53 protein-coding genes, 1 tRNA gene and 2 pseudogenes (2 of these 56 cut by a window edge) are annotated in these 57,671 nt (G+C 35.5%); 27 read left to right on the top strand and 29 right to left on the bottom strand.

Going from position 1 to position 57,671, the window contains the following annotated elements; genetic code table 11:
- The 3 genes from accC to ACFIME_RS09775 form a co-directional block, all read right to left on the bottom strand.
- Positions 1–880 carry the 5' portion of an acetyl-CoA carboxylase biotin carboxylase subunit gene (gene accC, locus ACFIME_RS09785; protein ID WP_375684871.1) on the bottom strand. 479 nt of this gene lie to the left of the window's left edge, so only the first 880 of its 1,359 coding nucleotides appear in the window; the start codon lies at positions 878–880; its stop codon lies beyond the left edge, outside the window.
- A 14-nt stretch (positions 881–894) separates the two neighbouring features.
- Positions 895–1,392 carry an acetyl-CoA carboxylase biotin carboxyl carrier protein gene (gene accB, locus ACFIME_RS09780; protein WP_273787930.1) on the bottom strand — a complete coding sequence of 166 codons (498 nt, stop codon included), beginning with the start codon at positions 1,390–1,392 and terminating at the stop codon, positions 895–897.
- Positions 1,393–1,634: 242 nt separating this feature from the next.
- Positions 1,635–2,507, bottom strand: coding sequence for a DsbA family protein (locus ACFIME_RS09775; protein ID WP_375684870.1), 873 nt, complete (start codon positions 2,505–2,507; stop codon positions 1,635–1,637).
- A 350-nt stretch (positions 2,508–2,857) separates the two neighbouring features.
- On the opposite strand from ACFIME_RS09775, the gene glpD reads away from it, so the two are divergent.
- The 3 genes from glpD (at position 2,858) to cobT (ending at position 7,445) form a co-directional block, all read left to right on the top strand.
- Positions 2,858–4,387 (top strand): glycerol-3-phosphate dehydrogenase, encoded by a 1,530-nt coding sequence (gene glpD, locus ACFIME_RS09770; RefSeq protein WP_375684869.1) that lies wholly within the window; start codon positions 2,858–2,860, stop codon positions 4,385–4,387.
- A gap of 699 nt (positions 4,388–5,086) precedes the next feature.
- Entirely contained in the window at positions 5,087–6,067 is a 981-nt protein-coding gene (gene dusA, locus ACFIME_RS09765) for a tRNA dihydrouridine(20/20a) synthase DusA (RefSeq protein ID WP_375662554.1), read from the top strand.
- Positions 6,068–6,458: 391 nt separating this feature from the next.
- Positions 6,459–7,445: a nicotinate-nucleotide--dimethylbenzimidazole phosphoribosyltransferase gene (cobT, locus tag ACFIME_RS09760; RefSeq protein WP_375632208.1), complete on the top strand. Its 987-nt coding sequence runs from the start codon at positions 6,459–6,461 to the stop codon at positions 7,443–7,445.
- A 48-nt stretch (positions 7,446–7,493) separates the two neighbouring features.
- Here the strand turns inward: cobT and ACFIME_RS09755 are convergent, their stop codons facing one another.
- From ACFIME_RS09755 to topA, 7 genes are all read right to left on the bottom strand, one after another.
- Entirely contained in the window at positions 7,494–7,985 is a 492-nt protein-coding gene (locus ACFIME_RS09755) for an Lrp/AsnC family transcriptional regulator (protein WP_375608344.1), read from the bottom strand.
- 21 nt (positions 7,986–8,006) lie between these two features.
- On the bottom strand, positions 8,007–8,636 hold the full coding sequence (locus ACFIME_RS09750; protein ID WP_375684868.1) for a uracil-DNA glycosylase family protein: 630 nt from the start codon (positions 8,634–8,636) through the stop codon (positions 8,007–8,009).
- Positions 8,637–8,664: 28 nt separating this feature from the next.
- Positions 8,665–9,228: a thermonuclease family protein gene (locus ACFIME_RS09745; protein ID WP_375684867.1), complete on the bottom strand. Its 564-nt coding sequence runs from the start codon at positions 9,226–9,228 to the stop codon at positions 8,665–8,667.
- Positions 9,229–9,559: 331 nt separating this feature from the next.
- A complete protein-coding gene (gene rpmG / locus ACFIME_RS09740) occupies positions 9,560–9,727 on the bottom strand; it encodes a 50S ribosomal protein L33 (protein WP_004864083.1) in 168 nt (55 codons plus the stop codon).
- A gap of 102 nt (positions 9,728–9,829) precedes the next feature.
- Entirely contained in the window at positions 9,830–11,002 is a 1,173-nt protein-coding gene (locus tag ACFIME_RS09735; RefSeq protein WP_375684866.1) for an MFS transporter, read from the bottom strand.
- A gap of 276 nt (positions 11,003–11,278) precedes the next feature.
- Complete coding sequence (gene rnr / locus ACFIME_RS09730; protein ID WP_375684865.1) at positions 11,279–13,555, bottom strand: ribonuclease R; 2,277 nt, start codon at positions 13,553–13,555, stop codon at positions 11,279–11,281.
- 3 nt (positions 13,556–13,558) lie between these two features.
- Positions 13,559–16,132, bottom strand: coding sequence for a type I DNA topoisomerase (gene topA / locus ACFIME_RS09725; protein ID WP_375634137.1), 2,574 nt, complete (start codon positions 16,130–16,132; stop codon positions 13,559–13,561).
- A 264-nt stretch (positions 16,133–16,396) separates the two neighbouring features.
- Here topA and ACFIME_RS09720 point away from each other — a divergent pair, with 264 nt between their 5' ends.
- A complete protein-coding gene (locus ACFIME_RS09720) occupies positions 16,397–16,603 on the top strand; it encodes a hypothetical protein (protein WP_005773510.1) in 207 nt (68 codons plus the stop codon).
- On the opposite strand, the gene dprA is transcribed toward ACFIME_RS09720, so the two are convergent.
- The 4 genes from dprA to ACFIME_RS09700 are packed head-to-tail and all read right to left on the bottom strand — an operon-like array spanning position 16,533 to position 20,632.
- Positions 16,533–17,768 carry a DNA-processing protein DprA gene (gene dprA / locus ACFIME_RS09715; RefSeq protein WP_375684864.1) on the bottom strand — a complete coding sequence of 412 codons (1,236 nt, stop codon included), beginning with the start codon at positions 17,766–17,768 and terminating at the stop codon, positions 16,533–16,535. The two genes, ACFIME_RS09720 and dprA, sit on opposite strands and share 71 nt — an antisense overlap.
- On the bottom strand, positions 17,725–18,357 hold the full coding sequence (gene plsY, locus ACFIME_RS09710; protein WP_375634134.1) for a glycerol-3-phosphate 1-O-acyltransferase PlsY: 633 nt from the start codon (positions 18,355–18,357) through the stop codon (positions 17,725–17,727). The genes dprA and plsY overlap by 44 nt, the downstream gene beginning before the upstream one ends.
- Positions 18,358–18,368: 11 nt before the next feature.
- Entirely contained in the window at positions 18,369–19,670 is a 1,302-nt protein-coding gene (locus ACFIME_RS09705; protein WP_375634132.1) for a dihydroorotase, read from the bottom strand.
- Entirely contained in the window at positions 19,667–20,632 is a 966-nt protein-coding gene (locus ACFIME_RS09700; protein WP_375684863.1) for an aspartate carbamoyltransferase catalytic subunit, read from the bottom strand. Before ACFIME_RS09700 ends, ACFIME_RS09705 begins: the two co-directional genes overlap by 4 nt.
- A gap of 125 nt (positions 20,633–20,757) precedes the next feature.
- On the opposite strand from ACFIME_RS09700, the gene ACFIME_RS09695 reads away from it, so the two are divergent.
- Positions 20,758–22,377 (top strand): acyl-CoA dehydrogenase family protein, encoded by a 1,620-nt coding sequence (locus ACFIME_RS09695; protein WP_375655186.1) that lies wholly within the window; start codon positions 20,758–20,760, stop codon positions 22,375–22,377.
- Here ACFIME_RS09695 and ruvX read toward each other — a convergent pair.
- Positions 22,362–22,841 carry a Holliday junction resolvase RuvX gene (ruvX, locus tag ACFIME_RS09690; RefSeq protein WP_375618120.1) on the bottom strand — a complete coding sequence of 160 codons (480 nt, stop codon included), beginning with the start codon at positions 22,839–22,841 and terminating at the stop codon, positions 22,362–22,364. The two genes, ACFIME_RS09695 and ruvX, sit on opposite strands and share 16 nt — an antisense overlap.
- Before the next feature lie 147 nt (positions 22,842–22,988).
- Between ruvX and gatC the strand changes: the two genes are divergently transcribed.
- Both gatC and gatA read left to right on the top strand, forming a co-directional pair.
- A complete protein-coding gene (gatC, locus tag ACFIME_RS09685; protein WP_375634126.1) occupies positions 22,989–23,276 on the top strand; it encodes an Asp-tRNA(Asn)/Glu-tRNA(Gln) amidotransferase subunit GatC in 288 nt (95 codons plus the stop codon).
- A gap of 31 nt (positions 23,277–23,307) precedes the next feature.
- The gene (gene gatA / locus ACFIME_RS09680) at positions 23,308–24,792 is read left to right on the top strand and encodes an Asp-tRNA(Asn)/Glu-tRNA(Gln) amidotransferase subunit GatA (protein ID WP_375662546.1); all 1,485 of its coding nucleotides are present in this window, start codon (positions 23,308–23,310) and stop codon (positions 24,790–24,792) included.
- A gap of 94 nt (positions 24,793–24,886) precedes the next feature.
- Here the strand turns inward: gatA and ACFIME_RS09675 are convergent, their stop codons facing one another.
- The 5 genes from ACFIME_RS09675 to ACFIME_RS09655 form a co-directional block, all read right to left on the bottom strand.
- Positions 24,887–25,597, bottom strand: a complete 711-nt coding sequence (locus tag ACFIME_RS09675) for an ABC transporter ATP-binding protein (protein ID WP_375662545.1) — start codon at positions 25,595–25,597, stop codon at positions 24,887–24,889.
- Complete coding sequence (locus ACFIME_RS09670) at positions 25,584–26,366, bottom strand: ABC transporter ATP-binding protein (protein ID WP_375684862.1); 783 nt, start codon at positions 26,364–26,366, stop codon at positions 25,584–25,586. The genes ACFIME_RS09675 and ACFIME_RS09670 overlap by 14 nt, the downstream gene beginning before the upstream one ends.
- Positions 26,363–27,421 (bottom strand): branched-chain amino acid ABC transporter permease, encoded by a 1,059-nt coding sequence (locus tag ACFIME_RS09665; protein WP_375613416.1) that lies wholly within the window; start codon positions 27,419–27,421, stop codon positions 26,363–26,365. Before ACFIME_RS09665 ends, ACFIME_RS09670 begins: the two co-directional genes overlap by 4 nt.
- On the bottom strand, positions 27,421–28,497 hold the full coding sequence (locus ACFIME_RS09660) for a branched-chain amino acid ABC transporter permease (protein ID WP_375634122.1): 1,077 nt from the start codon (positions 28,495–28,497) through the stop codon (positions 27,421–27,423). The genes ACFIME_RS09665 and ACFIME_RS09660 overlap by 1 nt, the downstream gene beginning before the upstream one ends.
- A 114-nt stretch (positions 28,498–28,611) precedes the next feature.
- Positions 28,612–29,745 (bottom strand): ABC transporter substrate-binding protein, encoded by a 1,134-nt coding sequence (locus ACFIME_RS09655; protein ID WP_375662544.1) that lies wholly within the window; start codon positions 29,743–29,745, stop codon positions 28,612–28,614.
- A gap of 323 nt (positions 29,746–30,068) precedes the next feature.
- Here ACFIME_RS09655 and ACFIME_RS09650 point away from each other — a divergent pair, with 323 nt between their 5' ends.
- From ACFIME_RS09650 to ACFIME_RS09635, 4 genes are all read left to right on the top strand, one after another.
- A complete protein-coding gene (locus ACFIME_RS09650; protein ID WP_273791031.1) occupies positions 30,069–30,644 on the top strand; it encodes a cold-shock protein in 576 nt (191 codons plus the stop codon).
- Positions 30,645–30,895: 251 nt separating this feature from the next.
- A complete protein-coding gene (locus ACFIME_RS09645; protein ID WP_375634116.1) occupies positions 30,896–31,408 on the top strand; it encodes a DUF192 domain-containing protein in 513 nt (170 codons plus the stop codon).
- Positions 31,405–32,178, top strand: coding sequence for an alpha/beta fold hydrolase (locus ACFIME_RS09640; protein WP_375662543.1), 774 nt, complete (start codon positions 31,405–31,407; stop codon positions 32,176–32,178). Before ACFIME_RS09645 ends, ACFIME_RS09640 begins: the two co-directional genes overlap by 4 nt.
- A 619-nt stretch (positions 32,179–32,797) precedes the next feature.
- Positions 32,798–33,010 (top strand): DUF3126 family protein, encoded by a 213-nt coding sequence (locus tag ACFIME_RS09635; RefSeq protein ID WP_375621268.1) that lies wholly within the window; start codon positions 32,798–32,800, stop codon positions 33,008–33,010.
- 44 nt (positions 33,011–33,054) lie between these two features.
- On the opposite strand, the gene radC is transcribed toward ACFIME_RS09635, so the two are convergent.
- The 3 genes from radC to sfsA are packed head-to-tail and all read right to left on the bottom strand — an operon-like array spanning position 33,055 to position 35,406.
- Positions 33,055–33,849, bottom strand: a complete 795-nt coding sequence (gene radC, locus ACFIME_RS09630; RefSeq protein WP_375613419.1) for a DNA repair protein RadC — start codon at positions 33,847–33,849, stop codon at positions 33,055–33,057.
- Between the two features lie 17 nt (positions 33,850–33,866).
- Positions 33,867–34,697, bottom strand: a complete 831-nt coding sequence (gene map / locus ACFIME_RS09625; RefSeq protein WP_375655178.1) for a type I methionyl aminopeptidase — start codon at positions 34,695–34,697, stop codon at positions 33,867–33,869.
- The gene (gene sfsA / locus ACFIME_RS09620; RefSeq protein WP_375655177.1) at positions 34,690–35,406 is read right to left on the bottom strand and encodes a DNA/RNA nuclease SfsA; all 717 of its coding nucleotides are present in this window, start codon (positions 35,404–35,406) and stop codon (positions 34,690–34,692) included. Before sfsA ends, map begins: the two co-directional genes overlap by 8 nt.
- Positions 35,407–35,708: 302 nt before the next feature.
- Between sfsA and ACFIME_RS09615 the strand changes: the two are divergent.
- From ACFIME_RS09615 to ttcA, 4 genes and pseudogenes are all read left to right on the top strand, one after another.
- A pseudogene (locus tag ACFIME_RS09615) lies at positions 35,709–36,546 on the top strand (RNA methyltransferase).
- Positions 36,539–37,366, top strand: a complete 828-nt coding sequence (gene murI / locus ACFIME_RS09610; protein WP_375662541.1) for a glutamate racemase — start codon at positions 36,539–36,541, stop codon at positions 37,364–37,366. Before ACFIME_RS09615 ends, murI begins: the two are co-directional and overlap by 8 nt.
- A gap of 170 nt (positions 37,367–37,536) precedes the next feature.
- On the top strand, positions 37,537–38,154 hold the full coding sequence (gene rpsD, locus ACFIME_RS09605; protein WP_273722651.1) for a 30S ribosomal protein S4: 618 nt from the start codon (positions 37,537–37,539) through the stop codon (positions 38,152–38,154).
- A gap of 268 nt (positions 38,155–38,422) precedes the next feature.
- The gene (ttcA, locus tag ACFIME_RS09600; RefSeq protein WP_375684861.1) at positions 38,423–39,298 is read left to right on the top strand and encodes a tRNA 2-thiocytidine(32) synthetase TtcA; all 876 of its coding nucleotides are present in this window, start codon (positions 38,423–38,425) and stop codon (positions 39,296–39,298) included.
- Between the two features lie 539 nt (positions 39,299–39,837).
- Here ttcA and rimO read toward each other — a convergent pair.
- Positions 39,838–41,151, bottom strand: coding sequence for a 30S ribosomal protein S12 methylthiotransferase RimO (rimO, locus tag ACFIME_RS09595; protein WP_375662540.1), 1,314 nt, complete (start codon positions 41,149–41,151; stop codon positions 39,838–39,840).
- A gap of 456 nt (positions 41,152–41,607) precedes the next feature.
- Positions 41,608–42,312, bottom strand: a complete 705-nt coding sequence (gene lexA, locus ACFIME_RS09590; RefSeq protein WP_375634102.1) for a transcriptional repressor LexA — start codon at positions 42,310–42,312, stop codon at positions 41,608–41,610.
- A 1,207-nt stretch (positions 42,313–43,519) separates the two neighbouring features.
- Between lexA and ACFIME_RS09585 the strand changes: the two genes are divergently transcribed.
- Positions 43,520–43,595: transfer RNA gene (locus tag ACFIME_RS09585), tRNA-Lys, on the top strand.
- A gap of 88 nt (positions 43,596–43,683) precedes the next feature.
- On the opposite strand, the pseudogene ACFIME_RS09580 reads toward ACFIME_RS09585, so the two are convergent.
- Positions 43,684–43,863, bottom strand: a pseudogene (locus ACFIME_RS09580) (integrase); the annotation flags it as partial.
- A 284-nt stretch (positions 43,864–44,147) separates the two neighbouring features.
- Here ACFIME_RS09580 and ACFIME_RS09575 point away from each other — a divergent pair.
- The 8 genes from ACFIME_RS09575 (at position 44,148) to ACFIME_RS09540 (ending at position 52,697) form a co-directional block, all read left to right on the top strand.
- Positions 44,148–45,047, top strand: a complete 900-nt coding sequence (locus tag ACFIME_RS09575; protein ID WP_375662539.1) for a septal ring lytic transglycosylase RlpA family protein — start codon at positions 44,148–44,150, stop codon at positions 45,045–45,047.
- A gap of 1,088 nt (positions 45,048–46,135) precedes the next feature.
- A complete protein-coding gene (locus ACFIME_RS09570; protein ID WP_375662538.1) occupies positions 46,136–47,299 on the top strand; it encodes a D-alanyl-D-alanine carboxypeptidase family protein in 1,164 nt (387 codons plus the stop codon).
- Positions 47,300–47,327: 28 nt separating this feature from the next.
- Positions 47,328–47,972, top strand: coding sequence for a dTMP kinase (gene tmk, locus ACFIME_RS09565; protein ID WP_375634099.1), 645 nt, complete (start codon positions 47,328–47,330; stop codon positions 47,970–47,972).
- Positions 47,969–49,012, top strand: coding sequence for a DNA polymerase III subunit delta' (locus ACFIME_RS09560; RefSeq protein WP_375684860.1), 1,044 nt, complete (start codon positions 47,969–47,971; stop codon positions 49,010–49,012). Before tmk ends, ACFIME_RS09560 begins: the two co-directional genes overlap by 4 nt.
- Positions 49,013–49,088: 76 nt before the next feature.
- Positions 49,089–50,648 (top strand): methionine--tRNA ligase, encoded by a 1,560-nt coding sequence (metG, locus tag ACFIME_RS09555; RefSeq protein WP_375684859.1) that lies wholly within the window; start codon positions 49,089–49,091, stop codon positions 50,646–50,648.
- Complete coding sequence (locus ACFIME_RS09550) at positions 50,638–51,411, top strand: TatD family hydrolase (protein ID WP_375636741.1); 774 nt, start codon at positions 50,638–50,640, stop codon at positions 51,409–51,411. The genes metG and ACFIME_RS09550 overlap by 11 nt, the downstream gene beginning before the upstream one ends.
- Positions 51,412–51,421: 10 nt before the next feature.
- Positions 51,422–52,231, top strand: a complete 810-nt coding sequence (locus ACFIME_RS09545) for an MBL fold metallo-hydrolase (RefSeq protein WP_375636739.1) — start codon at positions 51,422–51,424, stop codon at positions 52,229–52,231.
- Positions 52,232–52,337: 106 nt separating this feature from the next.
- Positions 52,338–52,697 carry a hypothetical protein gene (locus tag ACFIME_RS09540; protein WP_375684858.1) on the top strand — a complete coding sequence of 120 codons (360 nt, stop codon included), beginning with the start codon at positions 52,338–52,340 and terminating at the stop codon, positions 52,695–52,697.
- Between the two features lie 287 nt (positions 52,698–52,984).
- Here ACFIME_RS09540 and ACFIME_RS09535 read toward each other — a convergent pair whose 3' ends face one another.
- From ACFIME_RS09535 to pcsA, 3 genes are read right to left on the bottom strand one after another with little or no spacing between them, the layout of a single operon-like run.
- The gene (locus tag ACFIME_RS09535) at positions 52,985–53,398 is read right to left on the bottom strand and encodes a DUF6163 family protein (RefSeq protein WP_375634091.1); all 414 of its coding nucleotides are present in this window, start codon (positions 53,396–53,398) and stop codon (positions 52,985–52,987) included.
- Positions 53,395–54,441, bottom strand: a complete 1,047-nt coding sequence (locus ACFIME_RS09530; protein WP_375684857.1) for an enoyl-CoA hydratase/isomerase family protein — start codon at positions 54,439–54,441, stop codon at positions 53,395–53,397. The genes ACFIME_RS09535 and ACFIME_RS09530 overlap by 4 nt, the downstream gene beginning before the upstream one ends.
- A gap of 26 nt (positions 54,442–54,467) precedes the next feature.
- Positions 54,468–55,280: a phosphatidylcholine synthase gene (gene pcsA / locus ACFIME_RS09525; RefSeq protein ID WP_375684856.1), complete on the bottom strand. Its 813-nt coding sequence runs from the start codon at positions 55,278–55,280 to the stop codon at positions 54,468–54,470.
- 185 nt (positions 55,281–55,465) lie between these two features.
- On the opposite strand from pcsA, the gene ACFIME_RS09520 reads away from it, so the two are divergent.
- From ACFIME_RS09520 to ACFIME_RS09510, 3 genes are all read left to right on the top strand, one after another.
- Positions 55,466–56,692, top strand: a complete 1,227-nt coding sequence (locus ACFIME_RS09520; protein WP_375684855.1) for a UbiH/UbiF family hydroxylase — start codon at positions 55,466–55,468, stop codon at positions 56,690–56,692.
- A 516-nt stretch (positions 56,693–57,208) separates the two neighbouring features.
- Positions 57,209–57,553 (top strand): hypothetical protein, encoded by a 345-nt coding sequence (locus ACFIME_RS09515; RefSeq protein WP_375611907.1) that lies wholly within the window; start codon positions 57,209–57,211, stop codon positions 57,551–57,553.
- A protein-coding gene (locus ACFIME_RS09510) for a hypothetical protein (protein WP_375684854.1) crosses the window boundary here: on the top strand, positions 57,546–57,671 show its beginning. It continues 183 nt past the right edge of the window; 126 of the gene's 309 nt are visible here — the first part of the coding sequence; it begins with the start codon at positions 57,546–57,548; its stop codon lies beyond the right edge, outside the window. The genes ACFIME_RS09515 and ACFIME_RS09510 overlap by 8 nt, the downstream gene beginning before the upstream one ends.

Raw genomic sequence — 57,671 nt, 5'->3', positions numbered from 1 at the left:
CTTGTAAACGTGTATTCATTTCAATAAAATAAAATTCGCCATTTTCATAAAGAAATTCAATAGTACCAGCTCCACGATATCCAAGTTGGGCACAGGCATTTGCAACAATACTTCCAATTTTTTTCCGTTCAGTTTCATTAAGTGCAGGTGATGTAGCTTCTTCCCATACTTTTTGATGCCGTCGTTGAAGTGAACAATCGCGTTCTCCTAAATGAATAGCATTTCCCGCACCATCACCTATGACTTGAATTTCAATATGACGGGGTTTTTCTAAATATTTTTCTATGTAAACAGCGTCATCACCAAAAGCAGCTTTCGCTTCTGAACGCGTTGTTTTGAGAGCTATAGAAAATTCTTGTTCAGAATGAACGACTTTCATACCACGTCCACCACCACCTGCAGAAGCTTTTATAATAACTGGATAACCAATTTCACGAGCAGTGCGTAAAGCATCTGATTCTTCAGTGACTGCTCCATCTGAACCGGGAACTACAGGAATACCAAGTTTTTTGGCGGTTTTCTTTGCTTCGATTTTATCGCCCATGATTCGGATGTGAGTAGCTGTTGGACCGATGAATGTAATATCATGGGCTTCTAGAACATCTGCAAATTTTGCATTTTCAGAAAGAAAGCCATAACCTGGATGAACAGCATCCGCTCCTGTAATTTCACAAGCAGCAATAATTTGCTGAATACTCAAATAAGAATCACGAGCGGGAGGAGGGCCAATACAAACACTTTCGTCAGCAAGACGAACATGCATTGCATCTGCATCAGCGGTAGAGTGAACAGCTACGGTTTTTATGCCAAGTTCTTTACATGCACGCAAAACGCGAAGAGCAATTTCTCCCCGATTAGCAATGAGGATTTTTCGAATCATGGTTGCCCCTCGCTTTATTCAACAATAATAAGTGGTTCACCAAATTCAACAGGTTGGCCATCTTTGACAAGAACAGTGGTTACCGTGCCTGAGCGTGGTGATGAAATTTGATTCATTGTTTTCATGGCTTCAATAATAAGTAATGTCTCTCCTTCAGAAACATTTTGTCCTACTTCTACAAAAGGTTGTGCACCTGGTGAAGGTGCAAGATAAGCTGTTCCAACCATCGGAGAGGTTATTGTGTTTTTTGATTTATCTTCTTGGATAGATTGTATGGGAGATTCAGTTGTTGGGACCGGAGAAGATGTTACAGAAAAAGTAGGAGTAGAAACAGGAGCATAGATTGCTTGCTCAGAAGAAGTTAAGGTATTTTGGCGTGAGACACAAATACGAAGCTCCCCTTGTTCAACTTCAATGTTCGTTAAATTGGTATCATTCAAAATTTCAGCAAGATCACGAATAATTTTCGTATCAATTGCGGTTTTTGCCGAATCCATTTTTTTTGTTGCCATTTTATTTCTAACTCCTTGATCAATGAAGATCGTCATTATCTCATTTTATGACCGAATATCTCTAGATTAGGGATGAGATCTTTTGAGGCTTTAAAGATTTTTATTTCCTTTAAATCATTATACTTTGCAATTTAAAACTTGTATCTGCTTTACGCAAAATTGCACTTATAAGCCTGTTATCAAAAAAGAGAAAGCATAAAATTACCTCATTTACAGTATTCTTCCTAAAACGGATCAGGTATTCACTGTGTATTATCTATCGCTTGTTTTAGAATATCCTGTTTGGCAGTGCCGATGAATATTTTATCACCAATGATGTAAGAAGGTGTTCCCGTAATATGAAGTCCAGAGGCAATTTGAATGTTTTCTTTAAAAGCGTTTTGCAGAGTGGGATCTTGTATTGCATTATGTAGTTTTTTTTCATCTGCTCCTAATGAAACAGCTACTTTAATAGCTTTAGCTTCATTTGCGCGACCCTGATACATTAAAAGCGTTTTGTGAAACTGAGGATATTTCTCTGGGAATTGTTTTCGAAATGCGTAGGCAACAGTATGGGCTGCCATAGAATCAGAGCTTAAAATTGGTAAATCCTTAATAATAACCTTTAAATCTGGATATTCTTTTATCAAGTCTTCTATATGTGAATAGGAACTTTTACAATATCCACAGTTGTAATCAAAAAAATTGACAAGCACTTTTTTACCATTTGGGTTTCCCAAAATGGCGTCATGAGGAGAATGAAAAATTTCTTTTTCTAATAAATGGATGACAGAAGTTTGTATTTTGTTTTCGTATTCATTCTGTTTTTCCAGCTTATCTTGAAGAATAAGCTGCATTTCAATCAGAACTTCTGGATGAGTAAGAAGATACTCTCTGACGATTTGTTGAATATGATGAGAATCAGTATGTGGTATCATTTTTTCTTTAAGCTTAGATAAAAAGCTAGAATCTTCCAAAAGTTGTGTTTTAAGCTTTTCTAAGCTTAAATGATTTGCTGTTTTTGAGTGTGATGTTGCGTTTGATAAAGAAGGTAAAAAGATTAAAATACTCGACATAACTGGGACTAAAATTTTTGAAAGAGGTGTTATTTTCGAATTTTGAGAGTGATGAGTCATCTGTATACCTTCATATTTCCTAGTGTGTCATTGAGTGAACTATATGAAAAGCGTTATCTATGTGCAATAAAGCATTTAGCTATAGTGTGTATTTAAGAATGAGAAAAAACATCAATTTTTCTCTAAAAAGACTTCATATGATGAACCTTGGCTTGGCAAGGATTATTTTTTGTAAAAGATAAAAAAAATCTCTTTAATTTGTCAAATGTTGTTTTGATGTATAAGGGTATCAAAAGCTTTTTGTGCGTGTTTATTTTAGGAAAAAGTACGTTGATAATACAATGAAGAACACTTGTATTATTTTTTCCTATTGCTTTATTGAGTACTGAGAAACAAAATTAAATAATGAAATGAAAAGTGAAATTATGAAAACCACAACACATTATGAGCTGTTTATCATTGGGGGAGGGATAAACGGGTGTGGATTGGCAAGAGATGCAGCAGGACGCGGATTTAAAGTGGGATTGGCTGAAATGAACGATCTTGCATCTGGGACCTCAAGTGCGTCAACAAAGCTTATTCATGGTGGGCTTCGTTATCTTGAACATTATGAGTTCAAGCTTGTTCGTGAAGCATTGAAAGAACGCGAGATCATTTTACGTATGGCTCCACATATTGTGCGTCCTTTGCGTTTTCTCCTTCCTTATCATAAAGAATTGCGCCCTGCTTGGATGTTGCGTTTTGGACTTTTTATTTATGATTATTTAGGGAATTGGAATCAGAAATTATGGCGCAGTAAAACAATTAATTTTTCAAAAAAATTTTGCTCTACACTGAAGAAAGAATATCAGAGAGGTTTTGAATATTCTGATGCAAGAGTAGATGATGCGCGTTTAGTTATTGGCAATGCTCGTGATGCAGAAAAGTGGGGAGCTGATATAAAAGTACGAACAGAAGTTCTCTCTTTAAAAAAAGAAGACAATAAATGGCGTATCGTTCTTCAAGACAAGTTAACTAGTAAAGAATATAGTGTCACAGCTTCTTATGTCGCGAATATGACAGGACCTTGGATTGATCATGTTTTGGCAAGCATATTAGACTGTAAAGAACATCCATCAGTACGACTTGTTAGAGGTTCTCATATTTTGGTTCCCAAGCTTTATACTCATGATCGTGCTTATATTTTTCAAAATGGTGATGGGCGTATTATATTTGCTATTCCGTATCAAGAAGAATTTACCTTGCTTGGAACAACAGATTGTAATTATCAAGGAGATCCGGCTGACGTTCATATTACTGATACAGAAATTGATTACATTTGTGCAGCAGCCAGCGAATATTTCATACAACCAGTGTTGCCTGAAACAATTGTCTGGTCTTACTCTGGAGTTCGTCCACTCTATGATGATGGAGCTTCAAAAGCACAAGAAATTACGCGCGATTATGTTTTAAAAGAAATGGGAACAGGAACAACACCCAAGATTCTTAATCTTTACGGAGGAAAGATTACAACTTATCGTAAGTTGGCTGAAGATGCGATGAAATTTGTTGAAAAAGCTCTTGGTAAAAAGGGAGCGTCATGGACGGCTAAGACAGTACTTCCAGGGGGTGATTTTCCCTATAATCAATTAGATATAATCGAAAATAAGATTGCTCTTTTGATGCCAGATTTAGATGCTTTTACACATCGCAGGCTTGCACGCTCTTACGGTACGGAAGCATTGGTGATATTTGCACATGGTAAGGCAAATAGAGGAAAAAATTTTGGACATGGGCTTTATGAAGTAGAAGTAAAATGGTTGATGGAAAAAGAATGGGCTAAAGCATGTGAAGATGTGCTATGGCGTCGTTCAAAACTTGGTCTCCTATTTAATGAACAAGAGGTTGATACTCTTTCTTCCTATATGCAAAGCCAACAAGAGATTGAACAACGTTTATGATCATTTCATTTTACAGATTTTATCTGCAATATTGTAAAATATTTCTCTTCAAGAGATACTGGTGTCAGTCATACATATTAAAAAGACAATGATTGTCTATACCCTAATTTTATTTTTTTTTTTGCAAGAATCATAAAATGGCAAAATTAGATAGAATATTTAGGATCAACTTTATCTATCTTATAAAGTGAAATCCAAGAATATTACCAAGAATTACTCATTGAGAAAAACTGATTTATAATTAGATTCGTGTAGAATAAGGATTTTTGTTCTTTCTTGAGGAGAAAATAAAAGTACCTTCTGTAGCATTTATTTGCACAATAAGTTAAAAAATCTAAAGAAAATTAAATCTATTATGAAAAATTGTACAATATTTTAGTTTATCATTCATTATCTTAAACGCTGTGCTAAATCATCTAAGGATAGAGGCTTGATGAGCGTAAGAAGAACTTGTAAATGAGTTTTTTATATTATAGTGAAAAATTTTTTCATGTTTATATACCTGAACGATAATCTATGAGAAATGCCATATTGTGTTTTATCATGATTGATTGTAGTAAATCCTTATATCAATTGAAGATAATGGGCTGTTATTATACTCATGATAGTATAAGGGAATAAAAATTTACGTAAACTAAAAGTAAGTATTTTTCTATGTATAAAGAGAGAGAGCTATAGGGATATGAGAGTAATACCCTCATGATATTTTACAACCTTCCATCGCCTGTAAAATTTGCAGTAGCACCAATGTTGGATTGGACAGACCGACATTGCAGGTTTTTTTATCGTCTTTTAACGAAAAAAGCACTCCTTTATACGGAAATGATGGTAGCAGATTCTGTCATTCATGGTGTTCGCGAACAATTGTTGGCTTTTAGCGATAAAGAACGTCCAGTTGCATTACAATTAGGGGGGGCAGATCCGAAAAAGTTAGCAGAAGCTGCACGAATTGCTGAAGATTTTGGCTACAACGAAATAAATCTCAATGTCGGTTGCCCATCAAATCGTGTTCAAGCAGGTGTCTTTGGGGCTTGTTTGATGCGACATCCAGACATTGTGGCAAATGCCGTGGAAGCGATGAAACGAGAGGTTACTATACCAGTAACTGTCAAATGTCGGATTGGAGTGGACGAACAAGATGAAGAGTTAGCGTTAGATCTTTTGGCTAATCAGGTTTGGAATGCTGGATGTGATGCGCTCTGGATACATGCACGCAAGGCATGGCTACAAGGATTGAGTCCGAAAGAAAATCGCAATATTCCGCCCCTTAATTATGAAAGGGTTTATAAATTAAAACGTAAATATCCCCATAAATTCATTGGGATAAATGGTGGAATTAAATCGATTGATGAGATCAAAGAACACTTAACTTTCTGTGATGCTGTCATGCTTGGTCGCCAAGTTTATCATGATCCAACTTTGTTAAAACATATTGATTTTGAACTCTATGGTGAGTCGCAGAATAGTCTAAGTGAGAGTGATCTTATTGAGGTTATGTGTGATTATGCGGCTCGACATATTGCATCGGGGGGACGGCTTTCTCATGTGACGCGTCACATGATTGGTTTATTTCATGGGCGGGGTGGGGCACGTCGATGGCGGCAAATACTATCAAATGATGCGACAAAACCAAACGCAGATATATGTACTTTAAAAGAAGCTTTTTATGCTCTCATTTAATAACAGTCAGACAATTAACATATATTAAAGTTGAGATCCTTTGCGTTTTGATTTCTTTGCGATAATTTTGATCCCTTCAATTTTATAAGTTTTTGAAAGTTTATAACTTTTATTATGAATAAGAATGTTAGAATTTATATATTAAACGGCATGCTGATTATGCCTATTAAATAAAAAATAGCTTAAGGGTATCACTGTAAAGTAGTCATAAGATATTAATAACATTTTGAATCTTGCACGTTTGTTATTGGGGTAGAAAATAGAATGTAGAAATTATTGCTTTCATAGTATTTAACATTTTTAAAGCACTATTAAAAAAACAATAAATTATTCATATCCTGTATATATGACGTGATTTTCATAAACATTGTAGATTTTAAAAGGTATCCTTATGATCGCTAGTCCCTTTGATGATTTTCGTGCTTTGCTTACAAATTTACCTGTTGCTGATGAGTTTTCTATAATTTTGGCAAAAAAACGGCAAAAAAACTTAACAAAAGAGCAAGGAACATTGGGAAAACTAGGAGATATTGCTGTTTGGTATGCGGGGTGGAGGGGTACAGAAAAACCTATCGTAACGCGACCTTTGGTTGCTATTTTTTCTGGAAACCATGGTATTGTAGAGGAGAATATTACACCATTTCCACAATCTATGACACAAAAAATGGTAGAAAATTTTGCCTCTGGTGGAGCTGCTATCAATCAAATTTGTATTGCTTATGATCTTGGATTAAAAATTTTTGATTTAGCATTGGAATATCCAACAATGAATATTACGAAGGATGCCGCAATGGATGAGCGGAGTGCGGCTGCTACAATGGCATTTGGAATGGAATCCATTGCGGGGGGGACAGATCTTTTATGTATTGGAGAAATGGGAATTGGAAACACAACAATAGCTTCAGCTTTATGCTTAGCATTGTTTGGAGGGGAAGTGGAAGAATGGACAGGAAATGGTATGGAATCAGAAGGTGATTTTTATCAGCGTAAAATTGCAGCGGTTAAGACAGCCATTTCTTTGCATAAGGATTATTTTAATGATCCTTTTGAGATAATGCGTCGCTTAGGAGGACGTGAGATTGCTGCTATGGTTGGTGCTATTTTAGCAGCAAGAATAGAAAAAATACCCGTTATTTTAGATGGTTTTGTGGCAACAGCAGCTGCAGCGGTTCTTTATAAAATGCATCCAAAAGCTCTTGATCATACCCTTGTTGGACATGTTTCTTCTGAGACAGCTCATCGTAAACTTTTAAAAAAAATTGGCAAAGAACCACTTCTAGATTTGGGGATGCGTCTTGGTGAAGGGACAGGAGCAGCTATGGCAGCTGGTATTGTCAAAGCTGCTGTTTTAACACATGCACAAATGGTGGTTTTTTAACAAGAAAGTTTGAATGCCTAAAAGATCATAAGACGGATATAAAAAATCTTAAGAGCTTTGTTCATGCGTCTTGTCGTGTAATTTAATATAATTAAGTGGAAGTTCTGTTGTATATTTAATCTGTTCCATTGCGAAAGAAGAAGAGACATCACGGATGTCAATTTTAGAAATTAATTTTTTATAAAAAAGATCATAAGCTTCAATGTTGGGCACAACAACACGCAATAAATAGTCAATATCTCCACTCATTCGATAAAATTCAATGACTTCACGGAATTCTTGCACAATTTTTGAAAAACGCTTAAACCATTCATGACTATGTGTATTTGTGCGAATAGACACAAAAACAGTGACGTGTGCGTTTACTTTTTCTGGAGAAAGAACAGCAACACGACGCTGAATGACGCCATCTTCTTCAAGTTTTTGAATTCTACGCCAGCAAGGAGTGGTCGAAAGCCCCACTTTTTTAGCAATATCAGCAACAGAAAGCGTCGCATTTTCTTGCAAAAGATGTAAAATTTTTCGGTCAAGACGATCCATATTTTTTCTCAGTATTTTAATTTATAAAAATTTACGCACTAAACGACGCAGATATACAATAAGCTCATCGTTAAACCATGGGTTTTTCTGTAACCAAGAAGTATTTCGCCATGACGGATGAGGCAAAGGCATAACATTATAGCCTCGAGGTTGAGGAATGGAAAGAATATTTCTCCAATCACCAACAGTTGCAGAAACGGTTTTATGTTTTAATTCTATAATGTGCCACTTTTGCGCATAACTGCCAATAGCAAGAACAAGCTTTATTTGAGGCATTGCCTGAAATATCTTTTCATGCCATATTTCTCGACATTCACGTCTTGGTGGTAAATCAGCTTTATTTTTGTCATAACCTGGAAAACAAAATCCCATAGGAACAATAGCAAAAAGAGATTTATTATAAAATTCTTCTTTCGTGACACCCAGCCAATTACGCAATTTTTCACCAGAGCGATCATTAAAAGGGATAGAAGTTTCATGGACACGCAACCCTGGTGCTTGGCCTGCAATTGCAATCGAAGCAGTATCGGATAAATAAACGACAGGGTTTGGTTCATGAGGAAGAGGAGGAAAATAATGGGGTTGTTGGACGCAAACACGACAGGAATAGATCTCTTTTTCAAGTTTGATAATTGGGCTACATTGTTTCATTAGTAAATAAAATTAAAAAATATTTTTCTTATTCTGTGTGAGGATTTGCTTTGCGCCATTCTTTTGGTCGTTGAAAACTTGATGCCCATATTCCTTTCTTTTTCTTCCTAGCTTCTTGCTCTTCTTTGGGGTATTCATAATAATTTACAGCCCAACCATTATGTACAAGTGTTGCGTTGATATTGCTAACTTGTTTTGTTTTACATGTTGCAAGAATACGGCGATATTTATCTGTTTTTTGCCAGTGACATGTAACAATTTGATTTTTTAATAATTGTTCTAAATATTTCTTTGCTTCAAGCCCACAAGGGTAGCGTGCTTCCTTTTTTCCACAAAATTGGTGGAGTTCAGGAGCATCAATTCCAGCTAGTCGAATCTTAATTGAAGAAATCATAATGGTATCGCCATCAATGATTAAAGCATTTCCTTTAACAGAGTTTTGAGAAGAAAATTTTTCTTTTTGAGGCAATCGTTGAGTCTGCTTAAAATAAGTTGACATAATGATAAGAATGCTAGCAGCGACAAAAATACTGAAACCGATAACTTTTAGATTAAAGGTTCTTAGATCAAAATGAGAAAAAGATTTTTTCATGAAATAAAGAAACTGCTAACATTACTATAACTCTATTTTAGTATTGTTTATAATTCATCCGAGAAGCTTTATTCATATGACGAAACAATGTCTCGTTTTAATGACAAAATTTTCGTTAGATATCACAATAATCAAATACTCATGCAAAATATATGTAAGCAACTTAAATAATAAATCAACTTATCCAAATCCGTACAAAACATACAAAGTTTAAAGTAAACTTTTTAAACTTAAGGAAATAAAAAAACACCCCTCAAAAAATAACTTTGAAGAGCAATACTCCCACATTTCTTTTGGAGTATAAAATCTATCAATTTAATAATAATTTTATTTATTTAATTTTTGTTTCTTTAAATTCAACGTGCTTTTTTACAACTGGATCATATTTACGCTTGCTCATTTTATCTGTCATTGTACGACTGTTTTTCTTTGTTACATAGAAAAAACCAGTATCTGCAGTTGATAAAAGCTTGATCTTAATGGTTGCTGCTTTAGCCATAATGTAAATACCCTATTTATACTGAAAAAATATTATTTCTGTCAAAATTTATTTCCGACATCATCAGATTTTCCGGCAACACTACGGATGTTCTCAAAAAAGTCAAGAGCTGATTAATTTTCTCATAAGTTGGACAAACACCAAAATGACATATAAACCGAAAAAAACAGCCATGGCTATTGAAAAACCAAAGGGTTTAAAGATATCCATGGATTTTCCGATAAAGGTCGGTCCGATGAGCATACCAATTCCATAACAAAAAATAAAAGCAGAATTAGCAGCAGCAAGTTCTTGCCCCTTGAGACGGGCTCCTAAATGTGCAAGACTAATTGTATAAAGGCTCGCTGATACACCACCCAGAAAAAACAAATCAAGCATCAGAATCCATGGATATTGAAGAATCCATGGTACTATAAAAGTTCCTATAAAACCTAGAATAGCGCAACTCATCAGTGGGTAGCGTCGATCTTTGGCGTAGTCGCTTATAATGCTGATAGGAATTAAGAGGAAAATATTCCCAAGTGCAAGGGTTGCCATAAAATGTGCTGCTTCATTCTCATTATAACCAATGGATAAACTAAAGGGTATTATAAGAGTTAATGCGCCCATTTGAATGGCCCCGTAAACAAGGACCGCCATCATTGCACTTGGAACGTGAAAAAGATAACGAAAAAATGGCATATATTGATTTTTTTGAAATTCTGGACTTAATTTCCAAGCGGTAAGAATTGGTATAGTAGCAAGCATAATAAGGCTATATCCAACAGCAAAAGGAATAAATCCTTGTGTTCCCACTTTTGCTAGCAGCGTTAGACCTATTATAAACCCTAATCCTAAGACAATAGCATAAATAGAAAGGATCAAACCCCGTTTTTTGGGGGGAGCATAACTGTTGATCCAAAACTCTGACAGGATAAACATAACTGTCATGCTGAAATGTAATATAAACTTTAAAATAAACCAAACCCATATGGGATCAAAAAAATAGAATCCTAAAAAACTTAAAGATCCTATCGCCATCATAAGCAATATTGTTTGAGCGCTTCCTAAGCATAAGGCGATTCGAGACGTAAAAATAGCTGCAATAATTGTGGCGATTCCACCAACTGTTCCACTATAGCCGATTGTACTGTTGGAAAGTCCTTTCTCTGCCATAAGAAGAGAAACAAGTTGTGTTCCCATTGCCAATGCTGTTCCAACAGTGCCAATGGTTGCAATAGCGGCAATAATTGCACGCAAAGAATTATTTTGAGAGTCAAAAGGTTTTTTTTTCATGAGAATGGCTTAAGGTACTCTTGTTTATTTAAACAATGAAAAGATGAGCTGAAATGAAAGGAAGCCAAAACTATCCTTTGCAGTTTCTCTCATTTTCTAAGTATAAAAAACTGCAAGATTTTTATATGGTTATTATAGACTTAATAATAAAATTTATCCTCTTGTATACTAGAGAAAGAAGATTGTATATATAAAATAATATAAATATTATATAATATAAGTCATTTCTTAAATTGAATTTATTATTCATATTCTATTTAATTGAGGGCAAGAAGCTTAATTTTTTCTTTTCCCATAAAGAGTATAATTTTGTTTTTTTAATTTGTTTTTATGGTAGGATGTCGGTGAAAATTTTATTGGACGAGGTTTTGTTAACAGTTCAAAGCATAAAGCGCCAGCAAAAGGTTGTACCGTTATAAGTTTTACTTCTACAACATCACTGAGCTGATAGCCTTTATGGCTACGCTGTCCTACAAGAACATGTTGTGCTTCATCAAAATGATAATAATCATTTTTAAGTGTAGAAATATGGACAAAACCATCTGTATTGAGTTTATCAAGTGAGATAAAAAGACCTGCTTTTGTAACTCCGGAAATGCGGCCTGTAAAAATACGACCGATTTTATTCGTTAAATAGTGAGCAACAAGCCGATCTATCGTTTCTCTTTCAGCCATCATTGCACGGCGTTCGTATAAAGAAACTTGCGTAGCAATTTCTGCAAGATTTTGTTCTTGTGTATCTGTTAATTGATCATTTCCTAATTTGAGAGCTTTAATGAGTGCTCGATGAATAATGAGATCAGCATAACGACGGATTGGTGATGTAAAATGTGTATAGTTCTGCAAATTCAAACCAAAATGGCCACTATTTTTAGGGTTGTACTCTGCTTGTGATTGTGAACGCAAAATAACTTGATTGACTAGTTCTTGTTGTTGAGTATGAGCGACCTTTTCTAAAATTCTATTAAGGCGCGCTGAGGTAAGTTCGCTTCCGCGGGAGAGTGGTATCCCCAAACTTTGAAGAAAGCTCCGAAGTATTTCTTGCTTAGCAAGAGAAGGTTTTTCATGAATACGATAAATGAGCGGCTGGTGATGTTGTTTTAATGTTTCAGAAGCTGCAATATTGGCTTGTATCATAAACTCTTCAATTAAACGATGCGCTTCTAATTGTGTTTCACTCACAACATCTTTTATGCATCCATTTTGATCAAGAATAATCTTTTTTTCTGCAATTTCTAATTCTAGTGGTTGGCGACGATTTCGCGCAGCTTTAAGGCATGCATAGGCTTCCCATAAGGGGTGCAAAATGCTCTCAAAAAGAGGGGCTATTTTTTCATTTATATTACCTTCAATTGCCAATTGTACTTCTTGATAAGAAAGTTTGGCTCTTACACGAATCATAGTACGATGAAAACTATGTTTTCGTTTATTACCGTTTGCATCAAAAATCATACGAACGGCTAAAGCTGGTCTTTCTTTTCCTTCACGCAGAGAACATAAATCATGAGAAAGGCGTTCAGGTAACATTGGCACAACGGTATCGGGAAAATAAACAGAATTTCCACGTTTCAATGCTTCTTTATCTAAAGCGCTTCCTGTTTTGATATAATAAGAAACATCTGCAATGGCTACAATAATAATCCAACCATCATTATTTGCTGGATCCTTATCCTTGGTTGCATAAATTGCATCATCATGGTCTTTTGCATCTGGTGGATCAATTGTAATAAAGGGTAATTGTTGCCAATCTTCACGATTATCCATATTGGCAGCTTTGATATGTTTGGCTTGCTCAAGAACACTTTCAGGAAAAATATAAGGAATTCCTTTCGAAAGAAGCGCTATCATTGAGAGTGTTTTCTCACTCTTAATGTGCCCTAAAACATTCTTTATTTTTGCGCTCTTTAATCCGTAACCAGTATTTTTTTTTATTTCGACTTCAACGAGATCACCAATTTGAATCTTCATTTCTGGAGACATTTCAACAATGAGTTCATTGGTTTTGCGGTCTATAGGATCAAGGCGCCATTGATTATTTTCCAATTTTCGTACAATAGCAAATGCGCTTTTGGGAGATACGTCAATTTTACGAATAATTCGTCCCGTATAAGGATGACTTGAGCTTTCAGAATTTTTATTTCGAAAAACTTTTACAAGAATATGATCTCCAACACCAATATTACTTCCTTTTATGTGATGAAAAGAGTGTATTTCAATATTGGGCTTTGGAGAATCTTCCCATTCAAGAGGTTGTGCAATAAAACTTCCATCTTTATCACGTCCACTAATTTTCACTAAAGTAACAGGGGGTAATTTTCCTTTGTTTATTGCTCTTTTGTGGTGTTTAGATATGAGATTTTGATCCTTTAACTCACGTAACATATCTCTAAGCCAGATACGAGAATCGCCTTTTAAGTTAAAAGCTTTAGCGATTTCTCGTTTACTTGAGTGGTTAGGATTCTCAATTATAAAGGAAAGGATTGCTTCCTTATTGGGAAAAGTTTTCCCCTTGAATGAAGAGAGATATTTTATGTTTTTTTCACCTTTAGCCAAAATTTATGTCTCTTTTATTTTTGCTTTTGTTTTAGAAGAAGCTCTTTTTGAAGTTGTTTTTTTACTCGATGCTTTAGCCGATATAAGTTCTAGTGCCTCTGGAAGAGTTACACTAATGGGATCTTTATCTTTTGGCAATGTTGCATTAATTTTACCCCAATTGACATAAGGACCATAACGCCCGTTGCGCACGGTAATGGTTCCTCCTTCGGGATGCTCTCCTAATGTTGCCAATGCTTCAGGTGTTGTTCTGCTTTGCCTGGTTTTGTTTTCTTGTTGTTCTGCTAATACTGTAACAGCGCGATTGATACCAATATCAAAAACTTCATCTGCATGAAGAAGGCGCGCAGATTTTCCGTTATGGCTAAGATAGGGACCATATCGTCCAATCGTAGCCGTGATTGTTTTTCCAGTTTCAGGATGAATGCCAATTTCACGGGGAAGGGATAGTAAAGCCAAGGCTTTATCAAGGGTTACATTTTCTGCCTGCCATTCTTTTGGTAATCCTGCACGCTTAACTTCTTTGCTTTCACCAAGTTGAATATAGGGACCAAACCGGCCATTACGAAGAGAGATCTCTTTTCCTGTTTCAGGGGCAATACCAAGTATAACAGGTTCATCATTGCGTACAGCTTCATTCTCTTCTCCAGTATCTGTACCAAGTTGGCGTGTGTATTTACATTCGGGATAATTGGAACAGCCAACAAAAGCACCATAACGCCCAAGTTTTAATGATAATTGACCATTTTTACAAAGAGGACAGGAACGTACATCACTTCCATCTTCGCGTTCAGGAAAGGCGAGAGGTGCTAATGTTACATTTAAAGCATCAAGAACATTAGTTATACGGAGTTCTTGGATATTGATAATAGATGCATTAAATCCATCCCAAAAATCTCGCAATACGTCTTTCCAAGAAAGTTTGCCATCAGAGATAAGATCCAGCTTTTCTTCAAGATCTGCTGTGAAACCATATTCTACATAGCGATTAAAAAAATTTTCAAGAAAGGCTGTAACAATACGTCCCTTGGCATCGGGAATAAGCTTTCGTTTATCAATGACAATATATCCACGGTCACACAATGTCGCCAATGTGGATGCATAAGTTGAAGGACGACCAATTCCTAACTCCTCAAGCTTTTTAATTAATGAAGCTTCAGAATAACGAGCAGGGGGCTCTGTGGTATGTTGTACAGATTCAACTTTTTCTTTTGTAAGTGCTTCACCAGTGTTTATTTGTGGTAAACGTGTTGTTTCATTTTCTTCATTATTTTCTTCGTCTCGTTGATCCGTGTAGACGGAAATAAAGCCATCAAAGCGAATAACAGATCCTGTTGCCCGTAGATTTGCACAGTTTTCTCCTGTCTGTGCTTCAATTTCAACAGTTGTACGTTCAATTTCAGCAGAGCGCATTTGGCTGGCAATAGCACGCTTCCATATCAGCTCATAGAGCTTTGCTTGATCGCTATCGAGAAAATTACGGACTTGACTAGGATTGCGTTGAAAATCTGTTGGACGGATCGCTTCGTGTGCTTCCTGTGCATTTTTTGCCTTTGTTGAATAAAAACGTGGCTTTTCAGGAATATAGTCTTTTCCGAAAGTTTCATGAATAACTTTTCTTGCTGAATCAATAGCCTCAGGTGCTATCTGCACACCATCGGTACGCATATAAGTAATAAGCCCTGCCGTTTCACCATTAATTTCAATGCCTTCATAAAGTTTTTGGGCAATTTGCATAGTGCGAGAAGCTGAAAATCCTAATTTTGAAGAAGCTGCTTGTTGTAGTGTGGAGGTTGTAAATGGAGGAAAAGGATTTCTCTTTGTAGGTTTTGCTTCAACACTGAGTGTATGGTATTGGGCTTGCTCCAACATAAAGCGAATTTGGTCTGCTTGTTCTTGAGATTGAATATCAAGCTTGCCTATTTTTCTTTGATTAAACATTGTCAATCTTGCTTGGAAACTATCATTTCGGATGGTTTTTAACTGTGTTGTAATGGACCAATAATCTTCTTTGATAAAATGTTCTATTTCTGATTCACGATCACAAATAATACGCAAAGCAACCGATTGAACGCGTCCTGCTGAACGCGCACCAGGGAGTTTACGCCATAAAACAGGTGAAAGTGTAAAACCAACGAGATAATCAAGAGCGCGACGTGCAAGATAAGCATCTACAAGTGATGTATCAATATCACGTGGATTGTTCATAGCATCAAGCACAGACTTTTTGGTGATGGCATTGAAGACAACTCTTTTAATAGGTTTATCTTTTAAAACTTTTTTTTGACGGAGAACATCCAGAATATGCCATGAAATAGCTTCCCCTTCACGATCAGGGTCTGTTGCTAATATAAGGCTATCAGCTTCTTTAACGGCTTTTGCTATTTCATTTAAACGTTTAGCGGCAGCAGAATCTATATCCCATTTCATAGAAAAATCTTGATCCGGTAAAACAGAACCATCTTTTGCAGGCAAATCACGAACATGTCCAAATGATGCGACAACTTTGTATTGAGACCCAAGATATTTATTAATTGTTTTTGCTTTTGCTGGAGATTCAACGATAACGATATTCATAATTTTACCCAAATATTGAAATAAAAATTTTTTTATAAACGCCTTTTACGCGAATAGCTAATGCCAATTGCTTAAGAGCACATAAAAAAATATTAGCCATATAAAAAACATGAATATTGTACAACTTATGATTGTCATTATTAGAGTACACCCTATATAGAATTACACGATTTATTTTCCACTGTTATTACAAAAACATACGGCGAAATACTAAGATAACGTCTATTGAGAGGTAGGAGGGGAAATGCTCAAGGATAGAGGATTATGTTTATAAATCATTTAAAAGTTATCCAATATATTACAGACATGTCAAAGCAAATGAATCAGATGGCGCGTCAGGCGCACAGTCCGCTTTTAGCATTGCTTTTGGATATGGTTGCCAAAGAAGGGCAAAGCATTATTAATAGTGCTGAGGCTCTTGGGGAAGATCAAGATTCGACAATGACACACAACCACCAGAGTGTCGAATAAGCTTTCCAGCAAGCTCGAGTTCTACCAACAAGAGGTAGAGAGTTGGGAGTGAAACACCTGAGTGGATACTGAGTGTGTCTAAGTCGATTGGCGTTGTTGAAAGAGCGGAGAAAACTGCTGCACGTGCTGCATCATCATCATCTGCTAAAGAGAGGCTGCTGTTTTTTTCATCTGCTAAATTAAAATTCTCCTTTTCAAGTTGTAAAGAGGATGGTTCCTCAAAAAAATTGAGTTGCGAATTTGGAAGCGGTAAAATTAATGGCGTAAGTGTTTCTATAATGTCAGAAGGATGTGTGGTGAGTAGAGCACCGTCTTTGATAAGATTGTTTGTACCAACAGATCTTGGATCAAGTGGAGAACCGGGAATGGCAAAAATTAACCGTCCCATTTCAGCTGCTTGACGTGCGGTAATTAAGGACCCTGAGCGCAGGGCTGCCTCTACAACCAAGAGACCAAGTGATAGAGCTGCAATAATACGGTTTCTTCTTGGAAAATCGATAGCACGCGGCTTCCAAGAAATGGGCATTTCGCTGATGATGGCTCCACCGTTGGCAATAATATCTTCATGCAACTTTTTATTTTCAGGAGGATAGATATGATCAATTCCTCCAGCCATGACTGCAACAGTTCCTGTTTTTAAACTTGCTTGATGCGCAACGCTATCAATTCCACGAGCGAGCCCAGAAATTGTTACAAAGTCTGCTTCTCCGAGAAAACGTGCAAATTGAGCCGTAAGCTTTTTTCCAGCAGCTGAAGCATTTCGAGAACCTATAATTCCAATAGAAGTTTTTTGAAAAATTGAAACATTACCTTTGATAGCAATAAGCGGCGGAGGGGCTTCTGTAACCTTAAGAAAAGCTGGATAATCTGGTTCTCCCATACCGATAAACCGGACACCTAATTTTTTAGCTTTTTGTATTTCTTTTTCTGCATCTTCTAAGCTTGCTATTTTAATAGATGCAGAACCACCACCTTTTCTACTAAGCTCTGGCAGTGCTGCCAGAGCATTTTCTGCTGTTTTATAATGATCAATGAGATTGCGAAAACTAACAGCTCCAATATTTTCACTGCGCAATAACCGTAACCAGCTTAGACGTTGACGATCAGTAAGCAGGATTCCTTTATTTATCTCCGTGTTGCGTACCAATCTTACTTTCTTCCCCAATTAATAATCTACCGATATTTGCAGAATGTTTTATAAACACAAATACGCTCATCACAATCAGCATACAATAGAAATAAGAAGCGGAAAAATAAAAAACAAATATCGGTGTGATCGTAACAGCAATAAGCGCAGATAATGAAGAATAACGCATGAGGAGAAAAATCGTTATCCATACAATAATAAAAATAATTGCTGCAGGCCAATAGATTCCTAAGCAGACTCCTAGATAGGTAGCAACACCTTTGCCACCTTTAAATTTAAGCCATACGGGGAAAAGATGTCCTAAGAAAACAAAAAAGCCTGCTAGAGAAACAAGGATACTATTGTCTAGCGGATCACTAAAAAACTTTATAACGAAAACAACGATAGTTCCTTTCAACATATCACAAAGAAGTGTTAGAGCAGCAAGCTTTTTATTTCCTGTTCGTAAAACATTTGTTGCTCCAATATTGCCGGAACCGATTGTTCTTATATCACCAATTTTGAACAATTTCGTTAAAAGAAGACCAAATGGAATCGAGCCAATGAGATAAGATATGAGGAAAATAAACCATGGAGTGGATTGAAAAAATATTTCTGCTTCATTCATTAAGAATCTCATTAAATTTGTTGATCAAGTTTAAAAACGTTTTTCCCTTTCACAAAGGTCTGGAGCACGCGTCCTTGAAAACGTGCATTCTCAAAAGGGGTATTTTTTGAACGTGAATAGAGCTTCTCTTTCGAAACAACCCATGGTTCTTCAAGATCAACCACAATAAGGTTTGCATGAGCCCCTTTTTTGAGTGTTCCTGCATTGAGTCCAAAGAGCTTTGCAGGCGCCGTTGACAAAAGTTCCGTTATCCGTAGAAGAGATAGGCTCTCATTATGATAAAGGCGTAAGGCTGCGCTCAATAAGGTCTCCATACCAATAGCGCCAACTGCCGCGTCATTAAATGGTAAATGTTTTGTGTCGATACTCTGAGGATCATGAGAAGAGACAATAACATCTATAATCCCATCCTTTATTGCTTCAATCATTGCTATACGGTCTTCTTCTGTACGCAATGGGGGCATTAAGCGAAAAGAGGTGCGATATTCACCAATGTCATTTTCATTGAAAGATAAATGATTAATAGATACACCCGCTGAAATTTTCTCACTGCGTTTTTTACCTAAACGAAGTGCATCAGCAGAGAGTGCTGTCGATATTTGAGCAGCATGATAGCGTGTTTGCGTTAATACTGCTAATCGCAGATCTCTTTCAAGAGGGATAACTTCTGCTTCGCGAGGGATGCCAGAAAGACCAAGCCAACTGGCAAGCAGTCCTTCATTCATCACACCTTGCCCTGTAAGATCTTTATCTTGCGTTTCATGTATCAATGGAACATCAAAATCACGTGCATAAGTCATTGCACGCCGCATAACAGATGAATTTTGAAGTGTTTTTTTTCCCTCACTAAAAGCAACGGCTCCTGCATCTTTGAGCAAACCAAATTCGGTTATTTCTTGTCCGTTGAAACCTTGTGTGATTGAAGCAACGGGATAAATATTGACCAATGACATTTCCTGTGCTGTATGCGTAATAAATTTAACGAGTGCTACATTATCAATAACTGGATGCGTGTTTGGCATCATAAGAAAGGAAGTAATACCACCTGCTGCGGCCGCGTAACTTGCTGATGTAATTGTTTCACAATGTTCATTCCCTAATTCTTCAACAAAAACGCGCGCATCAACAAGTCCAGGGAGAATTGCTTTGTTTTGTGCGTTAATAACTTCTGCTTCTTCAGGGAATCCCTGATTCAGAGCTTCTTTTCCAGCGGCTATAATTCGTCCATTTTTAACAATAACTGTACCAATTTCATCGATTGCGCGCGAAGGATCAATAATACGAGCATTCTGAAAAACAATTGGTTTTATCATTTTTTTTCTCCACTGATCTTTGCGCGTGAATCTAATAAAGCCTCCATGACAGCCATACGCACTGCAATTCCCATTTCTACTTGTGTCTGAATCATACTTTGTGGTCCATCTGCTATATCGGATGCAATCTCTACACCACGGTTTATTGGTCCAGGGTGCAGAATAATAGAATCATTTTTGGCATAGGCTAAATTTTCTTTATGTAAGCCAAAATAATGGAAATATTCACGCGTAGAAGGAATAAAAGAGCCTGTCATCCGTTCATGCTGTAAGCGCAACATCATGATAACGTCAGCATTTTTAAGACCTTCTTTCATCGTGTTAAAAACCTCAACACTCATATGAGCAATTTCTGCGGGTAAGAGTGTTGAGGGAGCAACAGCACGAACACGAGCACCCAAAGCATTGAGACACAGGATATTGGAACGGGCAACACGTGAGTGTAAGATATCTCCGCAAATCGCAACAGTTAATCCTTCAATACGACCTTTTGCCCTTTTAATGGTTAGAGCATCTAATAAAGCTTGGGTTGGATGTTCGTGGGCACCATCACCTGCATTAATAACACAACAATCAACTTTTTGCGCTAATAAAGCTGCCGCTCCTGCACTGTTATGGCGAAAAACCAGTATATCTGGCTTCATCGCATTGAGAGTTGTAGCAGTATCAAGTAATGTTTCTCCCTTTTTTACAGATGAGTTGCCGATCGCAAGACTCATCACGTGTGCACCTAGCCTTTTACCCGCTAATTCAAAAGAAGATTGTGTTCGCGTAGAGGCTTCAAAAAAGAGATTAATTTGAGTCCGTCCATGCAAAGTAGATTTTATTTTATCAATTTTGTTAGAAAGGATAACATTTGCTTCTGCACGATCAAGCAATGTATTAAGATCTTGTACACTCAGATCTTTAATAGCTAAAAGATGTTGATGAGGGAAAAGTGGAAAAAAATTATTTTGCATCATAGCATTCTTCTTTATCTCTCTCTAAACAGGTTAAACAAGCATTTGTTTGAATATGATAAATGTTTCTTAACTCTAAAAAGACAAATAGTCTATGATATGAATGATTTGAATGTAGGAATATACCTATGAGTGCTGTATCTGCGCAAAATACTCGTCGAAAAAATACATTTCTTAGCGATACGCTTATGTTTCGTATTGCTTCTACTTTGCCTAAGTTTTTGTTAGCAAGTTTTGAAGAAATAGGGGATTTTGCCGCGAGTCGAGAAGCATGGAAACTTTCTTACTTAGCGAATCATTATAAGCCTTTACTATGCTATAATGATGAATGGGGGCAACCAACAGAAAGATTAGAGATCCATTCTTCCTATCAAGCTCTTCAACAATATTCTAGACAAGCAGGTTTGGTTACCTCGCTTTGGGAAAATACGAGCTCAGAAAATGGAGTACGCTATCAAGCGCGTGCGATTCGTTTAGCTTTATCTGCTGGTTTAGAAACAGGACATTTGAATGAAGTTATCATAACGAGTGCAGCTATTGCTGTTTTAATTAGTGATATTGAGCTCTTCAAAAAATGGCAAAATGTACTTTTATCACGCCAATATGATTCCTCATCAAAGCCTATTCATCATAAAAAGGCTGCTTCTCTAACTTGTGCATTTGACGATATTGAAAAATACGCTTTCAATTTTCCAAGTGTTAAGAAAATTTCTTTCGATGAAAGTATGGAACGTGATCTATATCGTTTAAATGTTGTAAAAACCAACGTTATTAATCCTACCGCTGACGGATATCTTGTTAGTGCAGATTTAGATGGTCATTTAAGTTGTTTTTTTATTCCACGCATACAAGAAAATGGCGCATTAAATGGATCTATATCGATTCGTCATTTAATTCAGCGTTCTGGAGAACTTTTAACACCAGAGGGGGTTGTCGACTTCCAAGGCAGTTATGGCTGGCTTTTGGGAAATGCTGGAGAAGGGCTTAAAGTTATTAAAGATATCGAGACGATGATGCGTTTCGATCAATCTGTCATATCGGCAGGTGTTTTACGAGCGGCTCTTCAATTTGGTATGGATTTTTTCCGGAAAAAAATGCCCAATCAGCCTTTACCTCCACTGACAGAACGTATTTTTGCAGATATTGCATTAGATATAGCTGCCTCACAAGCATTGGTTTTGCGTTTAGCGAGAGCATTTGACAATGCAGCAAATGACCGTTCTGAAGCAGCTTTTGCCCGCATTATGACACCTATTATTGCTTATCATGTAAGTCAATTGGTTGTGCCTATTATTGGTGAAATTATTGCACAACTTGGTATTGAAAGTTTTATAGAGAATAATCCATTATCACAAATGTTGCATAATGGGCCTGCGCGAATTGTGAGAAATAGTTCTGCTAATCAATTGGTAAAGGATGCCATTCTTATTGCTGAAAAAGCACCGGGATTGTTTCAGAAATTGTTGGAAAAAATTGCTCTTGATATTGGACCAGCGGGACCACGAGCAATTGAAATTATTAAGTCAGCAGGTGATATGGCATCAGCAAATGAAGGTGCAGGAAGATTTTTTGTTGAACAAGTAGCTTATGCAGCAGCAGCAGCAGCATTACGTTCTACAGACATAGAACATGTTGCGAATGCCTATATGGAAAGCCGCCTTGGGGGACAATGGAGATCTTCTTACGGGATGCTCATTGCACGATATAATGCAGGGCATTTGCTCAATGTCCTCTATCCTTCCATATGATGAAAGTTTTGAATTCTATTAAGAGCACCTTGCAATATAAAAGCGGCGGCTGCCGAATCAATACGGCTTGCTCGTTTAGCGCGCGATACATTCATTTCTAAAAGAGACCGTTCCGCAGCAATTGTTGATAAACGTTCGTCCCAAAAAACAAATGGAATTTTTGTATAAGCTTTCATATTGCTCACAAAAGCTCTGGTTGCTTGAACACGAGAGCCACTGCTTCCATTCATGTTAAGAGGTAAGCCAATGATAATAACGCCTACATTTTCACGGTCAAAAATTTTAATAAGTGTGTAAGCATCTTCTGTAAATTTTTTTCGCTGTAGTACAGGACGCGGATTTGAGACAATCAGCCCCCTATCAGAAATCGCAATTCCGATAGTTTTTGTCCCTAAATCTAAGCCTGCTATTGTTTGTCTAGGCAAAAGATGTGTTATAACTTCATCTATATTAATAACAGTCATAAAGGTATAATACGTTTTTTAATGTTTCAGATCTATAGTTATATTCTTTATTCATGTTATCTAATATTCTTGCACTTACAAGTGCAGCCTTGTATAGCCAGAATAAAGATCAATAAATAAACAAAAAAGCAGAAAGGCGTAAAGAGTATGTCTGTTGATCAAGAGACAGTCAAGCGGATAGCACATTTAGCAAGGATTGCCCTCCACGATGATGAGATAGAACCTGTGACAAAAAAAATCAATGCTATTTTAGGTTTTGTAGAGCAATTGAATGAAGTTGATGTCAGTGGAGTTGAGCCATTAACATCTGTGATGCCGATGACACTACGAATGCGTGAAGATAGTGTTACAGATGGCGATAAAGCAGCAGATATTGTAGCCAATGCCCCTGTTACAGAAGAAAATTTTTTTCTTGTCTCAAAAATTGTTGAGTAACTTTTTATATTTTTGAAATTTGAGAACCAATATGACTGATTTAACAACTCTCACAATTGCGCAAGCTCGTGATGCTCTAACAAAGAAAAATCTCAAAGCAACAGAATTAACGGAAGCTTATTTACAAGCAATAGAGTTGGCAAATCCAACTTTGAATGCTTATGTAACAATAACAGCAGAACAGGCAATGAAAATGGCTGCTGAATCAGACAGTCGCTTAGCGAAAGGACAGGGAGGGCTTTTGGAAGGAATTCCCTTGGGGATTAAAGATCTTTTTGCAACCTATGGTGTTCATACTCAAGCCTGTTCAAATATCCTTGATGGTTTTAAACCGCACTATGAATCAACTGTCACGGCTAATTTATGGCAAGATGGTGCTGTGATGTTAGGAAAACTTAATATGGATGAGTTTGCTATGGGCTCATCCAACGAAACATCATATTATGGTCCCGTTATTAGTCCATGGAGAAAAAAAGGCTCAAATGAAAAACTCGTACCCGGTGGTTCTTCGGGGGGATCCGCAGCCGCTGTTGCTGCACAAATTTGTGCTGGTGCAACTGCAACCGATACAGGTGGCTCAATACGTCAACCAGCAGCTTTTACTGGAACTGTAGGAATAAAGCCAACTTATGGACGTTGTTCGCGATGGGGCGTTGTCGCGTTTGCTTCATCTCTTGATCAAGCTGGACCTGTTGCTAGAGATGTTCGTGATTGTGCTATCTTACTCAGATCAATGGCCTCTTTTGATGAAAAAGATTCTACTTCCGTCAATTTACCAGTTCCTGATTATGAAAGTTATCTTGGTCAATCAATCAAAGGAATGAAAATCGGTATTCCAAAAGAATATCATGTGGATGGAATGTCTCCAGAAATTATTGAGCTTTGGCAAAAAGGAATAAATTGGTTAAAAGAAGCAGGTGCTGAGATTAAAGATATTTCTTTGCCCCATACAAAATATGCTCTACCTTCTTATTACATTATAGCTCCTGCAGAAGCCTCTTCTAATTTAGCGCGTTATGATGGTGTGCGTTTTGGTTTGCGCATGCCTGGAAAAGACATCATTGAGATGTATGAAAATACGCGTTCTGTTGGTTTTGGTGATGAAGTCAAACGGCGCATTCTGGTTGGGACTTATGTTCTTTCATCAGGTTATTATGATGCCTGTTATTTAAGAGCTCAAAAAGTAAGAACACTCGTAAAACGTGATTTTGATCAATGTTTTGCTTCAGGCATTGATGCTATTTTGACACCAGCAACACCAACACCTGCTTTTGGTATTGCTGATGAAAAAATAAAAAATGATGCTGTAGCAATGTATCTTAATGATATTTTTACGGTACCAGTTAATATGGCTGGTTTACCAGGAATTTCTGTTCCTGCTGGTCTGTCATCAAATGGTTTACCTCTAGGATTGCAATTGATTGGTAAACCTTTTTCTGAAGAAGTCATTTTTCAGATAGCGCACATTATTGAACAAGAAGCAGGAATATTCAGTGCAGAAAAATGGTGGATGTAATAGTCAAAATCCACAAAGGAGCATTTCTCATCCTTAATGAGAAATGCTTTTTTAAAAGGTGGAGGGATGAGCTCTATTTCCTTAATTCGTAGTCTTACCCACCAAGATAGGCTTCTTTAACACGCGAATCAGAGAGCATAGTTTTTCCTTCACCGTGAAATAAAATATGTCCTACCTCTAAAATATAAGCATAGTCAGCTATGGAAAGTGCAGCAAATGCATTTTGTTCAATAAGAAGAACAGTTTTTCCCATATCATTAATTTTTCGAATAATCGAAAAAATTTCTCGAACGAGAAGTGGTGCTAACCCCAACGAGGGTTCATCTAATATGACCATATCAGGATTGCTCATAAGTGCACGGCCCACAGCAACCATCTGTTGTTCACCACCTGACATTGTTCCTCCCAACTGTTTTGCTCTTTCACGTAGGCGCGGAAAAAGGTCAAATATCCATTCAATATCACGGGAAACTCCCTGCTTATCGTGACGAATATAAGCGCCTAGATGAAGATTCTCTAAAACAGTGAGATGGGGCATGATACGTCGTCCTTCAGGGCTTAGAGCAATCCCTAATCGCAAAATCTCTTCTGGTGATTTTTTAATAATAGATTTGCCGTTATAGGTAATTTCTCCATAAACAGAGCGATTAAGCCCTGTAATAGAACGTACAATACTGCTTTTTCCTGCACCATTGGCTCCAATTAAAGTGACAATACTGCCCCGCTTTATGGACATAGAAAGATTTTGGACAGCTTTAATGGCGCCATAATGAACGTAAAGATTTTTTATTTTAAGAATATCCATAAACATCTCCGCCAAGATAAGCTTCAATAACTTTAGGGTTATTACGAATTTCATCTGGTGTACCACTGGCAATGCAACAGCCATATTCCATAACCAAAATATGTTGGCAAAGCCCCATAACCACTTTCATATCGTGCTCAATAAGAAGAATTGTAAGATCAAAGTCTTTTTGCACTTTTGCTATGAATTTTCTAAGATCTTCACTTTCTTGTGGATTCATGCCAGCAACAGGTTCATCAAGAAGAAGCAATTTGGGCTTTGTGGCTAACGCACGTGCAATTTCTAGACGTCGTTGCACACCATAAGGTAAAGCTGTTGCCGATTGATTGGCAAGGTGATCAAGTTGTAGCTGTTCAAGGAGCTCCAAGGAATTTTTATAAACTTCCTTCTTTTCTTTTATTGCTTTTGAAAAAAAGAGAGCTGAAGAAAACCAAGGATATTTTTGTCGAACATGCGCTCCTACCATAACATTCTGCAAAACCGTTAACCCTGAGAAAAGACGAATATTTTGAAATGTTCTGGCAATATGGCTTCTACAGATAATATAAGGAGACGCTCGAGAAATTTTTTTCTCATCAAAAAGAATGATGCCGCTTGTAGGAGCATAAAATCCAGAAATCATATTGAAAACTGTTGTTTTTCCAGCACCATTGGGACCAATTAATCCAGTAATACTTCCTCGTTTAATTGCCATATTAACATTATTTACAGCAACTAATCCGCCAAAACGCATTACAATATTATTGAGTGAAAGGATATTGTCGTTCATAGCTTTCCCTCAGTATTAGAAAGCTTTTTGCGTGTCAAAAAGCTATAAATTCCATTCCATGAAAATTCTCGTTGTCCCATTAACCCTTTTCTCCAAAACAAGATAATTACCAGCAATAAAAGGGAAAAAACAACCATACGAAGCCCTGGGGTTTCTGGAATATGTATAAAACCTAAGTCAAATGGACTTTCAATAATACGAAGCCATTCAAGCATGACTGTAATAATAATGCTGCCAATAATGCTCCCTGTAATTGAACCGAGACCACCAGCAACAACAATCATTAAAATATTAAAAGTCAGAAGAAAATTAAACATTTTTGGATCAATGGTTGAAATAAGAGCCGCCATTAATGCGCCACCTATACCTGCAAAAAACGCTCCAACAGTAAAGGAAAAACTACGGTAGAAAAAAGCATTAATTCCCATAGTTTTCGCAGCTATTTCATCATCACGAATAGCACGTAATACGTTACCAGTATTACTTTGCAGTAAGAGGACAATAAAGAGAACTGTAAATGCTAGCCAACCATAGTTCCACCATAATGTTGCATTTTGAGGTATTCCTTTGATTCCCAAAGAGCCATTTGTGAGCGATGTTGCGTTCGTAATGACAATGCGAATAATTTCCGCAAAACCTAATGTTGCAATTCCAAGATAATCGCCACCAAGACGCAATATTGGTAAAGCAATTAATAAACCTACAACAGCAGCACACAAACCACTTACAACAACAGCGATAAAAAAAGGTAACTGCAAATGATATAATGGTTCAGCAATAGGCTCAAGAATCCACATCATTTCTTTTTGTTCAGGGGAAAGAAGTAAAATTGCGCAAACATAAGCACCAATAGCCATAAATCCAGCATGTCCAAGAGAAAACATACCTGTGAAACCGTAAATCAAATTAAGCGAAATTGCCAATATCGCATTAATAGCAATCAGATTGATGATACGAAGCGTATAGTCATTAAAATGGCTATCAGCATAAAATAAAAAACCTATGAGAACTAAAACACTTATACACGATAAAACAGTTGTCGCTGACTTTGCCATTAGATTTTCTCCTGATTTCTTTTACCCATTAATCCTGTGGGCAATATCAATAGAATCAGAATCAATAAAATGAAAGCGAAGGCATCTCGATATCCAGATAGCGCGGGGAAAAATGCGATAATCATAATTTCAATAAACCCTAATAATAATCCTCCCAACATTGCACCTGGTATCGAACCAATACCTCCGATAACAGCAGCGATAAATGCTTTGAGACCAGGAAGAACACCCATATAAGGCTGAATTTGAGGATAACGTAAAGACCACATAATGCCAGCTATGGCGGCAAGAGCTGAGCCTATTCCAAATGTAAACGCAATAACTTTATTGACAGACACACCCATCAAACGTGTTGTTTCAATATCATGGGAGATTGCGCGCATAGCAAGACCCGGTTTTGTTTTATGGATAATCCATAATAGTAATAAAATAAGAATTAATGACACAAAGGGAACGATCAGAGACATGGGAGCAATTCTGATGATACCATCTGCTCCTGATCCTAGATGCCATAAAAATGGTGTTACAAGAAAATCTGGCTGTTGTACACCTTTCGGAACACCACTAAAGAGTACAGTAGCAAGATTTTCAATAAAAAAAGAAACACCAATTGCACCGATAAGTGCCGAAATACGCGGAGCATGGCGTAGAGGTTTATAAGCAAATTGATCAACAGCAACACCCACAGCACTTGTAATAAAAATGGAAAAACAAAGAGCTAAAACCCAAATCGGTGTAAAATCTTGCGGGGAAATTTTAAAATAATAAACAAATCCTAGCGCAAGAATTAAAAAAGCAGCAATCCAATAAATTGGAGGACGCCTTTTAAAGCCTATAAAGACCGAATAATAAACAAGAGCAGCAAAAAACAAAAGAAGAAAAGCTACCCAAGCAGGCATAAAGCCAATTGTGGAAAAGAAAACAAAATATGCTCCCAGCATAAAGATATCACCGTGAGCAAAATTAATGAGTCTCAGTATACCGTAGACCATGGTGTAGCCAATAGCAATAAGCCCATAAAGAGATCCCAATGCCAGTGCATTAAAAAAGTACTGGATGAACATTTCAGTGCTCATCTCTCATCCTTCCACATTTGTTAATTTACATAGGATAATAAGAAATTTCTAAGTTTTTGGTTGAGAAAAAAATCCTCAACCAATTCTTGCATTTTAGTAAATAAAACTTTTTAATTAAAAAGCAGGTTTAACTTCTTCTAAATAAACACGTTTTCCATCCTGTATTTTAATGATACCAATAGGAATTTTAGGGTTATGATTTTCATCCATTGACATATCCCCAAAGGGGGTAGGAAAATCTTTTAATTTGCTAAGTGCGATAGTAATTTTTTCACGATCAGTGCTACCAGCATTTTCAATAGCCTTCATGAACATCATATAACTCGTGTATCCCAAAACAGAATTGATATTTGGTTCTTTGTCAGGGTAAGCTTTTTTCCATTCTTTTGTGAATTCTTGCGCAGCTACTGACATATTTGGCATATACTCACTATAGGGAAGTGTCGTATGTAAGAAACCTTCTGCAGCTTTTCCTGCAATCGTAATGGTTTCTGGATTATCCATAGCATCTCCACCCATAATTTGAAACTTCGCTCCTAATTCTCGTGCTTGTTTCATGATGATAGCACCTTCAGAAAAGTAAGATGGAATGAATAAGATATCAGGTTTCTGGGCGATAATTTGCGTGAGAACAGCTGAAAAGTCCTGATCTCCAGAATTATAATTTAAATTTGAGATAACTTCACCACCTAATTTTTTGAAAGCACGCGTAAAATAACTTGCAAGACCAATAGCATAATCGCTTGAAATATCTTTAAGGATAGCAGCCTTTTTTGCGTGTAAAGTTTGGCTTACATAAGTTGCGATTCCTACTCCTTGATAGGAATCAATAAAGCAAGCACGAAAGTAATATTTTTTACCCTGTGTAACAAGGGGACTTGTTGAGGACGTTGTAATGGTTGGAGTCTTTGCCTTTTCAGATATTTCACCACCTGCTAACGAGAGTGAAGAACCATAGCTACCAATGATTCCACTCACTTTTTCACTTGCTGTTAAACGCATAACAGCATTAGCCGCTTCTACTTTATCAGATTTGTTATCAATAATAACAAGTTCCACTTTACGTCCTAAAATTTCTGGAACTTTTTTATGGGCTAATTCTATACCTCTAATTTCAAGCTGACCTCCAAATGCATTTTGACCACTTAATGGAAGATAAACACCAATCTTAATAGGTTCATTCGCATAAACATTTGCTGTAAATGCCATAAATGCTGCGATTATCGTAAGGATTTTCTTCAATTGCATTGCGCATTTTCCTTAATTGAATTGTCGTTTTTTCACCTTATATTGAACTTCTTCATCATGCAAGTTACACATTAATCAAAATATCATTATGTAAAAAAACTTTTATATGACCTCTTTTGTAGGGCACCCCTTGTAAGGTATGTAAAGTGTACAATCAAATAGTTTTATAAATATTCATGTTGATATTCTCTGACATTAACATAGAAGATACGACAATGTGGGGAAATCTTATCTTGGGGCTTGCGTGTTGATACAAGAGCAATGTTTACTTAAACTTAGAGAATCAATATCGTACAATTTATAAGCTACAGGATCACGTTATTATGACGAGTAAGGATGCATTAAAGGATTGTTCCCCATCTGAGGATAGTATAGGTGCTTGTGGGGAGATTATCGAAATCAGTGGTGTCATTAAGTGGTTTGATGGTAGTAAGGGGTATGGATTTATTGTACCTGATTTACCTCATTTTCCCGATATATTATTGCATGTTACGGTAATGCGAAGGGATGGTTTTCAAACAGCTTTAGAGGGAGCTAAAGTCATTTGTGCTGTGGAAAAAACTGAACGAGGGTTAAAGTGCGTTCAGGTGAAATCCATAGATTGTTCTTCAGCAATTCATCCATCAGAAGTTCCTGCCCGTACCCATGTTGTTGTTACTCCAGAAAGTGGACTAGAACGAGCAATTGTTAAATGGTTTAATCGTGACAAAGGATACGGTTTTCTTAGCCGTGGGCAAGGAACAGAAGATATTTTTATTCATATGGAAACATTGCGCCGTTTTGGTTTAGCAGAGCTTCGTTCTGGCCAAGTTGTTCTTGTACGTTTTGGTAAAGGAGAAAAAGGTTTAATGACAGCAGAGATTTATCCGGACATAGGCATTCCTTTAGCTACGCATTGAATTTCACGAGTGAAATCAGTATGTTTTCTATATTTTTAAAGATGGTTATTCCGTAAATTGCTATAGAGGTAGATTTTTAAAGAAAATATGGCTCTCGTGAATCCATAAACCAAATGAAGAAAATTTCGCATATTACGTTGAAAGAAACTAGAAAACAACAAGGAAGCAATCCTCTTTTTTTTTGACTTTTAAACTCTGGTACCTTTTATTTTAGAAACAAAATTTAAAATTTTTCTGTGGTGGAGACAAGAATGTTAAAGCCTTTTAAAAAGGGGCATATTGTTTTATTGGTGATGCTTTTTATGTTAGATATGCGTGTTGTTGTAGCAAAGGAGCCCATAGAGATTCCTGTGCATCCAATTCCTTTAGAAATACATACAAAGCAAGGTTCGGTTTTTTATAAGGTAGAGATTGCTTTTACGCCATCTCAAGCAGCAGCTGGTTTAATGTATCGAACTGATTTTCCACGCGATCGTGCAATGCTCTTTAAGCAGCTAAAAAGTTCTCGATCGGGAGATGAGCAGAAAATTTTTATGTGGATGGCAAATACGCCTTTACCTTTAGATATGATTTTCTTAAACTCTGAGGGAATTATTGTATCGATTATTGAAAATACTTCTCCACTTTCAACAAATACCATTTCATCAGAAGTTCCTGCAGCTTTTGCACTTGAAATTAACGCTGGTGAAGTTTCTAAAAAAAAGATACAAAAAGGACAACGTGTTATTCATCCTGTACTTTGTGGAAAGTGCAATAAAAAATGACCGCTGAAGATATTCGTTTTTTTGAATATAATGGTTTGCGATTTGCTTATCGAGAAGAAGGGCAGGGCGCGCCTATTTTGTTGATCCATGGTTTTGGATCTTCTGCACGGGTGAATTGGTATGCAACGGGTTGGTTTCGTATTCTCACTGAAGCAGGATATCGTGTTATTGCTCTTGATAATCGCGGTCACGGAGATTCAGTTAAAAGTTATGATCCTGTCTTTTATACACCTCAAGCTATGGCTGGCGACGCAGTAAAGTTACTGCAGCATTTAGAGTTATCTAAAGCCCATGTTATGGGATATTCTATGGGGGCTCGTATTAGTGCTTTCATGGCTCTTTTGCATCCAACATATGTACACAGTGTTATTTTTGGTGGTTTAGGTATTGGTATGGTGACGGGAGCAGGAAATTGGGAGCCTGTTGCTGAGGCCCTTTTAGCAGAAGATATTTCCACTATTACCAATACGCGCGGTTTAATGTTCCGTAAATTTGCAGATCAAACGAAAAGCGATAGGCGTGCTCTTGCTGCTTGTATCATTACATCAAAACAGGAGTTAACGGTGTCTGAAGTTTACAAAATCAAACAACCAGCACTTGTTGCCGTTGGTTCATTAGATGAAATTGGAGGTGATGCAGAGCCATTGGCAGCCTTGTTGCCTTGTGGTGAAGCTTTATCAATTCCTGATCGAGATCATATGTTTGCTGTAGGCGATAAAGTTTATAAAAAAGGCGTTATCGATTTTCTTTCTCGTTATCCTATAAAATAAGAACTCTTCATAGCTTTTAGAATTTACAGAAATACCCAATATTTTTATTTCGTATAAATTGAAAAAAGCTTATTAAAAAATCTTTCTGTTGTGACATAAGTTTTTATAAAAAATGAAAAGAAAAATAAACTCTTATTAGCTTATTTTGCATATTTTCCAGAGACGTATTTCTTCTAAGATTAGATAATTATAATTTAAAGGTTATTAAAAAGAATTATTTTCGAATGATGTAATAAATATTTTTTGCTAAAAAATGTAGTTTTAAATAAAAAAATATTTTTATTTGTATTTTTTATAAAATAAACAAAATTATAAATTATTGATCAATTTATTTTTACGAATATGCGTTTTAAATACAGATGCTAAAATTGGAGATAAAGTAAAATTATTAAAAATATACAGTTTTTTTTGCCATTTTTTAATCTATACGGGTATATTTAATAATGATAGACTCCTTTTGTAAACGTTCTTTATGAATGTATAAAGAACGTTGTGAATATATGTAATATTAAGTAAATATTCAGATTATGCTTTTTTACTGACTTTACAGAATCATAAGAGTGTCTTATTTGCACGACACGCAATTATTTTAATCGTTTCAAAAAAACAGGAGAGCATAGTGAATGCTGATGAAATAAAAAAACTTGATAATTATTTTAAAAATATATTCCAAAACTCAGCATTGCAAGTCAGAGCACGGCCTAAAAAGAGTGATTCTTGTGAGGTTTATATGGGAGATGAGTTTTTAGGCATTATCTATCGAGATGAAGATGAAGATGAGCTCTCCTATAATTTCTCAATGGCTATATTAGATATTGATTTAGAAAATTGATTCGTTATTCATAGTTGAATGAAGTCTTTTTTATCCCATAAGATTTATATAAGTTTTAACGCTTTAAAACTCGTATGGTTATTTCGTGCAATAATAAGATGGTCATGGATAATAATTCCTAATGCATTTGCTGCATCTTTTAATCTATATGTCATTGTTATATCTGCATTAGAGGGGGTGGAATCGCCAGAAGGGTGATTGTGGACTAAGATAAGTCCTGATGCGGATAACTCTAAAGCTCGAGAAATAACTTCACGAGGATAAACAGGGGTATGATCAATGGTTCCAGTTTGTTGTACCTCATCAGCAAGTAAGCCGTTTTTCTTATCAAGAAACAAAATACGAAATTGTTCACGTGTTTCGTGAGCCATAACAGCCTTACAATACGCTAACACTTTATCCCATGATGAAAAAATATCGCGCTTAAACAATTGCGCACGAGCAAGACGTCCAGCAACATCTGAAATAATTTTTAAATCAACTGCAGTGGCGGGACCACATCCTGGAATTTCTTGAAGTCGGTGAATATCCGCTCCCAACACATCAGCTAATGAACCAAAACGTGCTATCAAATTTTTAGCTATGGGTTTTGTGTTTGCACGGGGTATTGTGCGAAAAAGCAATAATTCAAGATATTCATAATCTTCAATTGCATTTCCTTTTGACTTTAAATAGCGCTTCCGAAGACGTTCACGATGGCCTTGATAATGTTTATGAAGCTGTGCGTTTTTCTGAGGCTCTTCACTTTTTCTTTCTGATACTGGGGTGAGTGGAGAACTCGATGTTAATGCAAAGTGATTACTTTGAGTATCTTCCTTTTGATTTAATTTTTTAGCCATAACATCTCTACATTGCGTTAGGTATGCGAATTTGGAATATAAAAAATATTTTTAGGAGATTGTGTAAATATTTCATACCCTTCATTTGTAACACCAATTGTATGTTCATATTGTGCTGTCAGAGAGCGGTCACGGGTAACAGCAGTCCAACCGTCAGATAAAATCTTAACTTGTGGTTTACCAAGGTTAATCATAGGCTCAATTGTAAACATCATACCTTGTTTTAATTCAACTCCTTCTCCAGGATTTCCATAATGGAGGATATTGGGAGCATCATGAAAAAGCTGGCCGATACCATGTCCGCAAAAATCTCTCACAATTGAACAGCGTTCAGATTCAGCATACTGTTGAATGGCTGCCCCAATATCACCTGTCGTTACTCCAGGCTTAACGACAGCGATTCCTTGCATAAGACTTTCATAGGTTATTTTTAGCAAGCGTTCTGCTGCACGCCTAATTTTTCCAACAGGATACATTCGGCTTGAATCCCCATGCCAACCATCAAGGATAAAGGTTACATCAACATTTACAATATCACCTTCTTGCAAAGGTCTTTTATTGGGAATGCCATGGCAGACAACGTGATTGATAGATGTACAGCATGAATGGCTGTATCCATGATAATTTAGATCAGCAGGAAGTGCTCCTCGCTTAGCTCCAAAAATAAATACAAAATCATCTATTTCTTGCGTAGTAACGCCCGGCTTAATAATATCTGTAAGCGCATCAAGGCATTCTGCAGCAATACGACCAACTTCACGCATTTTAGCAAAAGCATAATCATCGAAAATGCGGATTTTTCCATTAAATTTTAAAGGGATTTTATTATATTCGATATACTCAGTCATTGTTTCTTCTATTTTCTATTTTTACTCTCTGAATCGGAAAAATGCCTTCTACACTTACATGACACTTTACAGCATAACATTCTACTCCTGATTTTAATGCTAAATCAAACTTACGTCCATAGAGTGGATCAAGATCATGACAAATTGTAAAAGCTGAGCAATCTTCTCGTTGAATAATATAAAGCATAGCAGCTCGTTTTCCTTGTTGTACAACTCCTACGAGCTCATCAAGGTGACGTGCACCACGTTTTGTTTCGCTATCAGGAAATTCTGCTAATCCTTTCTGACGAATAAAATGAACATTTTTGACTTCTAGGTAACAATCAGGAAGAATGTCATCACGTAAAAGAAAGTCAATTCGTGATTGTGTCCCATAGCGTTGTTCTTTTAAAATTGTTTTATATCCACTTAATTCTGGTAGTAATCCGTTTTGAATTGCTTCTAACGCAAGTTTATTGGGTAAAGAAGTATTAATGCCAACCAAAGTATTATCGGCTTCAATAATTTCTAATTGATAGGCATATTTTCGTTTGATGTTGTTATGATAAGAAAGCCAAATATTGGTGTTGAAAGCTGTTAATCCAAGCATTGATCCTGTATTAGGTACAGACACGGTGAGGACATGCTGATCATCTTGTTGAACATCCGCAAGAAAACGTTTATAACGACGGATAAGCTTTGCAGGAAAAAGTTTGGGAATAAAGTGCATATCCCTTTTTTAGGATTTATGATTTCATAATTCAACTGAGATTATGATTTACAGGGGCTGTTCCCTATTAAAAAAGATAAAATTGATGTAAAAAACGCTACGATATCTTATATAAATTGTTATAAATTCCATCGTTCACTTTAATGGCTTTTAAAATTTATTATTAGGTTTAGAAACTATTATCTTTGAATGAAAAGATAGATTATCTATAATTTATTATTAAACAGCATTAGAGTATTGTGAAAAAGGTTTCGTAAAAATAGTGGAGAGGGAGATAGTTTAAGTGAAACTAGGTAAAATTGATGGCAGGAACGAATAGGAATCGTGAAAATTTAACAAATGGTCCCATTATTATTTTAGTTGAACCGCAGCTTCCTGAAAACATTGGTATGGTCGCAAGGGCAATGGCAAATTTTGGGCTTTCTAAGCTTCGATTAGTCAAACCTCGAGAAATGTTTCCAAATGAAAAAGCTAGAGCTGCTGCAAGTAAAGCTGATCATGTCATTAACAATGCTGTAATTTTTAACACATTGCGTGATTCAATTGCAGATTTACACTATGTTTTTGCCACAACAGCACGTGAAAGATGTGGATTTAAAACTGTAAAAAGTGCTGTCGAAGCAGCAAGCGTATTACGTCAGCGTGAAAGTATCGGACACAAGACCGGGATTGTCTTTGGAAGAGAGAGATGGGGACTAGAAAATGATGAAATCAGCCTTGTTGATGAAATTATTACTTTTCCAGTTAATCCTGCTTTTGCGTCACTTAATATTGCGCAAGCGGTTCTTTTAATGTCTTACGAATGGATGAAAACTGGTTTAGAGAATGTCAGCGATACGGCATTTCGTGCAGCAGAGATGGAACCTGCAAATAAAACAATATTCCATGGTTTTTTATCTCAGTTAGAAGAGGCTTTGAATATCCGTGGGTATTTTAGACCACCAGAACGTAAAGAAGTAATGCTTGCAAATTTGCGCTCTGTTTTTACGCGCGCTAACTTTAGTGAACCTGAGGTTCGTTTATTGCGAGGCATTATATCTTCTTTGGATCATTTTTCGCCACAATATCCACGGGGGAGTAGAGCACCGGAAGAGCGTGATCGTAAAAAAATTAAAAATAAGTGTGAAAACTAATGGATGAACGACCTGTTCTTTTTTTTGATAGCGGTATTGGTGGTTTAACAGTGTTCAGGGAAGCGCGTGTTCTTATCCCTGACATGCAATTTATCTATGTTGCTGATGATGCAGGATTTCCTTATGGAAATTGGAAAGAAAATATTTTGAAAGAGCGTATTTTGAAGATTTTTACAAATCTTTTAACACGTTACAATCCAGCTTTATGTGTGATTGCTTGCAACACTGTTTCTACACTGATGATAGCAGATTTACGACAGAATTTTCCTCATGTCCCTTTTGTAGGAACGGTTCCTGCAATTAAATCAGCTGCTGAACAAACAAAATCTGGTTTTATTTCCGTATTAGCGACTCCTGGAACAGTTAAACGTGCTTATACAAATGGATTAATTAACTCTTTTGCTAGACAGTGTCATGTTCAGCTTGTGGGAAGTAAAAAGCTGGCTGGACTTGCTGAAGATTATTTACGGGGAAAATCTATCGATCCAGAAGAGTTAAGAAAAGAAATCCTGCCATGTTTTGTGGAAAAAAATGGACAATATACGGATGTTATTGTTTTAGCCTGCACACATTATCCTTTTTTGATTAATTTCTTTCGTGAACATGCTTTATGGTCCGTTGAGTGGATTGATCCGGCGAAAGCGATCGCCAAACATATCAGATCTTTACTACCATTGTCGGGAAAGATACACCATCAATATATAAAGAAATATCAAGATTTTGCGTTGTTGACATCGAAAAATATCACTTCTTTAACGGAGAATTTGTTTAAAGGATTTGGCTTAAAACTCATGAAAGGAGTTGACTTTGGGTTACGAGACCAATAATGATGATCTAGCTATTTTTTCAAGAAAATAGCATTAATTGACGTGTCCCGTGGATAACTTTGCATATTGATATGTTAAGGTATTCTGTCAGTCTTTAGTATTTAAAGGCAGAGGAGGGCGCGTTTCCTTGGGGTCTTAAGATCTCGTGTTTTATTTTATAAGGAAATGCGATGAGTAAACGCGAAACAACAAAGTATAAAATTGACCGTCGTATGGGAGAAAATATTTGGGGGCGTCCAAAATCTCCTGTCAATCGTCGTGATTATGGTCCAGGTCAGCATGGACAGCGTCGTAAAGGAAAACTTTCTGACTATGGGGTTCAGTTGCGCGCTAAACAGAAATTGAAAGGGTTTTATGGAGATATTTCAGAAAAACAATTTCATAAAACCTATGAAGAGGCAGCTCGTCGACGGGGCGATACTGGCGAAAATCTTATCGGTCTGTTAGAATCACGTTTGGATGCTGTTGTTTATCGTGCAAAATTCGTACCTACGATTTTTGCTTCTCGCCAATTTATCAATCACGGTCATGTTAATGTCAATGGGCGGCGCACAAACATTCAATCTTATCGTTGTAAACCAGGTGATGTTATTGAGGTTCGGGAAAAATCGAAACAACTTGTTTTAGTGTTAGAATCAGTGCAATTGGCAGAACGTGATGTCCCTGATTATATTGAAGCAGATCATAAACAGATGAAAGCAACCTTTACACGTATTCCTGCTTTTGCAGATGTTCCTTATGCTGTGCAAATGGAACCTAATTTGGTTGTTGAATTTTATTCTCGATAATTTTTCTGTAAGAGAAATTATTTCTCTCTTCTATTATGATAACTTCAAAATATTGTGTTATTCTTACAATATTTGAAGTTAATAAGTTCTTTTTGTAAATGGTTCTATATTAAGTTTATTGCTATGTTTTTATAGTCATAAATTTGTATAGTTCCATTTCTTTTTTGTGTATCTAATTTATAAATTCAAAAAACATAAATGTAAGCTTGCTTTAATATTTGTTTTTATCTTTGCAAAACGAGCCGTTTATTGTGCAGGATATGGTATTATGAATGATGTTTCAGTTGAATATCAGGCAATAGAAGAAAACAAAGGGAGAGATGATCCTTTAATAAGCGAAGCAGATAATTGTCATCCAATGTTTCGTGTTGCTCCTTCAAGCGTAGAATTTAATAAATTGCGCAAACGACTTTTACGTCATATGCGACAAGCTTTGGATGATTTTTCTATGCTCTCTACAGGGAAAAAATGGCTTGTTGCTTTATCGGGTGGAAAAGACTCTTATGGTTTATTAGCGCTTCTTTTAGACTTAAAGTGGCGAGGTCTTTTATCCGTTGAAATTCTTGCCTGTAATCTTGATCAAGGGCAACCAGGATTTCCTAAGCATATTCTTCCGGATTTTTTAAGTTCTTATAAAATTCCATATCGTATTGAATATCAGGATACTTATTCCATTGTTACAGATAAATTGGCAGAGTCGCAGACATATTGTTCACTTTGTTCTCGATTACGACGTGGTAATCTCTATCGTATTGCACGTGAAGAGGGATGTTCTGCATTAGTTTTAGGTCATCATCGTGATGATGTTTTAGAAACATTTTTTATGAATTTGTTTCATGGTGGCCGATTAGCTGCCATGCCTGGAAAACTTAAAAATGATGAAGGAGATCTTTTTGTGTTACGTCCTCTTGTTTATGCTGCTGAGGAAGATATGGAAAAATTTTCTCAAGAAATGCAATTTCCAATTATTCCTTGTAATCTTTGCGGTAGTCAAGATGGATTACAACGTAATGCAATGAAAGAAATGCTGAAAAATATAGAAAGACAAATGCCAGGACGTAAAGATACGATGATTCGCGCTTTAACAAATGTATGCCCAAGTCATTTGCTTGATAAGAAATTCTTTGATTTTAAAACGTGTTAATAAAAATTAGATATTTAAAAAAATAAGTTCAAAGAATTTACGATAAGATACTTATTTATAATGATAATTTATTGTTTTTTAATTTAAATACCGTCAGATTGTTTTGTTTCAAATTCTCTTATATTGCATCTATAAAAAACATCTGCCTGCATATCACAAAGGAAATTCTTGTGTGCATAAAACACTCTTGAAAAAAGTTTCCTTTCACTAACCAATGACTGTCGTAATATGAAAAATGGGAAAATAGTACGGTTGTCGATTTGCTCTTTTGTTAATTAAAGATGGTGAACCTTGTGGATTTTATTCTTTTGCGCCGCCGTCACGGCCATTTAAAGCTCATTTAAGGCATTAAATTAAGAGAATATATAACTGCTTGGTATTTTGGGAGTGTATAGCAAACATTCAGAGCAAGGATTGCTCGTAAATTCTCATGAAGTGAGCTATATAAGTGATCAAGTTCGATTGTGAGTAGCTGATTTTTTTATAAACCGATGCTAATAGAAATCTTCATCATTGAGGACAGGGAAGGAGTTAAATTTTTAAACTGCTATACCATAAAGGTCATAGGCATCCGATTGTTCGATTTTAACGGTGACAAATTCACCAACACGCAGTGGGCGTCGTGATGATATATGGACAACACCATCTATTTCTGGAGCATCGTACTGACTACGTCCTTTGGCAATTTTTCCTTGACTTTCATCGATAAGCACTCGGAGTCTTTTTCCAATTTTTTTCTTTAAAAGATGTGTAGAAATTTGTTGTTGTCTTGCCATAAAACGATGCCAGCGGTTTTCTTTCACCTCTTCAGGAATATTTTCTAATCCCAAATCATTTGCGGCAGCTCCTTTTACTTCTTCATATTTAAAGCACCCCGCGCGTTCAATTTTTGCTTCTTCTAGCCATTCTAGAAGTATATTAAAATCTTCATTCGTTTCACCAGGAAAACCAACGATAAATGTTGATCGCAAAGTAAGATCTGGACATATTTTCCGCCATTTTTCAATTCTACGATTTGTTTTTTCCATAAGTGCGGGACGCTTCATGTGATGCAAAACAGTCGGTGATGCATGCTGAAAAGGTATATCCAGATAAGGAAGAATTTTTTTTGCAGCCATAAGTTCGATAACTTCATCAACATGGGGATAAGGATAAACGTAATGCATACGTACCCAAATACCCATATCGCCTAGTTCACGACAAAGATCAAAGAATTTCGTTTTGATTGTACGATCTTTCCAAGAATTTTCGAGATATTTAAGATCAACACCATAAGCACTCGTATCTTGTGAAATAACCAAAAGTTCTTTTACACCCGCTTGCACGAGTTTTTCAGCTTCACGAAGAACATCGCTGATGGGACGTGAAGTGAGATCACCACGTAAAGTAGGGATGATACAAAAACTACACCGATTAGAGCATCCTTCAGAAATCTTTAAGTAGGCGTAATGGCGAGGTGTTAAACGAATACCTTGGGGAGGAACTAAATCAAGAAAAGGATCATGAACAGGAGGAATTGCTGTATGAACAGCTTCTATAACGCTTTCATAAGCTTGCGGTTTTGTAATAGCCAATACATTAGGATATGTTTGGCGAATAGCATCAGGATCAGCACCAAGACACCCTGTTACAATAACTTTTCCATTTTTTTTAAGAGCTTCATCAATATTGGCTAATGATTCTCTCCTTGCTGAATCAAGAAAACCACAGGTATTCACAATAACGACATCAGCTCCTTGATGTTGACGTGAAATATCATATCCTTCAGAGCGAAGGCGTGTAATAATTCGCTCAGAATCTACGAGTGCTTTTGGGCATCCGAGGGAGACAAAACTAATACGAGGTGCTACCATGATGATCCTACAATTACTATGAATGATTGAGTTACGCTTTTATTAACTTAAAAATAATGTTCTTTATTTTTATACCTATGCAATACAATCTGTTACAAAGTTATTTGATTTTTTTCTACAAAATTTTATATGTTTTTATGCATGCATACAATTTTGTCTTATTATATCGTAAAATTCCGTCATTGAGGATGATGATATAAGGCTGCTTCCTTCAAAGCATTTAAGTTCTTTTCAAAGTACGTGGTGAATAAAACTTACTTGTCAAGCCTTGCGTAAGAGAAGGACATGGAGGGGGAGGGGAAAGTGAAACCCGCTCGATAAGGATCTGGATTGTTTATAAACCTAATTGGGGGCATCCTTTGGCTGTGGAGAAGAAGTCAATTGCGTGTGGCACAATAAAAAAATACTCAACAGTTTCTTACTGCGATATCTATCGCGTACTATAAGGTTTATTTTTTAATATTTTCGAATAAGACCGGTAAGTTTGCCTTGTATTTCTACACGCTCGGATTCGTATGTCCGTACTTCATAATGAGGATTTGCGGCTTCTAATGCAATAGAAGCTCCTTTGCGTCTATAACGTTTTAATGTGGCTTCTTTTTTATCAATAAACGCAACAATAATTTCACCTGTTATTGCTGTATTTTGACGTTTCACAATGATCGTATCTTTATCAAGGATACCAGCCTCCATCATAGAATCATCTTTAACTTCTAATGCGTAGTGCTCACCTGTATTAACCATATCGAGTGGAAGAGAAAGGCTGTTTATTTGTTGCAGTATAGCAGAGGCGGGTACGCTTGCAGAAATACGTCCCATAATAGGAATGGTGATATTTTTTTTTTCTTCTTCATCAAAGGGACTCAAGCTTTTTGATATTTCTCTTTTCTTTCTTTCTATCATACTGGGAGAAATTTTACGTGCTAAAGAAAGGTTAAATGTTATTTTTTCAGGGAGTCGAATCACCTCCACAGCACGAGCACGATTGGGCAAGCGACGTATAAAACCTCGTTGTTCTAAGGCTATAATGAGCTTATGAATACCAGACTTTGAAGAAAGTTCTAATGCATTTTTCATTTCTTCAAAAGAAGGAGGAACACCAGTTTCTTTTATATGGTTATGAATAAACAAGAGTAGCTCATATTGTTTACATGTTAACATTCAATATTCCAATCAAAATAATAAAAATTAGTAAAGTAAAAATACATTTATATATAGCACTTTTACAATTTTTATCGCCAAATCAAAATTATTTTCTTTGTTTTTGATCTTATAATTTAATAAATAAATATTTTTATTTATAGATATATTTAAATTATTATTTATATACTGTATATATACATTAATATTAAATAATGTATAAATATACTTTATAGTTCTGACTGAATTATCCTATACTAAATTTTGTGACTAGTATTATCCTTTTCTTCTAAAAATATATCTACGTATTTTGTAAATTTTAATATAAAAAAGTTAACTAGAAGGCATTCTATATATTCAGAACACTTAAAATCATTTTGCATACTGCATATTATTTCTGCTTTTTTATTCTTAGTAAAATTATCTACAGCTCTAATAGTGAGCATAATTTATAGTCATTCGGGATATTTTCAATGAGACTAAATTTTGCTTCATATCTACTTTATTCTATAGGATAAATTGGCTTTTGTTATTATTCATTATACATGAACAAAAATCATACTCTCAAAGCCATTGTTGCTCATTGTTCCATTTTCAAGTCTAACGTGTCAACCGCTATATACTATTTTCATGACCCCTAATGTTGCAATAATTTTTGGTTATTAAAAGGAGGCATAAAAGGTATTTTCATTTCTTTTTTATAGTTTTATTCTCTCACTTATATCGGTCAAGAAAATGCTTTTTATTGTTTCAATATAAAAAAGATTTGAAATGAGAAAAACTTACAATATTTGAGACTTTTCACTCAAGTGAAAAATGATAAATTATTATAAATCAATATATTATCTTATAAAGCTGTATTCATATTTGAAAATTGAACACTAAAATATAAAGATATAAAAATAATATTATAATAAAAGGTATTTTTTCTTCTCTACCCATTATGCTCAACAACCCATGTGAGGGGAAGGGGGTATTTCTCATAATTTTAACGCTTCGAATCTATGCAATATTTTGCAGTGAAATTTTTCCTTTATTGAAACTTCAAAAAGAAGATTAAAGAGTACTTATACAATGATGAAGTAAAGGGGCGAAAACGGAAAATTATTGATAACTGAAGAAAATAATAATATTTTTTCCAAAAGGTGTTGACCAAATGGAAAGTCAACCGTATGTTCCCTTCACTTTCTGCAAACTAGATAGTATGCAAACTAGATAGCTTGTGTGAGAGCGCGTAGCTCAGCTGGTAGAGCAACTGACTTTTAATCAGTAGGTCCAGGGTTCGAATCCCTGCGCGCTCACCAAATTTAAGTAATATCAATAGGCTATAAAAAATTTAAGAATCTTTCTTGTTTTGATTCTTTTTGAAGTTTTTATTGATTCTATAGTCTGTCATTTTCTATCAGCTGTTTTGGAATAGAGCGATGCTATACTGTCTCCTTTCCAACAAAAAAGAGCTTTAAGCTTACGGATAGGGTTGTACCTGCGTTGGCAGCATATGTGGTTTCTAATTTTCTCAATCCATTAGGTGGTTTTTTTAATACCCACTGCATTACATGATTCGCAAAACAGTTGCTAAAATCACCACTTATTCACATTTATATTATGAAATGAATTTTCTATAAGATGTTGATTTGTTTAACTTTTAATCTTTTTAACATCTACTAGACTACATTTATTTCGTATGAAAACCATAAAAAAGTTAACAATACGTTAATTTTTTGATAAAAGGGGACAATTCAAGAGTGGTATATACGCGAGGGGAATCATTTAAAAACGTAAATTCTTCCGTTGCGTACAAAAAGCGTGACGTGGTTTTTACAGTAGTACTTAACAGAAATAAGTGGACTGAATAGATGCCTTCAAATAGAAAAAAGAAAATTACTTTTATGACTAAACCAACACTTCAATTGTTTTCTATGATTGTCATTTCTCAGTCACTTGTATCTTGTTGCGCAAGCCAAACTATGAATTTTTCAATAAAAGATTCTTATCACAATAAACCAATTAACGTAAACACTTCTGTACTACCTCAACAAGTCTCCAATAAGAAGAATCAATCGGAAGAAAAAAAGCGTGGACGAGCGATTGTTGGTAAACCTTATCAAATAAAAGGAAAGTGGTATTATCCTCAAAGTGATCCAACTTATAAACGTGTTGGCGAAGCATCTTGGTATGGTTCAGATTTTCATGGACGTTTAACTGCCAATGGTGAAATTTATGACATGAATCTTTTGACTGCTGCTCATCCTACAATGCCTTTACCTAGCTATGCTCGTGTTACTAATTTGAAAAATGGATCTTCAATCGTTGTTAGAGTGAATGATCGCGGACCTTTTATGAAAGACAGAATCATTGATTTATCAAGGCAAGCTGCGACAATACTGGGGTATGTAGATAGGGGGGTCGCAGATGTTAAAGTAGAATATGTTGCTGAAGCACCTGTTGGATATTATGATGGTGCATATTTAATGTCCTCTTATACTCCTGGAAATGCTGCCCCATATTCATTAGCGTCGGAAAATGTTGCGAAAAAAAGAGAAACTGTTTTGTTAAAAGAGCAGCGCAATACAGGGAACAAAAAAGAATTAGCTAAAGCAGCTGCTGTTGAACAAGAACAACGTAATAAAACTGTTGCAGTTAAATTGCCAGAAATTGGTCCTATCATGGTTGATAAGCCGATACCATTCGATCAAGTTGCTTCTATAAATAAGCTAAACAAAAAAACAAAGGTTAATTGGCTACAACTGTTTTAAGAAAAAATGCATTGATTTTTTATCTATATAATTTTCTAGTAAAAAAGGTAAGAAATTACGGATTTAGTGTAGGATTTTTATCTTAAAGCGCGTTGTCCTTTTCAAAAAGCGTGGTTGGGTGCTATTATTATAAATTCAGTACGGACTTTCCACTCCATTGCTGGTCTATTCGTTGTTTTATGATATTGCTTGCTTAATAAAGCGTGTACTTTTCTTGCTGTAATAGCTTTTGCTGGACGAAGGTAGATTATTGTATAAGTCTGTTTTTGTAATCTCTAAAACAACTGTACAATCGATTTGAGAGGAATAAAAAGTTTAACAAGTAAAAAAATATTTTCTTTTGATTCGGCCTTGCATCTTTCTAAAGTATCTACGGTAATATCTTATGAAAAGATTATGTATTATCTCATGCTTTTGTTTATCATGTTCTTTAATGGAGTAAGTTCCCTCACGAAAAACAGAGCGTCTCAAACAAAATACACTTACATTGCCAATTCATGGACTTATTTAAAAGAGACATACTTTAACACGCTACAAGCCTATTTTACGACAGCGCCTGTGAATGGTATAACTGTTAACGCCTTTAGACATCAGCATCTTTACACTTATGAAGATATAAATCGACACCATCATACACTTTGCAAGTCCCCAATGTTTTGTGCGATAATTCTTAACACTTGAGAGGTTGATAAGAAGTATTTTTACTCTCTTTTTTAATAATTTTTATCCATATACGAACCCTACTTATGACCCATAAGTAAGCGATTTTTAATGAATTCAATATGAGAAGAGGGGATGAGAGAATCTTACAGTATTTTGAGTTAGCTTCAATTTTAAAATGATAATTTATCATAACAAATCAAAATACTATCAATAAAAATAGGAAAAAATCTTTTGTCTCTCATACATTTAAAATGTTAAACTGAACCTACATGGAAGATAAAAAACGTGTCATATTATATATTCTAAAGCTAAATGAAAATAAAATCTTTTTATGAGTTGTAAATAATTCCTCAATTTTCAGAAATCAAAAAATTTTTTCCTATATAAGATTCTTTATGTTGATCTTTGGGATGGGAGGAGCAGCTATGTATACAGCATTAAGGATCTTATTGATATTATGGGGAGTATTGGCATTTGATAAGTGGGGGAGAGCACAAGATTTTCAAACTCCCACATCCCAATTGTTATTACTCGATGATGATACAGAGACAGTACTCTATGAAAAACAAAGTGCTATTCCTTTTTTTCCTGCTTCATTAGTAAAATTGATGACAGCAGAAGTTGTATTTCATCAATTAAAAAAAGGATTATTAAAAAGTACGCAGAAATTTAAGGTCAGTGAAAATGCTTGGCGCAAGGGTGGAGCACCTTCTGGTACAACCACTATGTTTGCAAAGATAAAAACAGAAATCAGTGTTTCTGATCTGTTGCGTGGTTTAATTATTGTCAATGGAAATGATGCTGCTATTATTCTTGCTGAAGGAATATCAGGACATGAAGATCATTTTGTAAAACTGATGAATCAGCGCGCAAAAATGATTGGATTATCTCAGAGTCATTTTGTTAATGCAACAGGGCTACCCGAAGAGGGACAATTTGTAACTGTGCGTGATATGATTATATTAGCACGTCATATTGTTCAGGAATATCCGGATTATTATGCACTTTATTGTGAGTCTCATTTTACATGGAATAATATTTTTCAACGTAACAAAAACCCTCTTATTTCTAAGGAAATTGGTGTAGAAGGATTTGGTTTTGGTTACAGTGAAAAAGAAGGTTTTTCAATGGTTGCCACTATTTCTAAAAATCATCGACGTCTTTTTTTAGCAATCAATGGTTTGCAAGATGGTAAAAAATATACAAAAGAAATAGAACGCATTCTTCAATGGGGAATGACGGCTTTTGATCTCAAAACGATTTTCACAAAAGAAGAAATAGTTGGTCGTGCTGCTGTTTATGGTGGTAAGAAAAATTTTGTTCCACTCATTGTTAAAACACCAATAAGTTTTATGCTTTCGAATGAAAAAAAAGTAAATGTTAAAGCAAAAATTAAATATCATGGTCCATTGAAAGCTCCCATCGTTTCTGGGCAATCAGTTGGCGTTATTCAAATTTTAGAAGATAAAAAGGTTCTTCTGGAAAAACCAGTTTTTGCCGGAATGAATGTTTGGGAAGGAAGTTTCTTTGCAAAAGTAAAAAATGCATTCTATGAAATAACAATTGGATGGTTACGGAAATATTTATAGTTACGCGCTAATAAGGTTAAGATCATACGTGTCAGGTTATTTTATTACATTCGAAGGAGGGGACGGGGTAGGGAAAACGGTGCAGATTTCTTTACTTGCTGAGTCTCTCTCTCACCAAGGTTATGATGTTGTCACAACACGAGAACCAGGAGGAACGCCAGGAGCAGAAGCAATCCGGCATATTTTGTTGTCGGGGCAGGCGCGACAGTATGGACCGTTGATTGAAGCTGTTTTGTTTACAGCTGCACGTGTCGACCATGTTACTGAGGTTATCGCACCTTCTTTGCAAAAAGGTAAAATCGTTTTATGTGACCGCTTTATTGATTCTACACGCGTTTATCAAGGACTCAATAATAGAGTCAGTTCTTCTTTTCTTTCTGTTTTAGAGTGTATTGCGCTCAATGGTATTTTGCCTCATTTAACATTTTTATTAGATATGCCAGCAATGTGTGGTATGAAGCGTGCAAATTTGCGAAGAAAAAAAACAGAAGAAATTGATTATTTTGAAAAAGATCAGTTGGAAATTCAAGAACAAAGGCGTCAGGCTTTTCTTCAATTGGCCAAACAAGAACCCCACAGATTTCGAGTCATTGATGCCACTGGCTCAGTAGAAGCTATTGCTCATCAAATAAAAAATATTTGTCATCAGGTATTGTTGGATCAGCTTTCATGAGTAATTTAAATACCTTACGCCAATATGATGATATTGATACAATTTTATCACCATCCCAGAACAATGTTATCTTTGGTCATGAGGATGTGCGTCATTTTTTGACACAAATGCTTAAAGAAGAGCGTTTGCATCATGCATTATTATTTGAAGGAGAATATGGGATTGGAAAGGCTACATTAGCCTTTCATCTTGCTTGGAACATTTTAAGTTTTCAACAGAGTGCTTTCTTGAAACCCGATCCTTATTCTACCCCATGGCGCCAAATTACACAAGGAAGTCACCCTGGTCTTTTGTATATTTCACGTCGATTTGATGTGAAAACGCAAAAGTTTAAAACAGGAATACTCGTTGATGATATCCGTGATATTATGCATTTTTTAAGCCGAACATCACAAGATAATGGATGGCGTATTGTTATTATTGATTCTGCAGATGATATGAATAGAAATGCAGCGAATGCAATTCTCAAAATACTTGAAGAACCACCTACAAAAACGTTATTTGTTATTATCGCACATTCTTCAGGAAAATTGCTTCCAACAATCCATTCACGGTGTCAAAAAATTTCTTTTCGTCCGTTGAATAACGATGAAATGAAAAAAGTTATTACACATATTTTCGCCCATCAGGATTTACCTGATGAAAAAACAATTGAAATGATTATTAAAAAATCTAAAGGAAGCCCTCGAAAAGCCGCTTTACTTATTTGCCATGGCGGTCTTGAAATTATTAAAACAATTGATGTTTTCCTAGAGAAACCTGTTTGTAACGCAACAATTGTACATACTCTTGCACAAACATTTTCATCTGCTTCCTCTACATTTCAATTTCAACAATTTTGTGATGAAATTCTTAATAAAATTCAAAAAAAAGCTATCATGCACGTTGAAAAGGGAGACTTATTTCTCTCAAAAAAATATGCGGAAAAATGGCAGGAGATTCATCAAGAAATAGAGGAAATACAACTGTTTAATCTCGATAAAAAGCAGTTTGTTATTAACTTACTTTTTAAAGTTCATAAGATCATTCATGTGAATTAGTTTTTCCGTGACAATGCGATGAACAAACGTTATGTCATAATATCTTCTATTTATAGCGTTTTACAACGAGTATGACATGCGTGACACATATTACATAACAACTCCCATTTTTTATCCTAATGATGCTCCACATATTGGACATGCTTATAGTGCCATTGCAAGCGATGTTTTAGCCCGCTTTCAACGGTTAAACGGAAAAAATGTATTTTTTCTTTCTGGTACAGATGAGCATGGTCTCAAGATGCAACAAACCGCAGCAGCATTAGGCATATCACCTCAGCAACTTGCAGATCGTAATAGTGCGGTGTTTCAAAAAATGCTTGCAGTATTAAATTGTTCTAACGATGATTTTATCCGTACGACAGAAGAACGCCATTATCAAGCTTGTCAAGAAATTTGGAAAAAGATGGAAGCAAATGGCGATATTTATATCGGTCGTTATACGGGGTGGTATTCGATTCGCCAAGAAGCCTATTATGAAGAAAAAGATACGGAAATTGGAGCAGACAACATCCGTCGTGAGAAGGAATTAGGCTCTCCAGTTGAATGGAATGAAGAAGAAAGTTATTTTTTTAGACTTTCTCATTATGAAAAAGCTCTTCTTGAATATTATGAAAAACATCCTGATTTTATTGCTCCATTTGAGCGGCGTAATGAAATTATAAGTTTTATCAAATCAGGTTTAAAAGATATCTCTATTTCACGCGCAAGTTTTAACTGGGGAATTGCTGTTCCTGAGAATCCAAAGCACGTGATGTATGTCTGGGTTGATGCGCTTACAAATTATCTATCAGCAATAGGTTTTTTCAATGAAAATTCAAAAAAACGTGATTTTTGGCCTGCAAATACGCATATTATTGGTAAGGATATTATTCGTTTTCATGCAGTCTATTGGCCGGCATTTTTAATGTCTGCTGGAATTGAATTGCCTAAAAGTATTTTTGCACATGGTTTTTTACTTAATCGTGGTGCAAAAATGTCAAAATCTATTGGAAATGTCGTTGATCCTTTTGAAATGGTTGATCACTATGGTCTTGATCAGGTCCGTTATTTCCTTCTCCGTGAAGTGCCATTCGGACAAGATGGTAGTTATAGTCATGAAAGCCTTGTGAACCGTATTAATGCTGATCTTGCTAACGATCTTGGTAATTTAGCACAGCGCTGTTTGTCTATGATTGCCAAAAATTGTAATGCACAAGTCCCGAAACCAGCTTCATTTTTAGCTCAAGATAAACAGCTTTTAGAACAATCTCTTCAAGTACTTGAAACTGTACACCAAGCTATGTGTTCTTATAGTATGCATTTAGCACTTTCAGCTATTTTTTCAATTGTAGCAGATGCCAATCGTTATTTTGCCAACGAACAACCTTGGAGTTTACGTAAAAATGATCGAGAGCGATTTTCTACAGTTCTTTATATAACTGTAGAAATCTTGCGGAGAATAGGAATTATGCTTTTGCCTTTCATCCCCCAATCAGCTGCGAAACTTCTTGATAGCCTTGCGGTTGCTGAAGATGATCGGTTATTGTATCATATAAGTCATTCAAAAATTCAAGAAGGGCTTGATCTTCCACCACCAGAACCAATTTTTCCTCGTTATATCTTGAAGAAAGAAGACACTCATCATGTTGATTGATACACATTGTCATCTTGATTTTGAAGACTTTTCACAAGATTTGGATAATGTTATCCAACGGGCTTTAGATGCTGACGTTAAACGTATGATAACAATTTCAACCCATGTTCATAAGTTAGATAAACTGTTAGCCATTGCGCAAAGCTATGATCAAGTCTTTTGTTCCGTTGGAACACACCCCAATCACGCGCATGAAGAACAAAATATTACAGCGGAAGAGCTTATACAGCTCTCGAATCACCCTAAAATTGTTGCGTTTGGAGAAGGGGGCCTTGATTATCATTATGATTACTCTACACCAGAAGAGCAAAAGAAAGTTTTTCAAGAACATATCATTGCTTCTCGAGAAACACAGATTCCTCTTGTTATACATTCACGCAATGCCGATATCGATATGGAGAAAATATTACGTGAACAGATAAAAGAAGGAGCTTTTCCCTTTATCCTTCATTGTTATTCGTCTGGAATGCAACTTGCTCGTGCTGGAATTGAACTTGGTGGTTATATTTCTTTTTCGGGTATTCTTACTTTTAAAAACGCACTTGAAATCCGTGAAATAGCAAAAATTGTGCCCCATGAGCATTTGTTAGTGGAAACAGATGCTCCATTCTTAGCACCTAATCCCCATCGGGGCAAAACAAATGAACCATCTTTTGTATGTTATACAGCAGCTGTTTTGGCTGAAACAATTGGCTTAAGCATTGAAGAAATAGCTCAAATAACAACGCGTAATGCTTTTCGTTTATTTAGCAAAATGAAATAAGGCAAAAGATATGTGTGATCAATACCGATTTACAATATTAGGTTGTGGTCCTTCTCCAGGAGTGCCAAGACCTAATGGTGATTGGGGAACATGTGATCCGAATAACCCTAAAAATAAACGCTACAGAAGTTCTTTATTAGTTGAACGTATTAAACCTTCTGGAGACAAAACAACGATCGTTATTGATACAGGTCCAGATTTTCGCTCACAAATGATCGATGCGCGTGTAAGCCATCTTGATGCTGCTCTTTACACGCATTCTCATGCAGACCATATCCACGGTATTGATGATTTACGCAGCTATGCACTTGCACAAAAATGTTTAATAGATATCTATGCCGACAGATTTACACTAGAGCATCTCAAAAGTGCTTTTGGATATTGTTTTCAAACTCTAAAAGATTCATCTTATTCTCCCATTTTAAAAGAACATCTTATCAATGAAGATAGCCAATTTATTATTCAGGGGCAGGGCGGAGAAATAAGTGTCAATACACATTTACAACACCACGGAAACATTCATTCCTTAGGTTTTCGAATTGGGAATGTTGCCTATTGTACGGATGTTAGTAAATTTCCTGAAAAAACTTTATCCAAATTAATGGATTTAGATGTTCTCATCATTGAAGCTCTTCAATTTAAATCCCATCCGAGTCATTTTTCTGTTGATCAAGCATTACAGTGGATAGAATATTTAAAGCCAAAACAAGCAATACTCACACATATGGACAGATCGCTGGATTACAATAAGGTAATAAATTACGTTCCATCCTATGTAAAACCTGCATATCAAGGTCTTACTTTTGAAACAGATGCGTAAGCTTATTATGCGCAATATTTTAAGTTAAATAAAACACTTAAATTTATCCTTTATTTTATTTCATTTTTGACATATTTAGTGTTTTTATGTCAAAAATGAGGCTTTTATGTATAAGAATTTTAAGCGGGGTGTATGTATTGTGGTTTTAGCGGTTTCCTTGACAGCATGTGGGGGGCGTTTAGAAAAAAATATTGCAACGACAACATTACATGACGGATCAATGAGTTGTGCCGATATTCAACGGGAGTTTTTTGCTAATAAACGTCAGATTAATGATACAATTGCAGAGCGTTCTAAAGCAAGAAATAAAAACGTGGCTTTAGCAGCGGCAAGTGTTTTATTTGTACCTGCTTTGTTTTTTATGGATACTAAATCCAGTGAAAGTAATGAAATTTCGGCTTTAAATAATCGTAATGCTGTTTTAAGTGATCTTGCACGTATGAAACGTTGTAAAATAGTACAGTAATTTTTCTTATTTTATTATACGTAATTTCATTATCACTATTTTTGGTCTTTGAGGAATATACCTTAAAGACCAAATTTTATTTTAAAAGTAAATTGTAATGATATAAATATTATGATGATGTTTTAAAGTAGGGTTTTCTTTATCATATTATCGCATAATATATATTATGGAACTTTATGGGGAAGTATAGCTAGCATCAGCGTTTTGAGGAACGAAGCTTTAAAATGAGCTACTTAAGTTAACTAAGATCGAAAATCGAGCCTGTTATTCTGGCTCGAAAATTTTAATCACAATGTTTTTTTATTTTTTACTCTTTTAAAAAAAATAATCACAATTTGTAGTACTATAAAAGCTAAAAACAATATTCCATGAAATAATGGTACAAATGGCTGATAAATAAAATCGGAATAATATATTGTTATTGCTTCAATCAACGCTGCAATACACCACACAATGATACCCCATAGTGAATACATCCAAAGTCCAACTAAGGCAATAGGATAGAGAATAGCCAATATAGCTGATGTAAATTGCCACTGCCAAGGCATAAGATCAAAACGCCATAGAATACCTGGAAAAACACCAACAAGGCGTATCCAATAACAAATACCTAGAACTAAGCAAATAAGTGCCAAAAACCGTAAGTAACAGTTATAGATTAAATTGATTTTTGAAATCTGTTTGTGAGAATTATTTTTCACAATAATAACTCTTGTTCAACAGGTTGGAAGTAAGAATCTACCATTTCATCTGTCACATTTGAAAGTTTATCTGGTTGCCATTGAGGTCTTTTATCCTTATCGATTAACATAGCACGTATACCTTCATAAAAATCATGTGAATGAAGCATATGATACGCTATGCGGTTTTCAATTTTCATACAATCTTCCAACGTTTGAGATGAATTTTGTTTCATTTGTTTCCAGATAACTTTTAAACTTGTCGGAGAACGTGACTGCAAAATATCATAACATTCTTTAGCAAATAAAACATCTTCATTGCTTTTTTTATGTAGCAACTCAAGACATTCTTCTAAGGTATGGGCACTAAAACAAGTGTTAATAATATAACGTATTTCATGACTTGTTTCATAGTCTTTTGTAATTGCTCGCTCGTTTAAAGCTAAAGTAGGATCTCCTTGCTCAATAACAGCTTTTCTAATCATATCGAATTCAGTTTCAGCAACGGCGTGTGTTGCTAATCCTAAATTTAAGCAATCTCCCCACTTTATACATGCGCCCGTTAATGCAAGATAGATACCAAAATGATTGGGAAGAGATGGTAAGAAAAAACTTGCACCTACATCTGGAAAAAATCCAATCGCACCTTCTGGCATAGCAAAAACTGTATTTTCTGTAACAATTCGATGCGAGCCATAGAGAGAAATACCTACCCCTCCTCCCATCCAAATACCGTTTAAGAAAGAAATGTAGGGCTTTGAAAAATGTTTGATATAAGCATTTAAACTATATTCATTCCTAAAGTATTGACAAGAAGCAGCACTTTTCCCCATATGATAGATTTCTACAACATCTCCACCAGCACAAAAAGCACGCCCCTCCCCTTCAATTAAGACACAAAAAACATTATCATCTATTTCCCATGTTCTGAGAGCTTTTTTTAAAGCTGAAACCATTCGTTGATTAAGAGCGTTTAATGCTGAAGGACGTGTGAGCTTTATAATACCAGCACGCCCTTCTTTCGTAAAAGAAATATCATCATCTGCTCCAAAATTAATTTGCATCTCACACCCTTCTTAAAACAATTATTTCATTGTTTTTTTATACTTTTTGCCCCAAGTTTAGGAAATGTTTGCATGATCGCGCCAATACAATATATATAAATTCCTGTTACCGAAATTCCTATTTTAACCCAATAGGGAGCCTCTAGTTGATAAAAGAAGGCAGAAACACCAAAAAAACACCATAAGAGAAAAATGGGAAAATTAACCCTACGTAAACGAAGGACTCTTACTGGGTGAATAAAATAAATTGGCAAAAAAGATATAATCGCCGATAAAACAATAATGATAAAAGTAATCCACTCTCCTGGCCTGACGACAAAAAGCGTAAAAATCATCATATTCCAAACAACAGGAAATCCTTTAAAAAAGTTTTCTTTGGTTTTCATACTAGTATCTGCATAATAAATAGCAGATGAAATAACAATAATTGCACTCAATGAAAATGATAACCCTACCCCCATGAAACCACTTTGATAGAGTGCAAAGGCAGGAATTAGGACATAAGTCACGTAATCAATAATATTATCTAACAGCTCTCCAGACCATGTTGGAAGAACGTATTTAACATCAAGTTTGCGTGCAATTGGTCCATCTATACCATCAATGAGAAGAGCAAGCCCAAGCCAACAGAACATAGCTGTCCATTCTTTTTGAGAGGCTGATATAAGAGAAAGAAACGCTAAAAATGATCCCGAAGCTGTTAGTAAATGAACGGAAAAGGCCTTTGCTTGTGGCATTGTTACTTTTTTATGGCGTAATAATTTAGCATTTGTTTTGATTTTCTTTGTTAATTTACGTTTCAAGGTTTTCTTATCCTCGTTTTTAAAGTCTTCAACCATCTATCAATACGCCATTTTTTAACGATGATATAACTCAGCATTAAAAAAAATCATAAAAAGGTTACTTTTTTATATCGCATTATTTATTACATACTATAATAATAGAAGAGCTTCATATAATAAAAAGAGAGAGGTCATTTGGAAATGTTAAAATATTTTCTCAATGAATAAAGGTTCAAATCGTTGTGATATTTGAAAAGGAAGAGCATAAAGATATTGCTGTTATTGGTGCAGGTCCTGTCGGAATGTTAGCCGCGCTGAGTCTTGCACATAAGGGGCTTTCTGTTTTTCTTGTTGGACCCCCTGCTCATACAGATGAGTTACGGACAACGGCTCTTATGATGCCCGCAATACGCACGCTTCAAAAACTCAATATTTGGGATAATCTTCAAAAACATGCAGCTGCTTTATCGTCCATGAGAATTATAGATATAACTTCTAGAATTGTGCATGCTCCTACGGTGCATTTTTCTTCTACTGAAATTGGCGAAAAAGCTTTTGGCTATAATATACCTAATGTAAAATTGAACAGTGCTTTAGTCGACGCTGTTACACATACGCCCAATATTACAAGATTTGTTTCTGCAGCCAAATCTGTTCATCACACAAAAAACCATGTATGCATTACTCTTGCTGATCATAGAATCATTCAAGCACCACTTGTTGTTGCAGCTGATGGACGTCACTCTCTTACACGTGCCGCAGCAGGGATAAGTGTCAAACAGTGGAATTATCCACAAAAAGCACTTGTTCTCAACTTTTCTCATGAGTTTTCTCATCAAAATACATCAACTGAATTTCATACAGAACACGGTCCATTTACACAGGTTCCACTACCAGGACGAAGATCTAGTCTTGTATGGGTTGTTCATCCTTCCCACGCTGAGGAATTATTAAATATAGAACCAAAAACAATTGCAAAAATGATCGAAAACCAAATGCAATCAATGCTTGGAAAGCTAAGCTTAGAAACATCAATTCAAGCATGGCCGCTTTTCGGACTTCTTTCTCATCATTTTGCTGCTAATCGAACAATTTTAGTGGGTGAAGCCGCTCATGTTTTTCCCCCTATTGGGGCACAGGGATTGAATTTAGGATTCCGTGATGTCCAAACTTTAATTGATATTTTACCCAATAAAATATCCAATTCTAACTCTGAAATGATTGTTGCACATTATAACAAATGCCGCAAACCAGATATATTAATCCGAAGTGGAGCTGTTCATACACTGAACTCTGCTCTACTTTCTCATATGTTGCCTGTTCATATCATACGAAGCATTGGGCTTGGTTTGTTGCATAGTTTCCCACCATTACGTAATTTATTTATGCGCGAAGGAATGTATCCCGGTTATGGATTTAAGGAAATTATGCAAATATTTCCAACAAAATCATCAAAACAGCTCTACTAAGCAATAATGGATAATAACGTAAAATAATAAATAATAAATTGCATTTTGAATCATATCTATTACTGATATAAAAAATATTTTTGTTCTGTCTAATAAGTAACAAATTATATTAAAATAATTAATTATATTTATTTGATTTATTTATAATAATAACATGTGTAATTAATATAACTGTAAATTATTTTTTATTAAAAATTATTATATATATTTAGTATGTTGATATGAAATAAGAGAAAACTGAATTATAGACTACAAATTAAATTATAAAGATATCTTGCTAAATCATATCTGTTAAATTTAGAACTATAAATAAAATGAAAAATAATACCGTTTTGAAAAAGTTATTTTATAAAATTAATTTAAATAAGAAAATAAATAATAATAAAACAGTTTTATTTAATCAATATATTTTCAAAAATTTTTATTGTTAAGTATAATATTAAAAATAAAATCATCTTTGGAACCTGTTAGTAACACAGAGGTTAATGAAGTGTTGTTTCAACAAATGGTAACAAGATGACACTAAATAATTTTTTGAAATTAAGTACTTTTTTTATAATGATTGCATGTGTCTCGTTGATAGTCACGACTTCAATAAGTGAAGTTTTTCATCTTCCTTATTGTCAAACCTTTACCTATAGCTCTACTCAAAAGGTCACTAAAATAGGTCAGAACTCATTTACTGCTTCACAAGTTAAAAATTGTCTTATGCAAAATGGTTTTGAGAATATTAAACGATTGCGCTTAGATGACAATGGTATCTGGCGTGCTTTAGTAAAATTTAAAAAGTCCCATTTTTTCGTATCCGTTGACTATTCAGGAACAGTTAGCATTCAAAATGAAAGAAAAGAATATGATTGATTTAAAAACTTACAGCAACGTTTCTTTTCACAGCTGTAAGAAAAAAAAATTAAAAAAGCACTGCCATTCTATTAAAGAATTTTCTTTCATTGGCGGTTTAAATGGTAGCATATCAGGA

It is taken from the genome of Bartonella sp. AP1QHHD, assembly GCF_042196265.1.
Classification (GTDB): domain Bacteria; phylum Pseudomonadota; class Alphaproteobacteria; order Rhizobiales; family Rhizobiaceae; genus Bartonella.
This window is presented reverse-complemented; position numbering and strand designations above follow the sequence as displayed.

Bases quoted from the DNA above. Each gene is read 5' to 3' on its own strand.
- lexA (WP_375634102.1), bottom strand. From the start codon at position 42,312: ATGTTAACATGTAAACAATATGAGCTACTCTTGTTTATTCATAACCAT.
- ACFIME_RS09755 (WP_375608344.1), bottom strand. From the start codon at position 7,985: ATGGATCGTCTTGACCGAAAAATTTTACATCTTTTGCAAGAAAATGCG.
- cobT (WP_375632208.1), top strand. From the start codon at position 6,459: ATGATCGCTAGTCCCTTTGATGATTTTCGTGCTTTGCTTACAAATTTA.
- pcsA (WP_375684856.1), bottom strand. From the start codon at position 55,280: ATGGTTGAAGACTTTAAAAACGAGGATAAGAAAACCTTGAAACGTAAA.
- metG (WP_375684859.1), top strand. From the start codon at position 49,089: ATGCGTGACACATATTACATAACAACTCCCATTTTTTATCCTAATGAT.
- ACFIME_RS09530 (WP_375684857.1), bottom strand. From the start codon at position 54,441: ATGCAAATTAATTTTGGAGCAGATGATGATATTTCTTTTACGAAAGAA.
- ACFIME_RS09545 (WP_375636739.1), top strand. From the start codon at position 51,422: ATGTGTGATCAATACCGATTTACAATATTAGGTTGTGGTCCTTCTCCA.
- ACFIME_RS09720 (WP_005773510.1), top strand. From the start codon at position 16,397: ATGTTTATAAATCATTTAAAAGTTATCCAATATATTACAGACATGTCA.
- ACFIME_RS09705 (WP_375634132.1), bottom strand. From the start codon at position 19,670: ATGATAAAACCAATTGTTTTTCAGAATGCTCGTATTATTGATCCTTCG.
- ACFIME_RS09660 (WP_375634122.1), bottom strand. From the start codon at position 28,497: ATGAGCACTGAAATGTTCATCCAGTACTTTTTTAATGCACTGGCATTG.
- ACFIME_RS09665 (WP_375613416.1), bottom strand. From the start codon at position 27,421: ATGGCAAAGTCAGCGACAACTGTTTTATCGTGTATAAGTGTTTTAGTT.
- ACFIME_RS09700 (WP_375684863.1), bottom strand. From the start codon at position 20,632: ATGATGCAAAATAATTTTTTTCCACTTTTCCCTCATCAACATCTTTTA.
- ACFIME_RS09640 (WP_375662543.1), top strand. From the start codon at position 31,405: ATGACCGCTGAAGATATTCGTTTTTTTGAATATAATGGTTTGCGATTT.
- ACFIME_RS09695 (WP_375655186.1), top strand. From the start codon at position 20,758: ATGAGTGCTGTATCTGCGCAAAATACTCGTCGAAAAAATACATTTCTT.
- ACFIME_RS09750 (WP_375684868.1), bottom strand. From the start codon at position 8,636: ATGAAACAATGTAGCCCAATTATCAAACTTGAAAAAGAGATCTATTCC.
- ACFIME_RS09735 (WP_375684866.1), bottom strand. From the start codon at position 11,002: ATGAAAAAAAAACCTTTTGACTCTCAAAATAATTCTTTGCGTGCAATT.
- ACFIME_RS09745 (WP_375684867.1), bottom strand. From the start codon at position 9,228: ATGAAAAAATCTTTTTCTCATTTTGATCTAAGAACCTTTAATCTAAAA.
- ACFIME_RS09645 (WP_375634116.1), top strand. From the start codon at position 30,896: ATGTTAAAGCCTTTTAAAAAGGGGCATATTGTTTTATTGGTGATGCTT.
- ACFIME_RS09550 (WP_375636741.1), top strand. From the start codon at position 50,638: ATGTTGATTGATACACATTGTCATCTTGATTTTGAAGACTTTTCACAA.
- dusA (WP_375662554.1), top strand. From the start codon at position 5,087: ATGATATTTTACAACCTTCCATCGCCTGTAAAATTTGCAGTAGCACCA.
- glpD (WP_375684869.1), top strand. From the start codon at position 2,858: ATGAAAAGTGAAATTATGAAAACCACAACACATTATGAGCTGTTTATC.
- sfsA (WP_375655177.1), bottom strand. From the start codon at position 35,406: ATGCACTTTATTCCCAAACTTTTTCCTGCAAAGCTTATCCGTCGTTAT.
- murI (WP_375662541.1), top strand. From the start codon at position 36,539: ATGGATGAACGACCTGTTCTTTTTTTTGATAGCGGTATTGGTGGTTTA.
- ACFIME_RS09650 (WP_273791031.1), top strand. From the start codon at position 30,069: ATGACGAGTAAGGATGCATTAAAGGATTGTTCCCCATCTGAGGATAGT.
- topA (WP_375634137.1), bottom strand. From the start codon at position 16,132: ATGAATATCGTTATCGTTGAATCTCCAGCAAAAGCAAAAACAATTAAT.
- ACFIME_RS09515 (WP_375611907.1), top strand. From the start codon at position 57,209: ATGACACTAAATAATTTTTTGAAATTAAGTACTTTTTTTATAATGATT.
- plsY (WP_375634134.1), bottom strand. From the start codon at position 18,357: ATGAATGAAGCAGAAATATTTTTTCAATCCACTCCATGGTTTATTTTC.
- rimO (WP_375662540.1), bottom strand. From the start codon at position 41,151: ATGGTAGCACCTCGTATTAGTTTTGTCTCCCTCGGATGCCCAAAAGCA.
- ACFIME_RS09655 (WP_375662544.1), bottom strand. From the start codon at position 29,745: ATGCAATTGAAGAAAATCCTTACGATAATCGCAGCATTTATGGCATTT.
- radC (WP_375613419.1), bottom strand. From the start codon at position 33,849: ATGGCTAAAAAATTAAATCAAAAGGAAGATACTCAAAGTAATCACTTT.
- accB (WP_273787930.1), bottom strand. From the start codon at position 1,392: ATGGCAACAAAAAAAATGGATTCGGCAAAAACCGCAATTGATACGAAA.
- ACFIME_RS09675 (WP_375662545.1), bottom strand. From the start codon at position 25,597: ATGGATATTCTTAAAATAAAAAATCTTTACGTTCATTATGGCGCCATT.
- gatA (WP_375662546.1), top strand. From the start codon at position 23,308: ATGACTGATTTAACAACTCTCACAATTGCGCAAGCTCGTGATGCTCTA.
- rpmG (WP_004864083.1), bottom strand. From the start codon at position 9,727: ATGGCTAAAGCAGCAACCATTAAGATCAAGCTTTTATCAACTGCAGAT.
- ruvX (WP_375618120.1), bottom strand. From the start codon at position 22,841: ATGACTGTTATTAATATAGATGAAGTTATAACACATCTTTTGCCTAGA.
- ACFIME_RS09540 (WP_375684858.1), top strand. From the start codon at position 52,338: ATGTATAAGAATTTTAAGCGGGGTGTATGTATTGTGGTTTTAGCGGTT.
- ACFIME_RS09775 (WP_375684870.1), bottom strand. From the start codon at position 2,507: ATGACTCATCACTCTCAAAATTCGAAAATAACACCTCTTTCAAAAATT.
- ACFIME_RS09575 (WP_375662539.1), top strand. From the start codon at position 44,148: ATGCCTTCAAATAGAAAAAAGAAAATTACTTTTATGACTAAACCAACA.
- ACFIME_RS09570 (WP_375662538.1), top strand. From the start codon at position 46,136: ATGTATACAGCATTAAGGATCTTATTGATATTATGGGGAGTATTGGCA.
- gatC (WP_375634126.1), top strand. From the start codon at position 22,989: ATGTCTGTTGATCAAGAGACAGTCAAGCGGATAGCACATTTAGCAAGG.
- map (WP_375655178.1), bottom strand. From the start codon at position 34,697: ATGACTGAGTATATCGAATATAATAAAATCCCTTTAAAATTTAATGGA.
- ACFIME_RS09670 (WP_375684862.1), bottom strand. From the start codon at position 26,366: ATGAACGACAATATCCTTTCACTCAATAATATTGTAATGCGTTTTGGC.
- ttcA (WP_375684861.1), top strand. From the start codon at position 38,423: ATGAATGATGTTTCAGTTGAATATCAGGCAATAGAAGAAAACAAAGGG.
- ACFIME_RS09560 (WP_375684860.1), top strand. From the start codon at position 47,969: ATGAGTAATTTAAATACCTTACGCCAATATGATGATATTGATACAATT.
- rpsD (WP_273722651.1), top strand. From the start codon at position 37,537: ATGAGTAAACGCGAAACAACAAAGTATAAAATTGACCGTCGTATGGGA.